At 36.6% G+C, this 54453-nt stretch carries 50 protein-coding genes and 2 pseudogenes; 26 read left to right on the forward strand and 26 right to left on the reverse strand.

Going from position 1 to position 54453, the window contains the following annotated elements:
- Nucleotides 1-849: integrase core domain-containing protein (locus CLV96_RS18860; protein ID WP_134152074.1), on the forward strand; the 849-nt coding region annotated here is incomplete at its 5' end.
- A 284-nt stretch (nucleotides 850-1133) separates the two neighbouring features.
- Here the strand turns inward: CLV96_RS18860 and CLV96_RS18865 are convergent.
- From CLV96_RS18865 to CLV96_RS18875, 3 genes are read right to left on the reverse strand one after another with little or no spacing between them, the layout of a single operon-like run.
- Nucleotides 1134-2063 carry a HipA domain-containing protein gene (locus tag CLV96_RS18865; RefSeq protein ID WP_004788135.1) on the reverse strand — a complete coding sequence of 310 codons (930 nt, stop codon included), beginning with the start codon at nucleotides 2061-2063 and terminating at the stop codon, nucleotides 1134-1136.
- Nucleotides 2060-2383 (reverse strand): HipA N-terminal domain-containing protein, encoded by a 324-nt coding sequence (locus CLV96_RS18870; RefSeq protein ID WP_004787884.1) that lies wholly within the window; start codon nucleotides 2381-2383, stop codon nucleotides 2060-2062. Before CLV96_RS18870 ends, CLV96_RS18865 begins: the two co-directional genes overlap by 4 nt.
- Nucleotides 2373-2597, reverse strand: a complete 225-nt coding sequence (locus CLV96_RS18875) for a helix-turn-helix transcriptional regulator (protein WP_004787996.1) — start codon at nucleotides 2595-2597, stop codon at nucleotides 2373-2375. The genes CLV96_RS18870 and CLV96_RS18875 overlap by 11 nt, the downstream gene beginning before the upstream one ends.
- Nucleotides 2598-2829: 232 nt before the next feature.
- Between CLV96_RS18875 and CLV96_RS18880 the strand changes: the two genes are divergently transcribed.
- Both CLV96_RS18880 and CLV96_RS18885 read left to right on the forward strand, forming a co-directional pair.
- Entirely contained in the window at nucleotides 2830-3216 is a 387-nt protein-coding gene (locus CLV96_RS18880) for a hypothetical protein (protein ID WP_004788076.1), read from the forward strand.
- A 594-nt stretch (nucleotides 3217-3810) separates the two neighbouring features.
- Complete coding sequence (locus tag CLV96_RS18885) at nucleotides 3811-4683, forward strand: hypothetical protein (RefSeq protein WP_243836551.1); 873 nt, start codon at nucleotides 3811-3813, stop codon at nucleotides 4681-4683.
- A 147-nt stretch (nucleotides 4684-4830) separates the two neighbouring features.
- Here CLV96_RS18885 and CLV96_RS18890 read toward each other — a convergent pair whose 3' ends face one another.
- From CLV96_RS18890 to CLV96_RS18970, 17 genes are all read right to left on the reverse strand, one after another.
- Nucleotides 4831-7068 carry an AAA family ATPase gene (locus CLV96_RS18890; RefSeq protein WP_134152077.1) on the reverse strand — a complete coding sequence of 746 codons (2238 nt, stop codon included), beginning with the start codon at nucleotides 7066-7068 and terminating at the stop codon, nucleotides 4831-4833.
- A 119-nt stretch (nucleotides 7069-7187) separates the two neighbouring features.
- Nucleotides 7188-7814 (reverse strand): metallophosphoesterase, encoded by a 627-nt coding sequence (locus CLV96_RS18895; RefSeq protein ID WP_081581572.1) that lies wholly within the window; start codon nucleotides 7812-7814, stop codon nucleotides 7188-7190.
- Nucleotides 7795-8157 carry a hypothetical protein gene (locus CLV96_RS18900; RefSeq protein WP_004788248.1) on the reverse strand — a complete coding sequence of 121 codons (363 nt, stop codon included), beginning with the start codon at nucleotides 8155-8157 and terminating at the stop codon, nucleotides 7795-7797. Before CLV96_RS18900 ends, CLV96_RS18895 begins: the two co-directional genes overlap by 20 nt.
- A gap of 15 nt (nucleotides 8158-8172) precedes the next feature.
- Nucleotides 8173-8790 carry a hypothetical protein gene (locus CLV96_RS18905; RefSeq protein ID WP_004788253.1) on the reverse strand — a complete coding sequence of 206 codons (618 nt, stop codon included), beginning with the start codon at nucleotides 8788-8790 and terminating at the stop codon, nucleotides 8173-8175.
- The gene (locus tag CLV96_RS18910) at nucleotides 8780-9001 is read right to left on the reverse strand and encodes a FliM/FliN family flagellar motor switch protein (RefSeq protein ID WP_004788203.1); all 222 of its coding nucleotides are present in this window, start codon (nucleotides 8999-9001) and stop codon (nucleotides 8780-8782) included. The genes CLV96_RS18905 and CLV96_RS18910 overlap by 11 nt, the downstream gene beginning before the upstream one ends.
- On the reverse strand, nucleotides 8988-9656 hold the full coding sequence (locus CLV96_RS18915; protein WP_004788132.1) for a hypothetical protein: 669 nt from the start codon (nucleotides 9654-9656) through the stop codon (nucleotides 8988-8990). The genes CLV96_RS18910 and CLV96_RS18915 overlap by 14 nt, the downstream gene beginning before the upstream one ends.
- 315 nt (nucleotides 9657-9971) lie before the next feature.
- Nucleotides 9972-10349 carry a hypothetical protein gene (locus CLV96_RS18920; RefSeq protein ID WP_004788015.1) on the reverse strand — a complete coding sequence of 126 codons (378 nt, stop codon included), beginning with the start codon at nucleotides 10347-10349 and terminating at the stop codon, nucleotides 9972-9974.
- Between the two features lie 148 nt (nucleotides 10350-10497).
- Complete coding sequence (locus CLV96_RS18925) at nucleotides 10498-11637, reverse strand: ATP-binding protein (RefSeq protein WP_040917505.1); 1140 nt, start codon at nucleotides 11635-11637, stop codon at nucleotides 10498-10500.
- Nucleotides 11638-11700: 63 nt separating this feature from the next.
- Complete coding sequence (locus CLV96_RS18930; RefSeq protein ID WP_004788036.1) at nucleotides 11701-12960, reverse strand: type II toxin-antitoxin system HipA family toxin; 1260 nt, start codon at nucleotides 12958-12960, stop codon at nucleotides 11701-11703.
- Nucleotides 12950-13282, reverse strand: coding sequence for a helix-turn-helix transcriptional regulator (locus CLV96_RS18935; protein WP_004788098.1), 333 nt, complete (start codon nucleotides 13280-13282; stop codon nucleotides 12950-12952). The genes CLV96_RS18930 and CLV96_RS18935 overlap by 11 nt, the downstream gene beginning before the upstream one ends.
- A gap of 149 nt (nucleotides 13283-13431) precedes the next feature.
- Nucleotides 13432-13962: a helix-turn-helix domain-containing protein gene (locus tag CLV96_RS18940; protein WP_004787904.1), complete on the reverse strand. Its 531-nt coding sequence runs from the start codon at nucleotides 13960-13962 to the stop codon at nucleotides 13432-13434.
- A gap of 441 nt (nucleotides 13963-14403) precedes the next feature.
- Nucleotides 14404-14751 (reverse strand): hypothetical protein, encoded by a 348-nt coding sequence (locus tag CLV96_RS18950; RefSeq protein WP_040917506.1) that lies wholly within the window; start codon nucleotides 14749-14751, stop codon nucleotides 14404-14406.
- A gap of 21 nt (nucleotides 14752-14772) precedes the next feature.
- The gene (locus CLV96_RS19855) at nucleotides 14773-15051 is read right to left on the reverse strand and encodes a hypothetical protein (protein WP_166669668.1); all 279 of its coding nucleotides are present in this window, start codon (nucleotides 15049-15051) and stop codon (nucleotides 14773-14775) included.
- Between the two features lie 329 nt (nucleotides 15052-15380).
- The gene (locus CLV96_RS18955; RefSeq protein WP_004787925.1) at nucleotides 15381-15779 is read right to left on the reverse strand and encodes a hypothetical protein; all 399 of its coding nucleotides are present in this window, start codon (nucleotides 15777-15779) and stop codon (nucleotides 15381-15383) included.
- A 17-nt stretch (nucleotides 15780-15796) separates the two neighbouring features.
- Nucleotides 15797-16462 (reverse strand): hypothetical protein, encoded by a 666-nt coding sequence (locus tag CLV96_RS18960; protein WP_004788171.1) that lies wholly within the window; start codon nucleotides 16460-16462, stop codon nucleotides 15797-15799.
- 13 nt (nucleotides 16463-16475) lie between these two features.
- Nucleotides 16476-16958, reverse strand: coding sequence for a hypothetical protein (locus tag CLV96_RS18965; protein ID WP_004788223.1), 483 nt, complete (start codon nucleotides 16956-16958; stop codon nucleotides 16476-16478).
- Between the two features lie 133 nt (nucleotides 16959-17091).
- The gene (locus tag CLV96_RS18970) at nucleotides 17092-18009 is read right to left on the reverse strand and encodes an arginase family protein (protein WP_004787856.1); all 918 of its coding nucleotides are present in this window, start codon (nucleotides 18007-18009) and stop codon (nucleotides 17092-17094) included.
- A 757-nt stretch (nucleotides 18010-18766) separates the two neighbouring features.
- Between CLV96_RS18970 and CLV96_RS18975 the strand changes: the two genes are divergently transcribed.
- On the forward strand, nucleotides 18767-19864 hold the full coding sequence (locus CLV96_RS18975; RefSeq protein WP_004787967.1) for a WYL domain-containing protein: 1098 nt from the start codon (nucleotides 18767-18769) through the stop codon (nucleotides 19862-19864).
- A gap of 14 nt (nucleotides 19865-19878) precedes the next feature.
- Here the strand turns inward: CLV96_RS18975 and CLV96_RS18980 are convergent, their stop codons facing one another.
- The 3 genes from CLV96_RS18980 to CLV96_RS18990 form a co-directional block, all read right to left on the reverse strand.
- The gene (locus CLV96_RS18980; RefSeq protein WP_004788061.1) at nucleotides 19879-20697 is read right to left on the reverse strand and encodes a hypothetical protein; all 819 of its coding nucleotides are present in this window, start codon (nucleotides 20695-20697) and stop codon (nucleotides 19879-19881) included.
- A 104-nt stretch (nucleotides 20698-20801) separates the two neighbouring features.
- Nucleotides 20802-21746 (reverse strand): ADP-ribosylglycohydrolase family protein, encoded by a 945-nt coding sequence (locus CLV96_RS18985; RefSeq protein ID WP_004788101.1) that lies wholly within the window; start codon nucleotides 21744-21746, stop codon nucleotides 20802-20804.
- 12 nt (nucleotides 21747-21758) lie between these two features.
- Nucleotides 21759-23783, reverse strand: a complete 2025-nt coding sequence (locus tag CLV96_RS18990; RefSeq protein WP_051012808.1) for a DUF2779 domain-containing protein — start codon at nucleotides 23781-23783, stop codon at nucleotides 21759-21761.
- Nucleotides 23784-23872: 89 nt separating this feature from the next.
- Between CLV96_RS18990 and CLV96_RS18995 the strand changes: the two genes are divergently transcribed.
- Together CLV96_RS18995 and CLV96_RS19000 are read left to right on the forward strand one after the other, a co-directional pair.
- Nucleotides 23873-24469: a hypothetical protein gene (locus CLV96_RS18995; protein ID WP_004788238.1), complete on the forward strand. Its 597-nt coding sequence runs from the start codon at nucleotides 23873-23875 to the stop codon at nucleotides 24467-24469.
- A gap of 156 nt (nucleotides 24470-24625) precedes the next feature.
- Entirely contained in the window at nucleotides 24626-24898 is a 273-nt protein-coding gene (locus CLV96_RS19000) for a hypothetical protein (RefSeq protein ID WP_004788092.1), read from the forward strand.
- Nucleotides 24899-25156: 258 nt separating this feature from the next.
- Here CLV96_RS19000 and CLV96_RS19005 read toward each other — a convergent pair whose 3' ends face one another.
- From CLV96_RS19005 to CLV96_RS19015, 3 genes are all read right to left on the reverse strand, one after another.
- Nucleotides 25157-25840, reverse strand: a complete 684-nt coding sequence (locus CLV96_RS19005) for a hypothetical protein (protein WP_040917511.1) — start codon at nucleotides 25838-25840, stop codon at nucleotides 25157-25159.
- Between the two features lie 130 nt (nucleotides 25841-25970).
- Nucleotides 25971-26831 (reverse strand): ParB N-terminal domain-containing protein, encoded by an 861-nt coding sequence (locus CLV96_RS19010; protein ID WP_004788139.1) that lies wholly within the window; start codon nucleotides 26829-26831, stop codon nucleotides 25971-25973.
- The gene (locus CLV96_RS19015; RefSeq protein WP_004788033.1) at nucleotides 26828-27562 is read right to left on the reverse strand and encodes a ParA family protein; all 735 of its coding nucleotides are present in this window, start codon (nucleotides 27560-27562) and stop codon (nucleotides 26828-26830) included. The genes CLV96_RS19010 and CLV96_RS19015 overlap by 4 nt, the downstream gene beginning before the upstream one ends.
- A 183-nt stretch (nucleotides 27563-27745) precedes the next feature.
- Here CLV96_RS19015 and CLV96_RS19890 point away from each other — a divergent pair, with 183 nt between their 5' ends.
- From CLV96_RS19890 to CLV96_RS19105, 20 genes and pseudogenes are all read left to right on the forward strand, one after another.
- Nucleotides 27746-28012, forward strand: a complete 267-nt coding sequence (locus CLV96_RS19890; RefSeq protein ID WP_040917513.1) for a hypothetical protein — start codon at nucleotides 27746-27748, stop codon at nucleotides 28010-28012.
- Nucleotides 28013-28151: 139 nt separating this feature from the next.
- Nucleotides 28152-28727 (forward strand): hypothetical protein, encoded by a 576-nt coding sequence (locus CLV96_RS19020; RefSeq protein ID WP_134152081.1) that lies wholly within the window; start codon nucleotides 28152-28154, stop codon nucleotides 28725-28727.
- Between the two features lie 10 nt (nucleotides 28728-28737).
- Nucleotides 28738-29058 carry a hypothetical protein gene (locus tag CLV96_RS19025; RefSeq protein ID WP_004788229.1) on the forward strand — a complete coding sequence of 107 codons (321 nt, stop codon included), beginning with the start codon at nucleotides 28738-28740 and terminating at the stop codon, nucleotides 29056-29058.
- Between the two features lie 751 nt (nucleotides 29059-29809).
- A complete protein-coding gene (locus CLV96_RS19030; protein WP_004788080.1) occupies nucleotides 29810-30364 on the forward strand; it encodes a helix-turn-helix domain-containing protein in 555 nt (184 codons plus the stop codon).
- An 846-nt stretch (nucleotides 30365-31210) separates the two neighbouring features.
- Nucleotides 31211-31549, forward strand: a complete 339-nt coding sequence (locus CLV96_RS19035; RefSeq protein ID WP_134152084.1) for a hypothetical protein — start codon at nucleotides 31211-31213, stop codon at nucleotides 31547-31549.
- Between the two features lie 66 nt (nucleotides 31550-31615).
- Entirely contained in the window at nucleotides 31616-32944 is a 1329-nt protein-coding gene (locus CLV96_RS19040) for a TolC family protein (RefSeq protein WP_081581573.1), read from the forward strand.
- A gap of 94 nt (nucleotides 32945-33038) precedes the next feature.
- Nucleotides 33039-33095 (forward strand): annotated as a pseudogene (locus CLV96_RS20105) (heavy metal-binding domain-containing protein); the annotation flags it as partial.
- 105 nt (nucleotides 33096-33200) lie between these two features.
- On the forward strand, nucleotides 33201-34001 hold the full coding sequence (locus CLV96_RS19045) for an efflux RND transporter periplasmic adaptor subunit (RefSeq protein WP_004788048.1): 801 nt from the start codon (nucleotides 33201-33203) through the stop codon (nucleotides 33999-34001).
- Nucleotides 33985-37254 carry an efflux RND transporter permease subunit gene (locus CLV96_RS19050; RefSeq protein ID WP_004788124.1) on the forward strand — a complete coding sequence of 1090 codons (3270 nt, stop codon included), beginning with the start codon at nucleotides 33985-33987 and terminating at the stop codon, nucleotides 37252-37254. The genes CLV96_RS19045 and CLV96_RS19050 overlap by 17 nt, the downstream gene beginning before the upstream one ends.
- A gap of 34 nt (nucleotides 37255-37288) precedes the next feature.
- The gene (locus tag CLV96_RS19055; RefSeq protein ID WP_004788182.1) at nucleotides 37289-37939 is read left to right on the forward strand and encodes a class I SAM-dependent methyltransferase; all 651 of its coding nucleotides are present in this window, start codon (nucleotides 37289-37291) and stop codon (nucleotides 37937-37939) included.
- Nucleotides 37940-37976: 37 nt separating this feature from the next.
- Nucleotides 37977-38318 (forward strand): hypothetical protein, encoded by a 342-nt coding sequence (locus CLV96_RS19060; protein ID WP_004787846.1) that lies wholly within the window; start codon nucleotides 37977-37979, stop codon nucleotides 38316-38318.
- Between the two features lie 62 nt (nucleotides 38319-38380).
- Nucleotides 38381-38824, forward strand: a complete 444-nt coding sequence (locus CLV96_RS19065; RefSeq protein WP_040917519.1) for an LIC13259/LIC11441 family protein — start codon at nucleotides 38381-38383, stop codon at nucleotides 38822-38824.
- Between the two features lie 243 nt (nucleotides 38825-39067).
- Complete coding sequence (locus CLV96_RS19070) at nucleotides 39068-40321, forward strand: adenylate/guanylate cyclase domain-containing protein (protein ID WP_040917520.1); 1254 nt, start codon at nucleotides 39068-39070, stop codon at nucleotides 40319-40321.
- A gap of 1323 nt (nucleotides 40322-41644) precedes the next feature.
- Nucleotides 41645-41830 (forward strand): hypothetical protein, encoded by a 186-nt coding sequence (locus CLV96_RS19075; RefSeq protein WP_004787956.1) that lies wholly within the window; start codon nucleotides 41645-41647, stop codon nucleotides 41828-41830.
- A gap of 739 nt (nucleotides 41831-42569) precedes the next feature.
- Nucleotides 42570-43901 (forward strand): heavy metal-binding domain-containing protein, encoded by a 1332-nt coding sequence (locus CLV96_RS19080; protein ID WP_004788249.1) that lies wholly within the window; start codon nucleotides 42570-42572, stop codon nucleotides 43899-43901.
- Between the two features lie 14 nt (nucleotides 43902-43915).
- Nucleotides 43916-47314: an efflux RND transporter permease subunit gene (locus tag CLV96_RS19085; RefSeq protein ID WP_004787947.1), complete on the forward strand. Its 3399-nt coding sequence runs from the start codon at nucleotides 43916-43918 to the stop codon at nucleotides 47312-47314.
- 3 nt (nucleotides 47315-47317) lie between these two features.
- Nucleotides 47318-50008, forward strand: coding sequence for a cation-translocating P-type ATPase (locus CLV96_RS19090; RefSeq protein WP_004788207.1), 2691 nt, complete (start codon nucleotides 47318-47320; stop codon nucleotides 50006-50008).
- Nucleotides 50009-50083: 75 nt separating this feature from the next.
- Complete coding sequence (locus CLV96_RS19095; RefSeq protein ID WP_040917522.1) at nucleotides 50084-52417, forward strand: heavy metal translocating P-type ATPase; 2334 nt, start codon at nucleotides 50084-50086, stop codon at nucleotides 52415-52417.
- Nucleotides 52418-52699: 282 nt separating this feature from the next.
- Nucleotides 52700-53860, forward strand: a pseudogene (locus CLV96_RS19100) (integrase core domain-containing protein).
- Nucleotides 53861-54004: 144 nt separating this feature from the next.
- Nucleotides 54005-54453 (forward strand): helix-turn-helix domain-containing protein (locus CLV96_RS19105; protein ID WP_134152086.1); only part of this gene is annotated, 449 nt, incomplete at its 3' end.

Genomic DNA, 54453 nt, shown 5'->3' on the forward strand with positions numbered 1-54453 from the left:
AAAGGACTTATCAAACCAAAGAAGAAACGACCGAGAGTTCCACAATCTCTCTTTCCATTTTCTGATGTTGTTGCTCCTAATGATGTTTGGTGTGTTGACTTTAAAGGCCATTTTACCGTAGGAAACGGGCATCGTTGTGATCCATTGACGATAACCGATGCTCATAGTCGTTATCTACTTGCCTGCGAAATCTTAAGCAAAACGAATGTCGAGCAAACAAAAGCCGTCTTTGAAAGGGTTTTTATAGAATATGGACTTCCAGTTGCTATTAAGTCGGACAATGGTGCGCCATTTGCAAGTAAGGCGATTGGTGGCCTCACAAGTCTTTCTATTTGGTGGTTGAAACTAGGGATTCGACCGGAACGGATCCAACCTGGGAAACCATCTCAGAATGGACGTCATGAACGGATGCATCGAACTCTTAAAGAAGAAACTGCTTTGCCACCAAGGTCAAGCCTTGAAGCTCAACAAATTTCCTTTGATAACTTTCGATATGAGTTCAATTATGTTCGACCTCATGAAGCATTAGGGTTTCTAACTCCAGCTAAAGAATACAAAAGGTCCATTCGCGAGTTTCCCAAAAAGATCTTAGAGGTTGCATATCCAACTCATATCGTTACTGATAAAGTTCACGAAAGTGGATTTGCGCAGTACGGGCCCCATCGAGTCTTCTTTGGAAATCCCTTCATTGGAGAGGTAGTTGGATTTGAAGAGATCTCAGACAGACATTGTCGCCTTTATTTTGCGAACGCAATTCTTGGAATTTTAGATTTGTATACGAGTAAAGTGTTGAAATACCAGAAGCTTTTGTATAGAATTGATGAATCAGAGTGTAACCCATGTGAGTAATCTAATGTGTTACCGATGTGCCTTTCTATACATCAAATAGCGTTTGTTATGCGACATAATATATATTATAGGAAGTTGCATATCACCTGGCATTTTATTTAATATCCGTTATTCTAATAATGAAAACCACTTCCGAACGAATCAAAACGATTCCAAAGTCTTTGAAACTCATTCGACCAGTTTATGGTTCATATAGACTAAATTTTAGCTGAAACAATTAAGGTTGCTTATGAATTCTTACTTAGTTTACATTAGGGTATTTCGGACATAAGATGTCCCCCTTTCTACCAACCTAGCTTCTTCGCTCGCTTTTGTATCATTTCAACATACTTCTTCGTACCAAATTTCCAAAATGGATACAGTTTTACTTTTTCAACAAGCAAAGGTAACTTTGACTGGATTTGTAAGAGAGTTCTATCAACCACTAGTTCTGAAAGATGGATCGACTTCCCAAAAGTTTTAATATCTGCTAGATTGATTTTATTTTTCTTACCATTCAATGTGAGAGCTAAATCTTCATTGTCTTCGGGAAAAAATAATTTTACTGCCAACAAATCATAGGCTGGTGCTAACTTGATTCTACCTTCAATATCAGTTTGGATGGAAAAGTTCTTCAAATGCATATCCGAATTGCCTGTAAGAAATGAGAATACGATCATTTCGAAGAATCGAACTAAATCAATTCCTGGAGAAGTTGTGTTCTGTTTGATCCACCGGCCAATCGATTCATAAGATCCTTTGTATTTATCTTCAGTTAATCTTTCGGTTAATTGGCAAAAATCTTCTTGAGCAATTTTTATATTCTTCTCACGGTCGAATCGTTTGGTGATATAAGCCAGTTCTCCTGATTTTAATCGAATCAAGGAAGATGTTGCTACGGGAAAAGAGAATTCTTTTGCAAGTAACATGGTAAGATGTTCATTTTCTGGAAGATTCGTAAACTCTTCTGAGGGAGGTTTTAGAATGAAATCTCCTTTCATTCCGAGGATAGTGAGTCTTGTTGATTTAGGATTAGAGGTATCGAGATCAAGAGATATTTTTGATTGAGCTCCAGTAACTGTCATCCTTGATTCAATGTTTTGTTTTGCCAACTCACGAATAGACTTAATATCGATATCAATTTCTGGAATTTTATTTTTCCCAAACAAAAGTTTGCTGCAATGAGAATGATAGTCATCTTCACTCTGTTTCGCACATAGGAGGCAAAATTTCATTTTCTTTCCCCTATTACACTGACTGCACCAATACAATCTTCACATACTGTCAGTAGGATACCAAACCGATCTTTTTTATTAAGTTTCCAAATGTTTTGTGTGAGGTTAAGCAACCAACCTTCAGGGATTAAACCATCAAAAAATGGAAAAAGAGTTTTTGATTGGTATGGTTCTTTTTGTTTTGGCAAAGTAAAACTAATCGCAGGATAGGCTTCATTATTTAGGAAACTTTCGTTGTATTGGAATACATAGCCATTTTCATTCTCGAATATCTCTCCTGCAAAAATATCTCTGTAGAAAACGTTTCCCTTACGATTCATATTCGCTACCTTTTGATTTTGGTTTTGGAACCAGTTTCGCACCGAAGGCTTCTAATACCTGATTCACTTTGTCCATTCTTAGTGATGGCTTTCCTTGTTCTAATTCTCTAATAAATCGTAAGCCAACGCCTGTCATGCGAGCTAGATCTTCCTGAGTTAATGAATTCTTTTTTCGTTCCTTTTTGACAAAATCAGATAAATGATCTAGTTCCATATATGTACCTTATCGGGTATAAAAATTAAGAAGTAAAGCAAAATAGTCCCGATCGGGTATATTCCATATTGCCAACGGATGATTATACCCTAAAGGGTACAATAAGGAGAATTATAAAAAAAACCGAAGCAATTTTACATTTTTTTCATAAAAATTCGAAAAATCGCAAAATGAGTTCTCCGATATTCGAAAACTTTATAAAATCTAGGTAAGAAATTGAAGGAGAATAGATATGATAAATCTATTAGAAACAAAAGAAGAGAGTATTCTGACTCAAGAGCAAATTCAAAGTGCTGTGATGATTATCCAGGCATTGCATAAAAGAAAAGATAGCTTTCAGATCCTTTTCCCTGAACTATCAGCCGAAAAACAGAATGCTCTACACTTTATAAGTGAAGGGAAAAGCTATCGTGAGGCAGCATTGATAATAAAAAGGAATCATACGATCATTACCCAATGGTCCAAGAATGATCCAAAATTCAAAAAGGCACTTGATAAAGTTAAAATGGAGATCCAAAAATCCATTCGCATTCACGAGATGCTACGCCAAGCAGGAAATGAAGAGAAGATCTCCACTTCACAAAATAATGAAGATTCGAGGATCCAAGTCATTCAATAGACTCACTCTTTTCAGATTCCCTGATTCCTTTTCAGGAGATCTATTGTAGTTGCAGCAATTGCAGCACATAATATGCGTTATCGTAAGTGGGGGTTTCTCCGAGTATATACTCGGAAGAACCCCGGAAATAAAAAAATCCATCTGACAGAATCCAATACTAAATGCATCAAATGCAGCAGCATGGAATCAAATTACATAAGTTTATTATAATAATATCAATTACCACATTTTTAAGACCCCATTTTCTGAACTTAAAAATATGAGATTCTTAAAAAATTTTTCGTACAGCAAGAGTAAAAAAAATTCAATAAATATGCGATATCGGTTCTCCGATATTCGATTTCTTTATAGAATTTAGTCAAGGTGATCACTTGGCGACCTAAAAGACCTCCTTTTGAAAACCCCAGAAAGTGCGATGATTTATAATCCTACGGGAGCTTTTGTCGGACTTTCGAAATTTTAAAAGCAGGAGGGCCGTATATGGTCGAGCTATGTCTACAAGAATTAGCGGAAGAAAGGTTTAAGAGGAACAGGATAGGCAATATCTGTGAAGTGAGATGGAATAAACTTCGGAGACAGTACGGAAAAGAATCAATGAACATAAGACATGTAAAACGAATCACGAACAGAGTCACTTGGAATTGTCTTAAGAAATACAATAAGAAAAATCATGAGGTATATAGCAAGATTGGATACATGGGATATGCATTCACAGTAAAGAGAGGTGATAAAGAAGCTGATATGAAGGAATTAAAAGTGGCTCTCGATAGAACCTTATATTATATGAATTCAAAAATCTACAGAAATAGAATGCAAGGATTAGAAATACCAATCATGACCTTTGAAGGCAATGGAATCGATGGGCAATACAATCCTCACCTCCATGGTTATGTTTTAATCCCGAAAGGAGAAGTGAGAAACTTTAAAAGGAAACTAAGAGAAGAATTAGCAAAATCATTGTTCAATCGGCCTAAAGAAAATGGTCCTAGAAGGAAGCCAAATAAGCTTTGGATGCAGAAAATAAAAGGAGATGGTGTTGCATACTTTGGATACTGCGGACGAGAAGAATCACCTGAACATGGCCAAGAACTGGATAAACTTGATTGGGATTTGTCTTCCTTTGGATTTGTATCAGAACCTGACCACAAAAGGAGCAAACGCCTCATGAAGAGGATTTATCGCAGATTCCCTGAAACAGAACTCAACTCTGAATTATTCCATCGCGTCATTTGCATGTTGCACTGGATCCATAAACGAAAGTCTATGCCTTATTATTTAAGAACGTTTATTCCTCCTTTTGAAACATTCAGTTTCCCTAAGGAACAAAAGAAAAAAAAGAAAAGTTCTAACCCTTACCAAACGAAAGAACCGATTCTCAGTAGCATTCCAGTTTCAGACAGGAATTCCCATGATCAAATCGTTTGGAACCAATGCAGCACCACTAGAAATTCAATCCCTGTGAACTGAATCTCTTTGCTGTATTTGGTGTAAAAATTCGACAAATTCGAAAAATTCGACAGTAAAGGAGTCGGTTTTGTCGAAATTTAGAGATGGATTTTACTTCCTAATCGAGATTAGGTGCTGAAAATGCTGACGATTCTAAATCAGAAGTGATTAAAATCCAATCGACTTTATATTCGTGTTTGATTTGAAAGACACTTCTGACTGAAGACTTGTAATCACTTCCTCCGTTGAAATTTCGTTTGGTCCTCGAAATCGAAATCGGTTCCAGACAGCGCGTATATCGCCCACAGTGAGTTCAGGTATGTCTTTAATCGTTTCTTTCTCTAGAAAGGTAAATGTTTCTTTGAGTAGTGGGAAGTATTTCATTACAATCAAAACTTTATCTTCTCTCCTTAATGGTTTGAATTCCCCTTTCCATGCAAATCTTCGCATAGCCGCTGGATCAAAGTCTTTCACAAAGTTAGTTGATGCGATAAAGATTCCTTTGAAGGTTTCCATCCAGGTAAGAAACTCATTGGTTTGTGAAATTTCCCAGGAACGACTTGCGAGGTCTCGACTTCTAAAAAAACTATCTGCTTCATCCAAAAAGAAAATGGATTTTTTCATTTCCGCTTGTTGGAACGCACGTGCGATGAGTTTCTCTGTGACGCCAACATAAGGACTTTGTAAATCGGATCCACGTTTCTGAATTAACTCAAGATCGTGTTTCTTTGCTAAATACCTAACATATTCCGTTTTTCCAGTTCCTGGTTTGCCATAAAACAATAAGCATAAGGAACCCAAGTTTGATTCTTCTGAATCGTCCCATTTGTTTTGAAACTCTTCTATTAACTTCTCTAAATCCATTAGATTTGCATCTACATGTAGGATTGTAGGATCATAAGGAGTAGCAGACAAAAGTGGTTTTTGAATCTTACCTTTTGTTAAATGTGTGTGTTTGTTCATCACATCTTTAATCACAGAAAGGAAATGATCATTTGATGACTGACTGCAAATCTTTTTGGCCGCTTTGACAACGGTGGAAATCCCTCCTACTCCCGCAGGATAGGTATGTGCAAGACTTTCAATTTGTTCTAAAGACAATCTGTTTTTAACCTTTTCGATCTCCAAAATTCGATTCCAATAATACAACCTTTGTTTCGGTTCAGCAGGAAAGAATTCGATGCTATAGTCAAATCGACGAAGAACCGATTCATGGATGGTGTCAGATTCATTGGTGATGATGATGAGTTTCCCATTCATTTGGTCTAAAAATTCATTCATCCAAATTTTTTTCTCAGGAACCTTTTCGTTATGGTAGTTGTTACCTCCTCCTCCTTCATTCAGAATGTCATCGGCTTCATCAAATAATAAAACACTTTTGGATTCTTTAGAGAGTGTGGTTCCAACAATCAGGGCAGTTCTTTTTTCTTCGATATCTTCTGCTTTGTGATTGTTGATTTTATAAAGATTTCGTTTCACTTCAGAAACTAAACTCTTTGCAAATTCCGTTTTTCCAGCTCCGGGGGAACCATAAAATAAGATCTTACAAGGCCCTTCATCTTGTAACAAGGATACCAAACGAGATACATCCTTCTTAGAGAAAATAAAGGAAGAAATTGGATGGGTTTCTTCATTGATTCGATTTAAATAATTCAATCCGTATGTTTCTTGTGAATCATCTGTTAGAAAATGAAAAAAAGAATCCCTAATCTCCACCGGGTCATCTTTTTCATGTGAACGAGATATAACTCCAAACTTGATTAATTTTGTTTCCGCATGGATCATTTGAACGTATTCAGAGCGACCAAGTCCAGTTACCCTTTTTGCAATTAATTGTAAAATATTGGAATTTAAAGAACGGCTAATCCAATCATCAAAACTAGAAAACTCCATTCGAATGAATAAGAATAAAATGAATTCTATATAATTTTCTGAGATCCCAAGTATTTGGAAGGTATTTTGAATCTTTCGATACAATTTGGAATCGTATAAATGGAAATCCGATTTGATTCGTATGCTTTCTAATTTTAATAAACGAAAGATCTGTTTTCTGCCATTCGGAAATCGTTTACAAAAAGTATTGGTATCATTTTCCAATTCTTCGGATAGATATTCTGTGCCTTGAGTGCAATGATAAGTTTCATCCCAATAACGAGATTTTCGACGTCTATAGTGGTCTTCATCCTCGTTATTCATTGCTTTCAATTTTTTTTCATCTGGTTTGAAGACGGTATCAACAAGAGCCTTCTTTGCATGTAAGTCATACATGTCAAAAAGTGGTTCCGTTCTATTTTTACCAAAGGAATCAAAATTACTGATTATTTTTATGATAAAGTGATGAAGTAATTGGATGTGTTCTTTTTCTGAAGAATCAAATAGAGATTCTTTTATCTTTCGTTTGGGCATTTTCCATCTCCTTTCTATAGGGAAAGGATACTGGTTTTGGGATTCGAATTCGGAATAAGTTCTTCCGAGAAGAAAAAGTTTTATTGAATCAAATTTGATTGAATCATTTGATTTGGAATTCAATCTAAGCTAGAGGATAACACTTTCACTTCCGGATAAACGAAAGCAGAAAGTTTTCCCCCGATGCCACAACCAGTATCGACAAAAATGTGATTCCCATACTTTCGAATTGTCTTTCCTGGAATATGTCCTTGTATGATGTATTTCTTTGTTACATGGTCCAGATTTTCTCTAAAACCAGAATACAATAAATCATTTTGAGATTGTTCCTTTAGATTTTTACGATCATCAATGCCTGCATGACTAAAGAATGCAGAGTGATTTTCATAAGAGAAAATGAGCTCATTTTGAATCCAATGGAGATGATCCATTCCGATCTGGAAGTGATTGAGAATTTTCATTTGCTTTCTATCATCTTTTCCATATCGATGATTGAAATTTAAGAATTCAAATTCATGATTCCCCATAAGAAAGGTTGTGATTCGATTGAGGGAAAGAAAGGTATCCAATACTTCTGATAATTCTTGGCCATAGTCAAAATAATCTCCGAGAAAAATCAATCTATGTGTGGGGTATGCCTCCGCTTGCCTAAGTATCTCATGTAAGGATTTTGCAGAAGCGTGTATGTCCCCAATGGCAATCCAGTTTTCATTGATATCGTTTGTTTCATTCGGGAAGAGTGAAATTGGTAACCTCCCTTAACGTTCCATAATTCAGAAATGAAATCTTTCCCTTTCGATAAGCCCATAAAACCTTTCTATCTTGTATCTCATTGGGAATTTTCATCGAACTACGATCCAAAAGTTCGTAGGCATTACTTTTTCCGTTAAAGATTACATCGTTTTCTTGATGAGATTTGTGAAATGATACATTCGTCCACTTAAGTGAATTGCATTGATCGAATGAGCTCGTATCAGTACTCATAGGAAGAATCAGGCGAGAGAATTCCTTTTCTTGGTCCGAAAACCATTTTCCATTCCATTTGACAGCACCCAAAAAACCAGAACTTGTGATTATATTTTTCATCATTAACACCTTCCTATTTTAATTTTCATGCATCATATATAGTTTTCGTTCCAAAACTCGTTCGATTTCGCGAATGATTGATTTTTGGACAACTCTTTGAATCTCGAACAATTTACCTTCAAAGACAGGATTCAATTTTTCATATAGATTCCTTGTCAGTTCGTTTCTTTTTATCGTATCGAGTACTACCGAAACGGTTTGAGGATCTTCTTTCTTCAGAAGATGAATCACACCTTCGATGGGAAAGTAATTTAATTGAAGGAAACTTGGATAGAGTTCCTCTTCCGTTTTGATTCGAATCGGTATTTCATGGAAACGATTGCTAATCGATTCTGATAGTGAAGATCGAATAAAGCGAAAAGCTTTAGCTCGGCCACCAATACACCGAGTTCGATTGCTATCCTCGATGGTTTGGAGATTTTTAAGCTCATTTGAATCTAGTTCGATGAGAATGCCATCATACCATACTTGTAAAAATTCAATGATTGATCGTTCGGGCCGGCCGTTCAAAGCGATGATCTTTTCTTCTTCAGTAAACTCTTCAAATAATAGAAATAGTTTTTGATCAAAGTCTGTAGTGGGATGCAAAACTTTTTCTTTAAAGAGTTCATCGAATAACTTCAATTTAACATTCATTTGTGATTTTCACTCCAAATTTATTTCCAATGGTCACTACCTCTCCCTCAAACTTTGGGATTCCATTCACGAGAATCAAAACAGGTTCAATGTATTCGGTATCTAACTCTAATACCGTGTCAATAGAGGCAGATTCAAGGGTTGATAGAGGAATTTTTCCTCTTCCTAAAACAACTGTTACATCTAATTCTACATCACTAAATTTTGCCATTCCCGCCCCTCCAATGAAATTTTCTTAAAAAAGTTTGAGAAAAAATAAATATACAATGACCTAGAAACAGATCACTAGAACCTACCTTCCATTTGATAACGAGAGGAAAAATCATGCAGATTTCGTTTTCTGGAAACAACTGCAACGATTCACGTGTTTCCGGTTCAATTGTATCGATCCTTGGTTTGAGATTAGGATGATACATTGAAAAACCATTGATGATTGGTTTCATAAAACAATCCATGATCAAATCGAATAGGATTCCAATCTCAATATTTGTGATTTGGTTTTCCTTCCGATTGATTCTATGTTTTGCATTTGCCAAAGAACCTCCAAGTACTCCATATAAAAGAGGAGTGATGGATGTTTCATCCCAGAGCATCGCAAACGTTTCCTCTTTTCTTTCTAACCTTGCGGACCAAAATAGGAATTGTAACTTTGTAGAATCTGGTAGATCGCCAAAGGTAAGAATTTTTGGTGGTTCTGACATTTCGATGGAAACAGGAAAGGATGTGACTCTTTGCATGTTTCTTTCCATTGCGACTAGTATTGCATCAAATGCACTTTTGATGATTTCTATCTCTTCTCGTAACAATCGGAGTGGTTTCTTCCAATTGTAAACAATTGGTCCCAACTGATTTGTGTTTTGGTGCATAGCTTACCTCCTTTCTACTTCATTGTTATATCCTAAAGAACTGATTTTTTAAATCCATCGCCAGTATAACATCAATAGACTTTTGTCAACCATTTTTATATTCCTCTAAAAATATTTTTCGCAAATACTTGATGCGAGATTTAATCTGAATCTTCTGGAACCAACTTGCACCATACAGAAGGTAAATTCTCATAAGCGAAGCTTGAATTGAATGTTGATGATTATATGATTGAATGTATATCCTTGAAATCGAAGAGAACTTGGAAAAATCTAAGCGAATGAAGGCATCTCGGCCTCCATTCGATTGAAGTATGTTTATTCCTTTCTTGTGATTTGTAAATACCCGCTTGCTAAGATGAGTAGAGCAGATACCAAAATCACCAAGGCAACTTTATTGAATCCTGAATCAATGATCGTATAGACCAATGAAATGGTAGAAATCACTCCCACTGCGAGTACGATCAGAGATGCCGATAAGGATTGGCTATTGTTAGGATTGATTACATTCAAAATTGTCAACGGCGGAACAGCAAAGGCACCAAGTAAGGTAAGAGCCGATAAGATTAAACCAGTGCTAATACTTGCCGTTTGGTTGAACATAGATCCCATTGCAAAACCAAATAAGACAATTGCCGATGTTGGTAAAATGATGACGGATCCAAAAATACCGCCATATAGTTTCAATGCTTTCATTCAAATTCCTCTTTAAATTTCTAGATTTGTTTTCATGTTGGAATCTTTTCCAACATTTGAACAGCATTGAATCTAACACGATCAAGATGGTTTGTTCGGAAATTCTTTTTCCGATGATACAGAACGAAGATATTTCTAGACTGACAGTTTAGACTAGCCCAAGTTCCTTACAAAATTTAATAAAGGGAATGACTCTTCCACTTGCACTTGAACCAAAATCATTCTTCCCAAGGTGCACTTGATAAAACTCTGGAATTTTAGTTCTTGCTCTGAAATATTCAATATGCCGACTTAAAATTTTATCACCTGTTTTGCATTCTACTGCAAAGATTGGAACCTTGTTTTTTAGAACGACAAAATCAATTTCCCTTCCATCTGTATCTCGTAAATATCTGACCTCCATAGGGAAGCCTTGAGTGTCCGTAATGAAATGGCAATACTTGAGTAAATGGCTTGCGACGAGATTTTCAAAGCGAAACCCGTTTTCTTCCACTTGGGACCAATCCCACATATATAACTTTTTCAACTTTTTCACTGCCCTAATTTTCGGAGTTCCATACGGAGCTATCGTAAAACAATAATAAAGTGAAGAAAGAGCCTCCACCCATCTTTCTACCGTAGGTTGAGAAACAGACAAATCCTCCGCTAAGCTTTTCAAGGAAAGTGGAGATCCAACTCTTGTTGGTAAAATTTCAGAGAGTAACAAAAGTGAAGAGATATCTTTTATATTTTCTAAATCGCGAATATCTTCAGAAGCGACCTTAACCATACGGTCATTCTGCCAAATCCGATGTTCGTTTTCATTTTGCAAAAATAAGGGCTTTGGAAATCCTCCAAACTTCATAAGCAAATCTAAGTCGGATTGATTTGGATTTTTACTCATCTCCGTGACAGAAAATGGATGTAATCGAAAATAACGATATCTTCCGAGAAGCGAGTCACCGCCTTTTCGAAATGTATCAAGTCTTGCTGAGCCTGTTACTATAAATCGATTTTCCTCAAAATGCTTATCATATAAGCCTTTTATCAGATTTCGCCATTTGCTATATTTGTGGATTTCGTCTAAAACAATTGTTTTGCTCTGACTTAAAGGAAGTTGGTCTTTCAAAATCAAAACCTTATCGCTGTTTCGATCCCAATTCAAATAACCGGGATTTTTAATGGAAGGTGGTTTCAAGAATTGTAGCGCAAGCGTTGTTTTCCCAACTTGCCTAGGACCTCCAATAAACAACATTTTTCGATTTAATATGTCCTGTAAATGGGGGTGCAGGTACCTGAGTTTTTTCATATTAACTTTAAACTACTCATGAGTGTTTTAAAGTCAATATTAAACTACTCATTTTTATCTACCCTACCTCTTCACTCCCTCCAATGAAAACGGATTTAGAAATTGCCGTTTCCAAAGTAGGTTTCGATCGACTTGGCTTAACTCTGCTTCTTCACAAACCGATTTCCATTTTTTTTCAATCGTTTGAATTTGGTGTTTTACTATCTCAGTCGCTTTTTGTTTCGAAAGAAGGAACTGATTTCTCGCTTGTAAACAGACTTGGATTTGGCTCCTTCTATCTTCGCCAGTGATGAGCATGGCCTGCGTTGCTTCGTTACCCGATCTTGCCTGAGGGCAAATATCGTAGGCTGGTGTCAAACTGAGTGAATTGCCATTCCAAAAGGCAGCATGGTTTCTTGCATGGTCATCTGTATTCCCGGAAAGAATATTGAAGACCAATCTTTTGTAAAGTTCTTCCAATGTTTCCTTGGGAGAAACAAATCGGTGCCGGATAATTTCACATAGTGTTTCATAACTGGCATAACGCGCTAACATCTCATCGAGTCCCAAAAGCGTGAGAGCCGATACAATTCGTTTCCTCGTCCATCCATCTTTCTTTCGGATGCGATCAAATCGTTTGATGAGAAGAACATCCTTTTTGGCCGCTTTTGTAAGTTTGACATCGGCGACATCGATTCCAACTAGCTTAGCCAAGCGCATAGAAATGTATTCAGCTTTCACAACATGATAGTAGTCAGCGGTGGATGCAAACTTAGCCACATACTTAGTTTCTTTTTCTTCTACCAATGCTTTGGGTCTCGCACCACCGATGGATGTTCCATGGAGGAGTGCAAAGTCTAACTCCTGATTCAAAGGGATTCCCTTTTCTACTTTTTCTGATGAATCTAACAGTTCTTCTAAGGAAATATTTGTAGATTTTCTTGGCACGTATTGTGTCGGTGATTCTTGAAAGTCAAGTGCCCCTATTCGATCGGATCCTGATTCTAAAAGATATAACAACTCACTTAGGTCACCCGTGTCTTTGTCTTTCGCCTTTGAACCAGAAACTTTGTTTAGGATCACTCGCCTTCCCCATGCATCTGGAGATGCATCTCGAATGGCATTTGGCATCTTAAGATTGTTTAATAAGGGAAGTCTACCTTCTATGAGTGGTAATTCTGCTTCATAGATTGAATAAAGATTTGCATTGTCTTTTGCTTTCTCTAAATAACTTCTACCATAATTGAAATAGTAATAACCATTTTCTTCTTCGATCCTTCCACAAACAATGGGCTCCACTTTCCCATCCAACCAAATCCAAACATAAGCTTCTTTAGAAGTCATCTTTTACCTTCTTCGTTTTGGTTCGAATGCGTTTTGGCATCAATGTCAATTTGTCTGACGCAGTTTGAATGGATTGAGATAATGTTGGACTCTCACTTGCAAAGAGTGGTATTCCAAGGATGACGGCCGCTTCCAAGGCCAATCCAATTGCCACTGTCATATCCCCTGCTTCTATTTTTTGTAACGTAGTCCGAGAGATTCCAATGCGTTCAGCAAGTGTTTGTTCCGACCAGGCCTTTTCTTTCCGTGCCAGTTGGATTTCCTTTCCGAGAAATGCACCGGCTTCTTTTGCCAATCGAGAATAGGTTCTTGTGATCTTCATGATGCATTCAATTCCGTATTATTGACCATTTTAATACTCATTAAAGATGATTACGACCATTTTATTGGTCATTTTTATAACATATTTCAGATTTTTCAATTTCTACAAAGAAACTATCAGCTGAAACTTTCTGAAAATATGAAACTCCCTCACCCATCTCCAACAACCACTGTGGTAATCGAATTCACAATCCTTGCCAAGTGCTTCGAAGTTGGGACCTCTCCTTCAAATAATACTCGTTCCACGGCCTTTCTCGTAGCTTCCGGAAATTTGTTTAACATCCCCGTGTACAAATCCTTTGTACCAATCTTTGAATTCTTCTGTAGAGGAGTTGTTGTTTCATCCAAGGCTGGAAGGGAAAAAACCATTGCGCTGGCTTGTGAATGGACAATCGTCTCTTCTATTAGCTTCGTACTGTCATCCAAAGCAGACCCCAGAGATAAGAAGCGTCTTCGGCCGTCAAACCCTGTTTGAACGACAAAACCTCGTTTTTTCAGTCTGGAGATCATACGCGAAACTGTATCTGGCTTCAAACCCAGAAGGTTCGCAAAATGTTCGTTTGATGCAAAACACTTTCCACTCGAAGTAAAACTTTCAATTTCAGAAAGAATCACCTTCTCAGCAATGGAAAGGTCCCTCCTACTCTCTATTCGAGCAGGGATCCAAATTCCTTGTCTCATATTGTCCCTTCGGTTTGCCTAGACACGCCTTCGGCCAAACCATTTAACTTTCTTTTTGTGGCGGGGGATCAAGTTAGGTGAAGTGATCCGAGGTCTTTGCCTACCTCATCCGACAAATGCCTATTACCGGACAGTAAAACCTAAATCCAAACGCAGGATTTTGTCAACCACAATGAGACATAATTTTAGAGATTTCGGGGGAAGGAGAAAGGTCCCCCAAGAGGGCAAACTCGAGGGGGAATCGCGTCTTTTTGGATCTTCACCTAAGACAATTCAAGGAAACAATGGAATGTGAAAAAGTACAAGAATTTTTTCTTGGTTACGAAATATTTTAGATTATTGATTTAATTGTTATCCACACTATCTTTTATGAATTTATCGAAATCAGGAACAGCATCGTCTAAATTGCTTTTTAAGACTGCCAATGAAGAAACTTCATTTTTATCTTTCATAACCCATTTGGTCTTCTAAGTCGGCCTGTAATTTTCGTTTGTATTTGAGCTCGTATTTTTTCACAAGTTCACGAAAATCAGAAGTGCTAGCACCTTTCCAATTTTGCAAAGATAAGTAGTTTAAGTTTGGAAGATCTAAAATGCAATCAAGTTCCTTTTTTCCATCTTTCGCTTTTAAAACACTTAAAAGACGAATGCTTGAAAAATTGCGTAAAGTATCACAAAAAGTAAACTCACTGTTAAACTGAATTTCATACAAACCTAAGTTAGTAATTCCAGTCTCAAAAGACCTACAAAAAAATAAATCTTGAACTAATTTTCTACTTTGGAATAGCAAACTCTTCTTGATCTGATTAGCTTATTTAAAATATGAACAAATCAATTTTAAGTCAACTTTATTGCTTGATATAGCCACTTCCTCTAAATTCGACCAATCGCACTGGCGTATATTTCTAAAGAATAAATCATCAAATTCTTCGCTATGTATGCCAAGAGATTTAATCTTAAATTTAACGCAAACATCACTTATAGAAAAATTTTTTACGTTACTTGATTTGTGAACTACCAGAGTAACTAAGTCACTATCTGGTTTGTCTGGTGTAAGCCTAATTTTTCTAGTAACTAATTCGTCATTCACATCAGCCTTTGAGGAGTTACTAATCTTGGAAGATTGACATGAGAACCAGAACAAACTAAAAATCAAAATTAATTTCACGGGTAACTTTCTCTTCATTTTATATAATCAAATCGTCTTGGAAGTTGATCTCGATATACATATGTAGTTCTATTACTACCTAGTCCAGTTTTCAATGGATTCTCGAGATCAAATAAAGTTCCATTCATCTTCGAATTGCCAGTATCCACGAATGTATTAGTAACTTTCCCATTAACATCAGGTGCATTGCGATGTAAACTTATGGTGTGTCCATTCAAGTTTATATCTTCTTTCACTCGCAATGTAATCACCTAGGGTTTATCCTTTAATAATTTATCGCCCAGCTCCTGGTATACCCTCTCCCTTTCCATGCGCATGTCTACATTGGTATCATTTTGGGCGAATGTCAATTCAGGCCTTTTAAATTTACCCAATCCGTGAGAATAATAATTAACAACTGCTTCGGTATTCACTGTCATATCACTTTTATTGATAAGATTGTTTTTAGCACAATCCTTTATGAATTGGTCAAAGTCAGGAACCGCATCTCCTAGATTTGCTTTCAATAAGGACCAATTGGAAAATGCCACGCACCAACGATCTCTGATAAATCCAGGATCACTTGGTGAATTGGTATCATTCACAAATCCAAATGGAAGCTCAAAAGCTTTTGTTGAATCTTTGCTTTGGTACGCTTCCGATCCGGCCAAATTTTTTGAATATCCAACTAAGGGTATCCATTACTCCTCAGCTCCAAAAAATCAATCTCTCTAGATACCGGCCCACAAAACAAAAAATTGAATGTAGAAAATACAATATTAGCATCTAACAGATGAGCCATGGATAAAGATCTACCTCTCTCTTTTACTTTTGAAATTGTTATCTCATGTATCCCTTTATTTGAAATTTGAATAGTAGGACACACAAATTTGTTTCGCTCAAGGTATTCACAAGTATCCTTCGAGTATAGATCGGACGGATGGTTTGGATCATAGACTTCTTTGAATCGAAAGCCGTGATAAATTGTTACTTCACTTTTCCGGCAGTCAAAATATGACATTTCACTGTATCTGAGTTTCGAAATGGCAAAATACTCACCAATGTTTAAGGGAACCGCAAAGGAAGGATTGATAGGACGAAGGTTCGCAACTTGCTTGATATGATCCTCTCCCGAACAGTTGTTATCCCCATGGCATTCCGTTATATCTTTGAAAATTTTTGTTTGGATCACCACGACTCCTTCATTGAGGTTATTATTGAAACGAAGATAGCCGTAGTCGGAACTGTTTAAAACTTCAACTTCATTCTCTTTGTTCGGTGGAGAGGAACATAGGAGGAATGATAAAGATAATAGGAGTAAAGGGATTAAATTGCCTTTGTATATGTTTACCATTAAAAACATTCCTTTAGTTTTTGTCGTTCTTCATCTCTTCGCTTGCATGTTTTAAAACTTCGCTAATCGTTTCAATGCTTTCTGAATCAATTTCAATTGGACATTTTTTTAATACACCTAACGAAAATATATATTCCCGATATCCTAATGCTTCCATAAAACCTGTGTTTTTTGGATAGATGAAACAGATTTCTACTTTCTTAAAATCTCGGGAAAGTACCTTGTTGATCTCTGAAAGCCTTTCTTTCAATATAAATAGTTTTAAAAATGCTTCCGAAAGTTTCCTTGCACCTCCGATATGAAATTTATTTCCATTATTTGACTTAAAACCAGAAACAGTAATTTCACCTAAAATTAAAGTCCCTCCTTTTTCACCGATCACATCGGGCTTTGTTCCCAAAAGTTCTCGAGTATTCAGGGATGTAATTCCATATTCTTTCAGAAAACGTTCACGCAATACTTGTTCAATTTTAATAAGTCTGGTCGTGTTGCCCATATATTTCTCGTTTGTTCCAAAATCAATTCTAAGCTAAGAAACGGGGATCATGATCGTCAAAATTTTTAATATTTATTTTCTAATGCAAGCTTCTTTAGAAAATCATTTATAGTATTACGAAACTTCATCCCCCCTAACCCTTCTTCCGATACTCCGACACATAAGGAACATCTATTCCAAATCGAATCTTCAAACACAACAGTAGATCCATTAAGTGAGCATCAAGCACAGATCGGTAGTGATCCTTGCGATAGCCACCAAACAAGCTTATGGTCGTCGGAAATTTCTTCAGGTCCTTATCATAAGGAACCAGTTTTTGATACATCCATTGTTTGAGATGCAACCACTCTTCTATCGACAAACTCCCACCTAAATCATCATCAATGAGTGAATCAGCACCCGAACAAAATACAATATAATGGATTTTATTTTTGTCTATGTCTTCCATTACAGATTCAAATTGTTGTTTTGCATCTCTTAGATAGGAATCATGCCTTCCGCCTGGATTGATATTATAAGGAATTGCCTGGATGACATCGAGAACAAACGATTTTGAATCTTCAATGGAATTTCCGAAATGTCCGTCTAAATCAATGTATACCCCTTTCAAATCTAACTCTCGATACAATTTAACTGAAGCAATCACTTGTCCTGAAAAGGTACAAAATGCACTCCCTGATTTTGGCTTTGCATGATGAAAACCAGATGTAGGACTGAATGTTACCCAATCCATAAGAAAACTATCTCGGATCGCATGGTATAAAGAAGCATTCGTATAACACACGGAACTTGCCAATTCTATACTCCATTCAAATCCATTGGAAGATGCCAATGGCTGTGTACCATGAAAAAATGCATCCACATAGGATTTGTGATGCGCGATGAGAAATTCCTCTATGGAGAACGGGGACCAATCATCTTTGATGGGAAAGTAATTTGCATAGCCTAACTCTTGGATTAGATCCATGAACATCTTTGGTTTTTGGGGACTCATGGAATAACCAATGCATTCGTTAGGTGACATTTCTTTGTGATAATAGGTTTGAATCATGTAGAAACTCTATCAAGAGGAGCTCATGGCTTTCGGAGATTTTGTTTCCGTTCTTGAATCATTTCGAAGCCTTCAGAAAGAAAATCAATAGCTCAGAAAACTAGAGCTTTCGTCCAAATTGTCCTATTTTTTACCACAAGACCCCTGACATTTTTGTCGCCCCACCTACGACATTTTTGTCGGGGGGGATACGACATTTTTGTCACCTGACCTACGACATTTTTGTCGCCCATAATATTAAAAAGGAATATAATAACTTAATATATAGTGCGCTTAAATTTGAAATTTTAGCTTTTGAAGGCCCAATCGGCGACTAGATCACTATTTTAAGATTCGAATAGGCTAGAAATTGATCCTAATGCGAAATTTAAGGGTTCTATGATGAACTTTTAGATCCTTTTCAAGCAGGCATTTCCATATGAAGAAAACTCACTTTGTTCGCCACTTAGCCAACCTTTACAAATTTGTCACCACCCTAGTAAGTAGATTCCAACCTAGCCCCCTCCACTAAAATCACTGAACAACCTCTCCTTTGCTAAAATTTGGAAAAAATCTGGGACGAACTAAAAATTCCATTCCAAGTGTGATATAGCTAAACTCAAATTCGAAATTCAATTTTTTTTACTTTAAGTCGACCTTATTCCGAACATTTGTTAGGTGATTCAAATGGATGACCTAGCAAAAATTCGGTGGTGGGACAAAAGTAAGATGAGAATTCGATTGCAAATGATGTTCCAAATGTTCCACTCGACGAGAAATGGCTAAAAATCTTACGAAAGAAGAACAATTGCAAAAAGGACTCGAAGTCCTACTCTTAGGAAGAGAATGGTATCTAAAGGAAAAATCAAAAAACCAACACAATGAACTCGTGAATGTTGGTGACCTTTACACTCGCTTAGATGAAATTCACCAAATCGATGCATCTCCTGAAGCATGGAAAAACGGAGACCTGGAAATCAAAGAAGAAGATCCTGAGAAAAAAACATCGGAACAAGAAGTGTTTCGCAAACGGTTTTCCAACTACTTAAATGAAGTTGAAAAACAATTCCAAGTTTCGATTTTCTTCCAATCGAAAACCTGTAATCTCGAAGAGACGGACCTTTCTAAAATTTTTGCCATGTCGGCCATGATTCTCAAATCCTATGCCCATTCCACAAGTGATGATGCTCTGCAAATCGTATTAAAGAATTGGAATGATAAAATTGCACTTCCCACTTTCCTCATTGCCGTACGTTATGCGATCAAATTTAATTTTGTTTTGGAATTTCAATATAAGAAGCTAATGAGCTTTCGATCCGAATCTCGAAGGGTATATCCAAGAGAGATCGCATTGATTGATGGAAACTTGGGACTCATTGCCTATGATACCCGAGACAAGTTAACAAAGTCATTTCTCCTAAGCCGGATCCAAAAACCTAAACTCAATTTTTATACCGATTTGATCTCATCCTTTCATAAAGATGACAAATTACCCAATTTTGATTTAATCGATTATTTAACCAATAACCCGTATGCTAAGTTCCAAAAGAAAGAAGTTACCTATACGATTCGAATGGCAAAAAACAATTTGGATCATTTTTTACATTTCACCAATCTCCCTTCGCAAGTGAAAGAGGAAGATCCAAAAACCAACTCAGTCACAGTTGAAATCAAAACCCATAATGAATACCAAATCTTTGATCTTTTGTTCAATTATCACACCTATGCAAAGTTAATTGGCCCTATTGAGGCTGTGACTGCTTTCCAAAATAAGTTAAAGAGTTTAACTGCATTTTATTCGGAAACATCGGATACAAAAGAAAGCAAAACTTCCAAAAAGGACTCCCCCACAAAGGGGAAGCCAAAAAGGAAATAGAAAGCAAACTGACATTACCGTTTTGCTAAGTGTTTTTCGATCCTCATGATGGAGAAGAGAACTCCCAGAAATGGCAGTAGGAGTAAAATCGATCCTAAGACAATTAGCCTAGTGTTTGTGAAAAACTCGTCTTGGGCATTTTTGGAATCAAGTTCCGATTTTCCATTGGAGTAAACTTCAAAGAATCGTTTGTACACTTTACTTTGTCTAAGATCGGTTAGAAAATCGACTTCTTCGTTTTGGTAGTTGTAAAGTGAATATGGAGAATATCCGTTTTTCATCGATTCTTTCAAATAGCTGATTAGTTTTTCCGCTGCATCTTCTTTGAAGGAATCCTCAGAAAATTGATAATCCAAATCATTTGCGATTCGTTCTTTTGATTTTTCAAAGAAGATCTGCCAATACTTTGGAGTTGTATCTTGGATCACTGCCTCAACACTTTCATTTAACTCTGCATAGGGTAAACTTTTCAATTCTTCACTGATTTGAGCACGGACAAGACCTATCCCTTTTTGTCTCACAACATTGGCTAAAGTTGTTTCAAAATCTTTTTTGATTTCATTCAAAACAGAAATTGCCAATTTCTCAGAGAGAGTCACTTCTCGTTTAGAATCCACTTCGCTTGCCTCGGCTGATGAGGGAATGGTTCTTTTGAAGTCTTGGATTTTAAATTCTGTCTTTGGATACTTCTGATTGAAAATCGGCCGAACCAGATGGTAAGTATAAGCGAGTAAATTCCATCCTAATACCAAAACCAAGAGGAGCATAAAAAACATTCCTAAGACACGAGCCACTTTTGATACAAATTCTTCAATTTTTTCCATTTGAATCATATAACACCTTCCTTATAGTTGAATGTGTTTTATGATAACAATTGTTTTGCTTTGTTTCGGAAGAAGTATTTCCGAAACGATTTAAAATACAAATTTGCTCAAAATTATTGAAGAGAATCGCGGAATGTTTGGATGAGTTCCAAAATTTCTTTTTTTCTGGCTAAGGCATCAATCCATTCTTTTGGAATGGCTTCGATTCCATAATGGATCCCGGCAAGCCCACCGGTGATTGCACCAATGGTATCAGTATCATCACCCAAGTTCACAGCCAAAAGCACTGCCTCTCGATAGGATTGAGTTTGTAAAAGGGTCCAAACACAAGCTTCTAACGTATGAACCACATAACCGGAGGAACGTATGTCAACTTGAGGAACTGTGCGAATGATGGATGGATCGCATAATAAGAGATTGTAATGACTCAATTCTCTTTCGTTTCCAAAAACAAGTTTAGTATTTTCCTGAGCGATTCGAATGCTTTCTGGAATGGAATGCCCTTTATAAACTGCAATGCAAAGTTCAATGAAATATGTGGATCCAATCAAACTCCGCACATGTTGGTGTGTTAAAGAGGAAACTTCTGAAACTACCTTAGTTCTTTCTTCTAAAGGTTTATCCGCTAATAGATAACAAAGAGGAAGGATACGCATAGTAGCACCATTCCCATTGTCTTTTTCTGTTGCACCTCCGGCATGCGTAGGATGGATCGAATGATCTCGCAAACGATCAATGGCCTTTCTTGTCCCAACACCCACATCGAACGCTTTTCCATAGGGAGTCCAATACCCGATGTCCAACCAATTCACGAATCGATTGCCAAGCTTTCTGAGATCAAGCCCTTGGACCAATGTTTCCAACAAACAAAACATTAGTGAACTGTCATCTGACCAAGTGCCTGGAGGTTGGTGATGGGTTCCAAATCCAATCATTGATTGCACTGGATGTTTCTTCAAAGTTTCGCGTGATAAAAATTCAACGGGGACACCTAAGGCATCCCCAACGACAAAACCTAAAATTCCAGAAGTGATTTGGTCCAATTGATTTTCTTTCATCACTTATTTTCTTTATCCACGAAGGAAATCGGGTGTATCTTTATGGTGACCCAAATTGATTTCAGAACGGTAGTATTGGTAGATAAACACCATTGCAAGTGTATCTAATTCACAATACTTGAGAAGAGCTTCTTTGATTTTCTCGCGGACACGAGGCGAACAATCGGCAAATTGTAAAAAAGCAAACGCAGTCATGGCGGCCCCACCATCACTCAGACGTTCTAACTTTTTTTGATTGGCCAAACTAAGTTCGGATTCAGAAAGTTCGGCCCCCTCAAACAAATCTGGAAGTTGGTCATAAGGATTTTTTGCTTCACCAGTAGTTGGATCTAACTCCAACCAAACTTTGTTTTGGAAATTTAAACTTTTGATTTCATTTCCGTAAATTGGTTTGCTATACTTATCTTGTAAGTAAGATGACGCATTCAATATGGCTGGTAGAACTGCTTTGATGGAATTGGAACCTTTCGTTCTTGGATCAAAGTGATATTTTTTTACCACCTCACATAGATCGATCATATCACGATCGCCCGCCCAAGGATTTGCCGCTTTTCCAACGGAATGCGTGATGGTTTTGATCCAATCAATCAAAGATTGTTTGTCTGGTTCATCTGACTCTGCAAGTTGTTCGATGATACGATTGAGAATTGTATTCTCATGATTGGAATACCGAAAGATAGAACCCGAATCATTTTCTAATTCTTTTTTCAAATGACGGACAAATTCAAAATTGGGAAACACACCTGGTTCTGCCAACAGATACTGTCCTTTGTGTTCGACGGATCCATCTTGGTTTACTACATGGTGAGAAAATTGGAAGGCAACTTCTTCATAAGGATACATCCCCTGGTAAAAAGGAATGGCAACTGTAGACGTTTCAAAGTCGATAAAATGAAGAGGGAACTTCCAACGTTCCATTTCAAATCGTAAACCAACTGTGTTCAAATAAACAGAAGAGTCGTTATCTAAAACTTTCTTTAATTGTAACAATTGCCTTTCAGAAGTGGATAGAGTATCATCTTCACTCGGATTCACGTTCAAATCCTCTTCCGATAAATCTTTTAAAAAGTATTTTGATTCACTTAAATACCTCCCTGAGTTTTTCGAATTCCATAATTCAAAAACGAGTGGTTTTTTCAATGCCTCTGGTGTGACACCAATAGTTTCCGTCCAACATTCCAGAAATCCATCTTTTTTACCTGCAAGTTTATCCACATCGTTACAATAGAATTCACAAGCCTTACATGCTGTGGAAAGTATTGGTTGGATCTTTGTGCCATTTGCATAACTAGAAGCAAGTGTTTGGATTCGTTTTTCATATTCAGCCATCCCTTCTTCCTCATAGATTTTAGCAATGGCACCATCCACCGAAACCTTTGTGAGATCCGGATCGCCTAATCCATTGGTTTTCAAAAGCGAATCATTCACTTCAATTTGTTTCCGTCCCTTTACTTCAACGACTTTAAAAATTTGGTTCAGGCCATTCACAGAAGCACGGGCAGTTTTATCGGCCATCATAAGATATGATCGAACTTGAAATTGAGGATAGGCCTTTTTCAAAACATAGGTTTGAAAGGCTACATCTTCAAGATACGATTTAAACTCAGAATTGAGTTTGTCTCCTTTTGCATTCAGAAATGCTGTTTCATCTATGCCACGAAAAGACTTTGCTTTTACTTCAATGAGCTCGATTCGATTTCCTTTCTTCTTTAGTATGTCTGCGCGTATGAGAAGATTCTCATACCGAATGGCCGCCTCAAAAAGAGTGACCTCGTCTCTTTTTAAAAACTCTTCTGTTTCCTTAACGGCAGACTCAATCTCCAAACCCTCGATTTCAAAACTATTGGCATCCGATTCGTATAATTTTGCCAATTCACCTACCTGGTAACCACCTTCCGCTAAGTTTTCCAAAAAACTATCATTCAAACTTTGGTTGGCATATTCGGGATTGCTGGTGTAGTATAATTTTGTTGGACATTGGCCGGCTAACTGGAATCTAGATTTGGTAAGATAACGTGTTTTAGTTGGTTTGGACATCTTCATGGATAATAATGTAACCTTTATTTGGTTGTCATTCGGAAATTTTCCTTCCGAAAGTAGGTCTTAACCTAGATAGGATCTTTGGCATGAATGATTTACGCCTGAACTACATCACTTTTTTTCCTTCCCTATTCACCCCGTCCAACGACTTTTTTGTGATGCCGATGGAGACAAAATTACAACAACTCCACTCGATCTTTGATCATAAGATATACCCGTCGATGGAACTTCGAAACTTTCGATTTGACTTTGAAGAAAGGTTCCAAAGAAAGATAAACCATTTGGATTTTATGATTGTGATTGGTTTGTATATGGATTTTTCCATTTTAAGGATCCTATTGCCAAAGTCGGTTAGCGAATTTGAATCTGCTAAAACAAGATTCCTAAAATGGAAAGACAAACGAAAGTCTAGGGCTTTGCATTCCTTTCTATTTGAAAATTTAGGCGGAAATACGAGGGCATTCTTTGACAACGGATCCCATGAATTTTCTAGAACACCTATCTCTCAAAAAAGACAAAACTTGCAATTCTACTTACAAGGATCCGAATATAGACCGTCCGATCTTTTATCCTATCATTTTTATCTGTACAGTTCTATGGAAAACTACCAACATGTAACCGGAGAAGCCCCCTACTCTGCTTGGGATCTCTGCTTCTTACAAAATCAATTCATCGCGGAATAAACTTTTCCGAAATCGAAAGGAAATTGGATGAGAATGTAAGGTTTGAAAGAACCGGTGCAAATGGATTTTTTGCACAAAATTCAGACATCGATTCCCCAATTACAAATGAAAGATCATGAAATTAGGTTTACGTATTCTTAGCCAAAGGAGAACCAAATGAGCCAAACGATCATTACAAAAAATTTAGAGGATTATACAAAATTTCGAGTACAATCAGGATTTGAAAAAGAAAGTTTCCTGTTTGCATTTTTCTGTATTGCTACCATCTACCAAAGGTTTATCTTTGAATACCCAAATCAGATTCAAATCTTAAGAGAGATTTTCAAACAAGAAACTCAATCTTCCCATGCTAAAACCAATGCCTATTCCGATATTAAATTATTAGATTTAATCCTTTGGAAGATTGCGAATTTGGATTCTAATTCGTAGGTTAAAAGTATCTTATGGATTGTTTTCAAGAAGAACTCATTGTTCTTAATCAGATGGCAATCCCCCTCCCCTACTCCATCCATTGTCACCCATGTGGGTGGTTTGGTGTTACCTTTGTGACTTGGTAGATAGTGAATCTTCAGAAACCAATGAGACATAATCCTTGCAAAGAAATAGAATCAATCCATCGATACCGAAAGCAGCTCAAGTTTTCCATTTTTAAATAGATTGCTGCCTCAACCTGATGGGTTTAAAGGTTTATACTTCACTTTTGACTTTTACTTTTAGCTCTATATCGTCACTTTTCTGAATGAGAAAGTTTCCATTATGAATGTAGAATTCAAATGTGCTAACAGATTTTCTTGGGGTCATAATTTTTAGAATATTCTTTCCATCCTTCTGGAATTCTTTCTTAAATTTCAAAAAGGTTCTGGAACAGGTAACAAATTCATCTGCGGTTTTGATCACATTTTTTTGGTTCGGATAATTTTCATTGATCAGTATCGGTCTTTCTAATTGGTATCGATTCCCTTTCATACGAAAAGAATATGGATATATGACTTCCAATGTATCATTCGAAGGATTCCCATTCAGTTCAAATTGGTATAGATCTAAATCCAATGTCTTTTGTTTGAATTTATCTTTATCAAAACAGACTTCGACTAGGATTAGTATATCCTCTTCTGAAATATTCGCTTCAAATTGATCCTTAAACTTTGAATGATGAATATTATTTGGATCATTTAAAACCAGGTTCGTATTTTCTTTTTCGATATAGAAGCCATTTAATTGGTAGATATTCGTTCCATAAAAGGAAGATTCTTCAAATTTCAGCTTGGAACTTTGGTTCAATCGATGTTCCGAAGTGATTCCTGGAGAGACCAAGGTCAATGAACTACAAGAGGTCAACGAAACTACTATACATACAAAAATCTTTTTCATTTTTCTCCCTCGCTCTGACTTTAAAAATTGAGCATGATATCTTAAAACAAACAAACTGAATCAAATCAGGGCCTCATTTAGACTCCCTTGGGCACTACATTTTTAGTTTAAAGAAGACACACTTCCAACACTATACATTGACCATTTTTTCGATGGCTTGAAATAGTTTGGTTTGTTCCGCTTTCGTAAGTTTGGAATGTAAAAATGGAAACTTCTTCACAAACTGAGATTTGATGTCCACTTTTGGTTTTTGTTTGGGAGTGGCCTTTCGTTTGTTTGCCAAGTTTTTTAGGGCTTGTTTGAATTCGGTTGGTCCAGGATTGGATTGCTTTGCACCTTGTGCTAATCGTAAAGCTTCTCTATAAACAGCCTTGTAACGTTTCAGTTGAGGAACAGAGATTCCATGTGTTTTGGAAATCTCGGCAAGAGTTTTGCTGTCCTTGGAAGATAGATCTCCACCACGATTGTCTTTTTGGAATGTGTCGGGAAAAAGATTCACTAAGATGTAGATGACTTGTGCCGGGTCTTTGATTTGCCGTCTGTCAAAGTTGTCCGACAACATCAAAACTTCTAATTCGCGAAGGGTGATTTTTCCTTCGATGTAACGAACTGGTGCTTCTGTGATGCCGAGTTCCTTCAGGGCTTTTTTACGGCGGTGGCCAGTAATAAGAGTGTTTGGTTTTAAAGAAAATCCAACGGCGTTTGCTCTTGGACCAAATACGATGAGAGGATCATGGATTCCCCCTTTTTTGATTCGGTCGACAAAACGTGACCAAGCCAATTCATCTTCTTTTTTGGATTTATCCCAATAGTCAAAGAACTTGATATTATCGGGATGATCGAGAAGTTCCGAAACATTCGCATTTCGAACAGGACTCAGTTCCCAGTTTTTGTTTGTTTGGTTTTGGAGCGAAAAGGATTCTTTGTTGGATACTAAAATGTTTTGTCCAAGGGACTCGAACATGGCAGACTTTTTTGTTTTTGCACTCATAAAGAAATCACCTCACTTGCTAAGGAACTAAATTCTTGTTCGGACTTGGATCCTGATTTGAGAAGATTGCCTTTCATAATTGCTGACTGCACAGCGGCCGATCTTGTGATAAACGATTTTGTGTATTTGAATTTTCCTTCTTTCAGGATGTCGACAACATCATCTTTAGTTTTGTCGGAAACCATAGAAGGAACGGCAATGTGTTTCGGAGTTTTTAACCCAGATCGACCAATGAGTTCCACTTGTTTTTTTGCTTTGAGAAGGCCAGACAAACTCCAACGATCATACGTGAGTGGAGAGAGAACGATGTCGGCGGCATAGAGTCCAATTTTGAATTCATATACTGGAGATGGTGGAGTGTCGATGATGACATAGTCAAAAGGCAAAGCAGAAATTTCCTTTTTGGAACGAAGGAGTAAACCAGGATCATTTTGAGTTTCGGATCCCAAATCTTGTAAATCCGGAGAGCAAGGTATCACCGTGATCCCTTGGGATTGGAACATACATTCTTTTAGTTGTTTACGATCGGAAAAGGCTTGGTAGGCATTTTTTTTATCAATTTCTTCGATGGAAAGATCACGCAGGAAAAAGTCAGTAAGGGAATATGACTGAGGGTCCAAGTCGATCACTAAAACCTTTTTCTTCAATTGGCTGATTGCCAATGCCAAAAAAATAGAAATTGTGCTTTTGGAAACGCCACCTTTCAAACTTGCCGAAGTGATAATTTTCATTGAGAACCAACTTAGAATGAAATCGGAATAAATTCAAATTTTAATTCTTCGGGAGAACAAAAAACCAAAGGATCACGGTGATACCTTGGGTGATACGAGGAAAGCCGCCATTCATCTTTCTATTCAAAGTAAACTTTGTCTTGGGATTGTAAGATTTTTTACCTACGTTTAAGTTGCAAAACCATGAAATTGCGAGTGCTGATTTTCCTGTTTGCAATCCATATCTCAATTCTGTTAAACTGCGGAAATAATAGCGAAGAAAAATGCAAAGACGATGCAAAAACACGATTTCGAGATTTTTGTATTGGTGGTTTGATTACGAATCCAATTGTAAATCCTGATGGAAGTAGCCTAGACCAAATCTACACGGAATGCCTTTACAATGCTTATAAACTCGAACAATGCAATAAAAAATCTGGAAACATAGACATTTACTCAATTGTTCATTGACCAATGCTAATGACAATTCTCTAGATTCAGCGGAAGAATACTGATATGAGATCAATTTTAGGCAGTTACAATACCAAAAGGATGCTAAATTCGATTGGGAGATGCTTTTTACATAGAAATTAAATTTTTGGGGAATCCTATGAAAGTTTATATATTATATCTTGTTCTGGCTTTATCCATGCTACCTCTCATTTCGAAAGAGATTGATAGAGGTAAATGTGAAGACTACAGAAAAGGTAATGAAAAAGAATACCCTTCTTGTTTAAAAAACAAAAAGGATCATCCCTGCGAAATAGTGAAACAGGCAAAATCATGGAAGGAAGTACTGGATCTTTTAAAAGGAAAGGGTGTGATTGAAGACCCCTCTACATTAGTGGAATATACTTTTGATGGAGAAAACATAGAGTATACTATGACTTTTGAAGAAGGGACCATGATGGCCAAAAAATATGGAATCCGAAAGATTCCAGGTTATATTAAAATCATCAGCGAAAATGAAGTTGAGTATAGTTTATTAAAACCTTTAGATGGTCCCTGCAAAGGAGTGACTAATAAAGTTTCCTGTTCTGTCATGCAGGCACCGATCGGTCCAGTGCTTATCATTGGTTTTGAAGGAAAACCTGATAGCTGCGGGATAGTTACTTACTTTAAAGAAGGATTAGATGAGATGGAGAGCGAAAAAACGTTTCCTTCAAACGGCAAAAGAAAGCCGTAACTTTAAACAAATGAAAAAAATCGGAGAACAACTAATGAAACAATACATCCTGCTTCCAATCCTCGTTTTTCTATTCCCACTTGCCGTATTTTCAGACAAACAGAAAGGAAACCGGCCAATAGATTTTTCCAAGGAAGAACCGGTTCATCCGTTTTACGAATCATACGGTGGGAATGGCAACATGAACTGCAAAGAGAAACAAGAGTGTATGTCAAATTGTACAAGTTCGGTGTATGTGTATACGAACCGGGGGAAATCTTTGGAGTCGGCGCGCCAAGGTTGTATTGCGGATTGCAATCGGATTGTTTGTTTGCCAGAGAATAAAAAGTAATCCATTGCGAGATCACGTAATGGATAAAAAATCGTTTCAACTTCCATGCTGAGTGAGAGCTTATGCGCCAGCGATTGCAGCGGAAATCCTTTCCGGTAAAGAATCCGATTATGATTTTAATTTTGATTCGGAAAGATTGGAGCGGAAAGCGCGGTCACGTCGACAATCCATTTCAAAAATACTAACAAATGTGAGGCGCCATTTTTAAGAAGAAAATATCCTTTCACCTAGCGAACTAGGCTTACCGACGTTTTTAACAAAAAAAATGCTTGTACTGTTTTGGTACTTCGGTTAGGGTTGTTTGTAAGTAATCCTTAATCGGGTTAAGTCAAACGCCCTGGAAGGTGTGGTAGCCAACCAGGGCAAATTTCTCCTCCAAAACCAAATCACCTTTCCACCACCTCCAAACTTTCGTTTGGGTCACAGTGAAAATTCCAGATTTATGTCTCTTTTACTTATTGACAGTTTATCGACATCGGTACATTTAGGGATCGTTCGGTGGACACTGCCGGACACGGCTCTACCACATAGCCGTTATGACTTAACTCGGAATTCCTAAAAAAAGTTCCGACGGAACGTTCGAAAGAACTTTCCCATCTCTCGATTTTACTTGGACCGAAGGTTTGTCTCATTTTGAAAAACCAATGGCAAGTAGAGTAGGGGAGGTATGCGTTCGATGAATGCATTGGCATAGAAACGACCAGATGCTCGTAGCCGGAGTCAGTGTTCATTTGGAAGAAGGAACCTAAAAATGAAAACCAACCGGACAGGAATTTGGATTCCCAGGGAGATTGAATGCCTTGTGGATTTGAGTGTTTCAGAAAAGTATCTGCTTTCAGAAATTCGATCGTTAACATTGGCGAAAGGATGTTTTGCATCGAACACTTACTTTGCGAAACTACTTGGGAAAAAACCCGATACCATCTCTCGGATGATCTCTAAACTTCGAAAACGAAACTATATCGCACAACTTTCCTTCGATGGAAGGAGACGCGAATTGTCATACTGCTTAGGAATTGTGTCCGAACCGGCAGTGGAAACAAAACCAAGTGCTCCCTTACAAAAATCCAAGGCAGATTCGGAAGTTTCAGCAGTTCCTTTTGTACCTAGTACAACAAAAGTACATAACATAAGTACAAAGAATCCTTTGGATGTTTGGAAAGAGTTTTTGCATTGGACTAACCAATTGGCACCATCGACTCGCATTCGGATCCAGTCGGCCCTTGGACCAGAGAATTTGACCAAACAAGATCGGATCTTTTGGGAAAACTTTGCGATGAGACCTCAGCCTATGTTTGGGAGTTAGGTGGAACAACAGATAACCTTCAATATTAAGAATACGGAAATCAAAAGTATTATTAGGTAGTTTCAAAGTTTTGCTTCCTTTGAGAAGGATTTATTGATCGGACGAATGTACAGATCAATTAGTGAAAGGAAGACTAATGAGAGCCAATGTCTATACTATTGGTTTTGTCTTGAAGGATGTAAATCGAAAGTTAGGTAGGAAAGGATTCTCAAAAAAACATTTGGAAAATACAGACTAATTTTTATAAACAAAATATTCCGGGTTTTGTATGAGCGAACGTGTAAGTTAACTGAAATAGATGGAACTAATTGATGCACAATCGTACCTTCATCAGAAAGAAAATTAAACTAAAGTTAACTTGAAAAATAATAATCCTGGGTATGCAGAAATTGCAAGTTAACTTTAGTTTAATCTCAATTCGTTTGTAAGGTACTTTCATACTTTAATGATCCTGTTGGGGCTAATACAAATGGAAAACATGCAATTAGGAAATAAAACTCTCCAAATATTTCCTAACAGAGTTTGTAGATAATAACGCAACTAAAATGAAAAGTGATCTACGAGTATATAAATCGGCCAGAGCATAAAAGATAAACAAACTTGGATCAAAATGTAGCATATAGGAAAATCTCTTCTATCTTTAGATGTCAATTCTTTAAACTAACAATTTCACGATGGCATCCTGATGTAATAAACGGTTCCAAACTAAATACTCTCCAAAATACCTAATTGTTCAAAGTTACTTTATAGTCTTAAAAATTTCTAAGATGTTTCTGAAAATTTGTTGCCAAATTCCAGAAACATCCACATACTAATACCATGCGTAGGTTTCTGGTTCTATTTCTAATGATTGCTATTCCTTTTGGCTCGGATTGTAGCGATCAAATGAAGCTTACTGGAATTTGTCATCTCACCAAAGCCAATGTTAAAAAAAGTATTCTTAAGTGCCATCAAGAAAATCAAACAGCCAAAGATAGTTGTGAGTGTGCCAAGTCGAAACCTGTTATTATTTCTAAATCTGCTTCTGATTTCGTAAGTATATTTTTTGCTCAGCTTACTTTTATCACTTCAACTTATGTAAGTTTTGACTTAGAAAAACCCCTTCTTGAATTTGTCTTTGTACCAAAAATACGATTAAGAAATTCAGACGATTCATATTTAGAAACGATTCATCTACTTCTCTGAATATATTCTCACACACTGACTTTTAGTCTGTTAAGTTGATTATGTATGTTTCACTGGAGGATTTTGATGAAGCGTCTGGTTATTATTTCGATTTTACAATTTGCGACGTCTATTAAGGGGCAAGAAATTGAGCCTTTCTTGGATTCTTTAATTTCTTCTCATCCTGAAATTCGCGCGCTGGATGCAGAGCTAAAATCCAAACATGCGAATGCAGGCCATGAGACCACATACCCTGATCCGAAAATAGGGATTTCGTTTCGCAACTATCCAACGAGATCTTACTCCCTTAACAACAGGGCATATGATACACCAAGTATGACAGGCATTGAGTATAGCATTTCTCAGGAGATCCCTTTTCCGGGAAGGTTGACTTTGCAGGGGAAAGTGAGGAAACTTGAGGAAATTGAGTTTTTACATTTTTCCAAATCTCGAAAAAATCAATTTTTGTTAGAGTATCTCTCCCAATTAATTCGATTTAGAAGTGCGAACTTAAAAATTAATTTAAACAGCCAGATTCAAAAGACTTTAGAAAGCCAAAAAGTTATTTCTGCTTCCAATTTTGCCACTGGGAGTTCTGCTCTAGATAAAACACTTAAACTGCAAATCGAAGGAACAATCTCACTAGACCGACAAATTGAACTAACTCGAGATAAAGACAATGCAAAGGCGTTTTTATCTTATTATGTAAGCGATTCTGTTAGTCTAACAAAAATTTTAGAAACAGACTTAACCAAATATCTCAGTGAAAAACATTTATTTATTAAAACAAATAAAGCAAATCTAAGGCTTAACCTAACTGAAAACCCCAATTACAAACTATCTTCGGTTGCCGTTGAACGTGCTAAGAACGAAAGTAAACTTTCTAGCCTTCTTCATGCTCCTGATACAGAACTTTTCTTTGCATACATGCGCCGCCGAAATCAAATTATTGCAGTAGACGATGGGCCACTGAATTATCAAGTAATGGATCAAACAGAATATAGAGGAGATTTATTTTCAGTCGGAATAAATGTTCGTGTTCCCGTTTGGTCTTTTTTTTCAGCACATGATTTAGCGGAACGTTCGAATGAAAATACGAAATCCAAAAGTTTCGAGCTGGAGAAAAATAAACTCTTTTTAGAATCAAACTTTGATAAATTACTTTTAACATTTGAGTCGTTGGAATCTCAAATTGAATTATATGAAAATAAATTAATACCCGAATTGAACAAGAGTTTATCAGCTTCATCGGCTGGTTATGCAAGTGGTAGCAGTAATCTAATTGAAGCATTGGCGTCTAAAATTGATTTATTGAAGGCATACGTCATGCTCGAGGAAGTGAAAGAAAAGAAAGATCTAACTGTAATTCTGATTTTGGAACTCACCGACTCTCTACTTAAGGCAAAAAACAATTAATATGAAAAAGAAATCAATTTCTATCATCGTAATATTTCTGATATTCTCTTTCTTGCAATTATGTAAGAAAGAAAAAGAAACCTGGTATTGTCCCATGCACACGACCTATACTTCCGATAGACCCGGTCAATGTCCTATATGTAATATGTCCTTGGTAAAGAAGGAAAAAACAGTTTCGTCCTCTAAATCAAACCATCTTGCATCACATGAACATAACGATGAAACTTCCGTTTTGAGAGATCCTAAGGAAGAGAATATGATCTCACTGTCGGAAGAGAAACAAATCTTAATCGGAATCAAAACTACAAAGGCGGAAATCAGAAATCTTTCCAAGTCAATCATGGCCTATTCTAGAGTGGCTTATGATCCAGAGCTGTATACAGCAATCTTAGAATTTCGAGAAGCTCGAAAGGCTACGAAGTTGCTCGCAGAGAATCCAACAACATTATCGAATTCGCTTGTCAGTTCAAGCATAGTTCGGCTCAAACAACTAGGCCTCTCCGATTCTCAAATAGCCGAATGGGGAAATGCTACCCGAAATCCAGATGAATTGATTTTGGGGAGTAAGAATGGCAAAGCTTATATATACTCCTCAATTTATGAATCTGATATTAACTTTGTAAAGAAAGGTCAGATAGTAAATTTGAAAGTCGATTCCTTCCCTGACAAAGTATTTAAAGGTAAAATTCAGAGTATAGATTCCATATTAAATGAAAAAAACAGGACCCTTCGATTTCGCTCTTACGTCGTTGATAAGGAGAACTTACTTAAACCGGAAATGTTTGGAAATATCGAAATTTCCATTTCTTTGAAAAAAACTCTTTCGATTCCTAAATCGGCGGTTCTGAATACAGGTAAACATAAATTAGTCTACAAGAAAATTTCCACAACGGAGTTTACTCCAGTTATGGTCAAGACTGGAATGGAAACCGATGACTTCTATGAAATTTTGGAAGGATTAGTTGAAGGTGATGAATTAGTATTTGAATCGAATTTCCTGTTAGACTCCGAAAGTAAAATTAAATTAGGAGGTTCGTCAAATGAACACTCCCATTGATTCAAATTCGCTAACTTCTAAAATCATTCGTTTCTCCGCTCATAATAAATTTTTAGTATTAGTTGTAATCGGGGTAATGCTCATCGGCTCCTATTATTCGATGACTAATATTCCGCTTGATGCAATTCCTGATCTGTCGGATACGCAAGTCATAGTCTATTCTCGTTGGGATAGAAGTCCTGATATTATTGAAGATCAGGTTACTTACCCAATTATCACAGGCTTACTCGGTGCTCCGAAAGTGAAAGTTATTCGCGGGTTTTCCGACTTCGGCTATTCGTTTGTCTACGTTATCTTCCAAGATGGGACTGATATTTATTGGGCTAGATCTCGTGTATTAGAATACCTATCTCGAATTCAATCCAGGCTTCCAGAAGGTGTGCAAACTGAATTGGGCCCCGATGCTACTGGTGTTGGATGGGTTTTTCAATATGCCTTGGTAGACAAGATTGGAATAAACTCATTAGCCGATATTCGATCCTTTCAAGACTTTAAACTGCGTTACTTGTTAAACGCGATCCCGGGAGTTTCAGAGGTAGCAGGCATTGGCGGTTTCAAAAAACAATATCAAATCACTGTTAACCCAATTGCCTTGCAAGCGTATAACATTTCCATGGAATCGATTGTGCAAAAAGTTCGAGAATCTAATCAAGAGACTGGCGCACGTCTAATGGAATTGAGTGGTGCTGAGTATATGATCCGAGGCAAAGGATATATTCGTAACCTAAGCGACATAGAGGAGATTAGCTTAGGCACGGATACTACCGGAACACCAATTCTCGTAAAGAATGTTGCACAGGTAGATCTAGGCCCTGATTTGAGACGTGGTATTTCTGATTTAGACGGAAATGGAGACACCGTTGGTGGAATCATTGTTATGCGTCATGGTGAGAACGCTCTTTCGGTAATTGAAAAGATTAAAGAAAAGATTAAAGAAATAACTCCATCTCTCCCTGAAGGATTGGAAATAGTCACTACGTATGATCGTTCATCGCTCATTATGAATGCGATTACGAATCTAAAAGAAAAATTGCTCGAGGAAATGGTTGTAGTTTCTTTAGTTATCTTGGTTTTTCTATGGCATTTTCCTTCTGCAATTGTGCCTATTCTAACAATTCCAATTTCTGTTCTCATTTCGTTTATACCAATGTACACTTTCGGAATTCACTCGAATATAATGTCTCTTTCTGGCATTGCCATTTCCATTGGAGTTTTGGTAGATGGAGCAATTGTAGAAGTAGAAAATGCATACAAAAAATTAGAGGAGTGGGAGTCTGGTGGTCGAGTTGGCGATTACCATGCAGTCAGGCTTGAGGCGCTGTTAGAAGTAGGACCATCCGTATTTTTTTCACTGTTAGTTATCGCTGTCGCTTTTCTACCCGTTTTCACCTTAGTCGATCAAGAAGGAAGGCTTTTTCGCCCACTCGCATATTCGAAAAATTTGGCGATGGCAATCGCTGCTATTCTTGCTTTAACTCTCGATCCAGCCTTTCGAATGCTTTTTACAAGAATGGATCCATTTACTTATAAAAATAAATTATTAAATAAGGTCGCTACTACCTTATTCGTTGGAAAATACTACAAAGAAGACAATCATCCAATAAGTAAAATTCTATTTAAATACTACGAGCCGGCCTGCATTTGGGTTTTAGCGCACCCGAAAAAAGTAATCGCTACCTCAGTAACTTTAGTATTACTAACAATACCTTTGTATTTTCATCTTGGTTCTGAATTTATGCCACCACTATATGAAGAGTCATTACTTTATATGCCAACAACGCTTCCTGGAATCTCAGTTGCTGAAGCAGAGCGGCTTATGATAAATATGGACAGAAAGTTAAAAAATATTCCCGAAGTAGTGCGCGTGTTTGGTAAAGCCGGACGATCTGATACCTCAACAGATAGTGCACCATTCTCCATGATGGAGACGGTTGTTTCCGTAAAGCCTCAAAATGAATGGAGGAAAAAAGAAAGATTTTATTCGATATTGCCAGACTTCACTCATTTTTTATTTAGAAGCTTCGCACCAGATCGAATTTCCAGAGAAGAATTAATAGAAATCATGGACAAAGAAATTTCTTTTCCTGGTGTGTCTAACGCCTGGACCATGCCAATTAAAACTAGGATTGATATGTTGTCTACTGGACTGCGAACCCCAATAGGAATAAAGATACAAGGATCGTCGCTTGAAGAAATTGAACGATTAGGTATAGAGATCGAAGGAGTTTTAAAGTCTCTTCCTGGAGTTAGGTCTGTATTTGCTGAACGAACAGCCGGCGGTTATTTTTTAGATATCAATTTAAAACGAGAGAAATTAGCCCGCTATGGAATCACGATTGCGAGTGCACAAAATATCATTTTGACCGCTATCGGGGGAGAACCAATTACTCAAACAATAGAAGGGAGAGAACGGTATACTGTAAATATCCGTTATCCAAGGGCGCTAAGGGAGAATATAAACCAGCTAAAACGAATATTAGTTCCAACGCTCACAGATTCTCATATTCCTATCGGCGAAATAGCTGACCTTGAATTTAAAACAGGTCCTGCTATGATCCGAGATGAAAATGGATTTCTCACCGGCTATGTATACTTAGACACAGGCGAATCTGATATAGGTGGTTTTGTAGAAAAAGCCAAACTTATAGTATCCGAATCAGTGAAACTTCCGACTGGTTATACTCTACTCTGGACTGGTCAGTATGAAAACATCATTCGAGTAAGAGAGAGAATGATGTATGTAATACCTATTACCCTCTTTATTATTTTCTTTCTAATCTATATGAATACAAGTTCTTACATGAAGACAATGATTGTCATGTGTGCGGTTCCTTTTTCCCTTATTGGGGCTGTAGGACTTTTATTTATTTTGGATTATCAAATCTCGATCGCCGTCTGGGTGGGAATGATTGCGCTTATGGGACTAGACGCTGAAACGGGCGTATTCATGCTGTTATATCTTGATTTGGCACATGAAGACGCAAGAAAGAAAGGACTTTTGAAAAATGACAATGAACTAAAAGAATCCATCTTACACGGTGCAGTAAAAAGAGTTCGTCCCAAAATCATGACTGTACTCTGTGCGATGATGGGGTTACTCCCAATTATGTGGTCAACAGCGACAGGCTCAGATGTAATGAAACGAATTGCTGCCCCGATGGTCGGAGGTCTTGTTTCAAGCTTTGCATTAGAGCTTTTGGTTTATCCTGCCATTTATTATTTATGGAAACGAAGGGAATTGAGCGAGCTTTGAGTCTTATGACTAATTTCTTTAAAGGGGAAATCCAATGAACGACAAAAAAGAATTTATACCAGCCTTAGGCTACGAATGGTTAACCGGTTTCTATGACCTAACAATTAAGTTAACTATGCCTGAGAAAAAATTTAGAACAAAACTCATAGATGAGTTAAAACCAAAGAACGACGAAGCTATTTTAGAATTTGGTTTTGGAACAGGGCAAAATATTATTCTTGCCCACGAGCGTAATGCGAAAGCTAAACTAAGTGGTCTTGATATTGATCCAAAAGTAAGAGAAATTGCTCAATATAAAATCAAGAAACTAGGTTTTGACATACCTCTAGATCTTTACGATGGAACAGTTTTTCCGTATGCTGAAAACTCCTTTGATAAAGTATTCAGTTCGTTAGTATTCCATCAGCTTGATGTAGAAACTAAATTAGCTTGCTTGAAAGAAATTTACCGAGTCCTGAAACCAAATGGACAGCTGCTTATCGGTGACTGGGGAAAAGCAAAATCCAGAATGATGCGGCTTGCATTTTATATTGTCCAACTTCTGGACGGCTTTAAAACAACAAACGACAATGTAAATGGACTTTTACCAAAGTTTATAGAGCAAGCAGGATTTAGAAATGTAGCAGAGACTGATTTTATCAATACCAAAATTGGAACTTACTCTTATTATAAAGCAGAAAAATAGATGCGAAAATTTTTGAATTCATTAAAAGGAGAAAACAATGAATAAAATTAAATTAATGGGAATAGGATTTCTAATCCTATTTGAAACGACAGTTTGGGCACAGGATGTTTCCAAAGTAAAAGCAGAGCATCTTTCACAGGCTTCTAAATATGAAGAGTTAGCCAAGGCACAACAAAACATTATAGAAGATCATTCGAAAATGAAAAACGATTTTCAAAAAAAATATTGGATTAATGAAAAATTAAGCCCAAAGTTAAAAATAAAAGAAATGGAAACTCATTGCGATAAAATCATTGCAGATGCTAAATCTCAAAAAGCTAATTTTGAGATGATGGCTGTGATGCATAATTCTTTAGCAAAAGAGTTAGATAAAAAATAAATTTATAAGAATTCAGAATTAAATATAAGAATTTAATTCTGAATTCTTTTTAGGAGAGAACAATGAATACAATATTTAAAACAATGTTAATATGGATTATATGCCTTTTTACAACACAGGCATGGGCACATGACGGTAAGACAACAAAAGTCATGGAAGAGATGATAAAATTTCATGAAGCACTAGTAAAAGAAACTTCCGGTAAAATTGACACAAAAAATTTGACCGAACTTCTTACAAAAGGGTCGGATGATAAAAAAGACAATGAAGTTTTTAAAAAAGCAATTCCTCTTGCGGAAAAATTAGGTAAAGCAGAAAGCTTGCAAGATAAAAAGAATGCATACTCTTTATTAGTCGATGGATTAGCATCTGTTGTCGGACATCACGATAAATCAAAAGCAAATCTATTCTATTGCCCAATGGAAAAAAAGAAATGGATTGCTAAAGGGGATAACATAGTGAATCCGTATTTGAAGGATATGAGGGATTGCGGAGAAAAGTTGTAAATACAGCAACAAATACTTTTGCAGATAATAGCAAAAGTATTTGTTCCTAGGAAAAAGTTGAATGCGTTGTGTCAAATGGTCATAACGAATTGAAAAGGAATTTTAAAAAAGTTTTGCGTACTAAAGATGATAGTAACAACCTTTATCTTATTATTAAGTTTTCTGGAAACGGGTTTTAAAATTATCTGGTATTTTAAAACCCGTCGGATATTTGAATATTCATGGAGTGCATTCGGCTAAAAAATGAAAGAATTAATTGAATTTCATTTTACCGAATTAAAGCAAAATCTAAGTTTCTCAAAATTCTCAATCATTGCTTCTTTAATAATCTCAATTTTCATTTTACATACATTATCAATCAAAGGCAATAATGAAATCTGGACAGCGATTTCCATGAGATTGTATTATTTTCCTATACTATATGCTGTAATCTTTTTTGGATTTATCGCTAGCGCTGGTGTCAGTTTTCTTGTGGCTTCTGCACATCTATTCACAATGATTTCCGCAAAAAATCATTTTCACACAGTGATGTTGGAGCATTTTGTTGAAACTCCATTTCTTGTCATATTAGGATTATCTGCTGGATATTTCAGAGATGTTTTGATATTCGAAAAAAATAAAAAGAATGTAATCTTAGATCTATTTGGAAAGTATGTATCACCTCAAATAGTAGATGATATAATTAACAAAAATATCAATACCGAAGGAGAAGAGAAAGAGGTAGTTATTTTATTTTGTGATATTAAGGATTTCACAAAATTAGCAGAAAGATTAAAGCCTACAGATTTAATCTTTCTGCTAAATCGGTTTTTCGTCGAAATGATTGATATCATTTTACGCAATAATGGCTATCTAGACAAATTTATCGGAGATGCTCTTATGGTCGTTTTTGGAATACCAGAAGCTAAATCTGAAGATAATGAAACTGCTGTTAAAATTGCAGTTGAAATGATAAAGAGATTGAAGCAGCTTAACGGCGAAAATTACTTTGGGAATGAAAAACTAGAAATAACTATCGGAATTCATTTTGGAAAGGTGGTTGCAGGTAATGTTGGTTCATCGGAAAGAAAAGAGTATACGATTATCGGAGATAATGTAAATCTTTCGGCCCGAATACAGGGTTTGAATAAGTTTTATAATTCTTCATTATTGATTACTGATACCGTCTATCAACGTATAAAAAACAAATGTTCTAATATAAGAGAAATAGATTCAGTACGAGTGAAGGGAAAAACGAATTCATGCAAAATATATGAAGTTTATTCGCATTTGGGCATTGAAGAAATTATCAGTAAAGAAAATAATCGAACTTGCTTTTTGGACGGGCTTGCACACTTCAGAAGTGGCAATTTTCCTCAAGCTAAGATGTTTTTCGAAGATGCTTACTTTCAAAATCCAAACGACTATGTATGTAAGTTATATCTAGATAGGATAGAAATTTTGAAAAATGGCAATGTTGATGATTGGGATGGAATTTATGATTTTAAAGTTAAATAAAGTAGGCCATGCTGAAAACCTCAATTATGGATTATGTTTTTTTGAATAGGAAATTTTATCAAATGACATATTTTTTATATTTATTCGTGCAGCGGAGTGTTGGCGATTAATTTATGAAATAGAAATTTATTGGGAAAGGATTCGGAGAAAACTTCAAAAATATTTCGAAAAATTTATATAATTTTTTTATCACTTTGTGAATAGTTCTTCATACTTAAGCTAATAAAATTATCCTAATGCATTCACAAGACAATGTAAGATATAAAAAACATTTCACCCGGCGTTTTTTATATCGGTTGAAAATTCACAGCCATATTTGCGCCTAGGCGTTTATAATTTCAAGTAACCTTCTTTAAAGCCTTTATCTTCTTGATTTCGTTTAGCTCGATACCTCCAAATTTATTAAACCAAACGTAAAGGTCTGTTTTGTGATTTCTATTTTTATTGAACGTCCTTTATTGGAATACTGGATTCTGATTCTTGTATCATTCGGAATATATTAATTTCCTTAATCTTCTTTCTTGTCGGAGAAAACTAACTTAAAAATCGGTTTAGTTTTTTGAATACAATGTAATGTTTATTAAAATAAATAAAAATGAAAAATTCATTGCGTGTTGGAATGAAAGAAAATTCGGCGGAAGGGTTAATTTCGGATATTGCCTGAAGTGAGTTTTGGAGAAAAGTGAACAAGGATGCATAATTCGTTAGATAAGCAGTACTAGATCAATTTTTTAGAAATTACTCGAATTTAAGTATTCCTAATAACAGAGAAACGCTAACCTTTCTTGCAAAAAAAGAGGCGTTAAGAGTTAAGGCACAGTATACTCATCCGAGTAAAAACAAACAAATCAAAGAAACATTCGCATAAGGATATAGAAATTCTATTCTAAAAGCTTAAGAGCCTGCTCCAGCGAGAATAACAGCTTGAATTGGGTTTCGTTTGCCAAATTAGATGTATCTAGATCAGAATCATTTGGCTATGTTAAACAGTTACACCATCCCTTTGTAGACATTAATAAAGGTCTAACAGATTTTTTATAAGAGAATTGGGCGTGGTCTCCTAATATGAAAAGCTAATGTTTGATTGAAATTCTATATGAAGTTTAAAGGAAATATGTTTGTCTATGGAGCAAGAAAATTAGAAAAGCCAAAATTTGCAGTAGATATCAGACAAACAGGATAATAATTACGACAAACTCGAATCAGTTAAAACAGATCGCTCCTGATTTATTTCCTTGTAGGTCTAATTTCGAAATTAAAGTAAAGAACGGCCTGCCTTATGTATCATAAATCAATTTCTTATTTTTATGGATTTAGCTATGTATGATTTTTGACTTGCTTTATACATTAGTTGTTAGATGGAAAATGAGTTTGGGTGGTGTTTTGGAACTGATTGCCGGTGCCGTTATACTTGCGATTAAATCTAAGAATTCAAATAAAGACATTATCTTTCGTGTTGACGAGAATAGAACTGTTGCAATGAAGACATTCGGAAAATTTTGGCAATGACCTTATCTAGCGACCTAATAAAGGAAGGTTCCGAGAAAATAATATAAATGGAAAATGGTTCCATTCATTCAGTGTATGGCAACGTCATATGGGAAAAAACGGACTAATTGGTTCGGTCATACTCTCAATGTTTTGCTGAGGAATACCCGATGTCTTATATGGAAATCAAATTGATTGCAGTTGTAAAGGTAGGATCTTGTTTTTCAAATTCTTTAAATCGTTTTTAATATCCAAAGATTATGATTTGGAATCAAGTGTATATTCAGCTACAAAAAGCGAATTTCCCAAGTCGGTAATTTATTGTTATCTCCAAACTATATTTAGAACGAATCTAATTTTATTTTTTGAGGTTGCGCATAACAAAAAATAATTCAATTCAGATTTTGTTCTTCTTGAACATGGTTCTTAAAGATTAAAATCTAGAACGATCATCGGTTTTGCAAAAAAAGATGCCATGGTAGTGAAAGGTAAGTGGTATAAACAATTTTGAAATTTCTTCAAAGATCTGGAAGTTGGCAGATTGATTGGGTCTGAAACAAATGTAAAAATATTTCACTTGATTTAAACGGTCAATTGCAGGCTTTTAAGAGTTAACATATGATTAGTCAACTCATGGAGTAGACTAATCAAGTGCAGTCAAGAAGGATAGGCCTGGTATATTGGCTGGATTTTAGCTTGGGAAATTCTGGAACAAAAGTAAAATATTTATAGTGATCTTTAGGATAGGATAGGATAGGCAATGAAATTATTTTTTTGTGATATATTAAAGACAATTTTTGTAGCGATTTTATTTTCGATTTTTGTCCTATGCAACAAAACAGAACAAAAACCAGTGATCAATGAACATGCTAGCCATGAAACTAAAACGAGACAATTACCAACCGAAGCCGTTAGGGATACAGACTTAGAAATATCAAACCAACTTACATTAAGCGAAAGAGAAATTAGAATGGCAGAAGTGGAAGCAGTTCCTGCAAAGAGAATACAGCTCACTTCTCAGCTGAAATCATTTGGGAAAATTCAAATCAATGAAGAAACTTATACAACTATCACGAGCAGAATTGATGGGTATATCAACAAAATCTTTGCAAATTTTACAGGCGTAGAAGTAAAAAAGGGAGATCATATTCTCGAAATATACAGCCCGGATTTGATTCTTGCGCAAAATGAATTATTATTATCTCAGGACATGGAGTCCATGCCTGATCTTGCCTCTTCTGCGAAGCAGAGACTTCTCAGATTAGGAATCACTGATTTACAAATTGAAAATTTAATTAAAACAAAGAAGATTCAGGAAGGTGTAAAAATCTATTCTCCCGTTTCTGGAACCGTTATCGAAAAAATGGCTTTGGAAAAGGCAGCTGTAAAACCCGGCGATACACTTTTTAAGTTATCAAACTTAGAGTCTGTTTGGGCAGAAATTGATATCTATGAATCAGAATATCCATTTATACGTTATGGGCAATCTGTCTCAATTACCGCCGAGAGTTTTCCAGGAGAAAAATTCAAAGGAAGAATTTGGCTCATTAAACCTGCGGTTTCAGAAGAATCCAGAACGATTAAAGTGATCGTGAATATTTCCAATAAAAATAGAAGATTGAAACCCGGTATGTATGTAAGTGCAAACATTAGCGTACCTGTTTTATCAAATGGAAAAGCGGCTCCTTCTGGTGTGGAAGGTAAATATACATGCCCCCAACATCCCGAAATCATTCGTGATACCCGAGGTCAATGTCCTATTTGCGGAATGACTCTAGTGCAAATTCCTAAGATTGATTTGGATGATAGGAATGCTAGTAAATATGTACTAGTAATTCCTGCGTCGGCTGTACTTGATACGGGAATTCGTAAAATCATTTACGTTGAAAAATCTGCAGGAGTATATGAATCGCGAGAAATAATTCTAGGAGCAAAAGCTGGAGATTATTATCCCATCTTAGGTGGTCTGGAAGAAAATGAAAAGGTAGTAGTAAGGGGTACTTTTCTTTTGGATAGTCAGTTCCAAATCAAAGGTCTTCCAAGTGTTATGAATGAAACCGGCAAAAAACAAGATATAAAACATTCGCATTAAGGTATTTAAAGAAAATGAATCTATTAAATAAACTCATCGAATGGTGTCTTAAAAACGGATTTTTAGTTTCTCTTTTTGGTATTGCGATCGTAGGTGCAGGTTATTATGCAATGATCAATACTCCTGTGGATGCAATACCAGATATTGGTGAGAAACAGGTGATTGTATTTGCAGATTGGCCGGGTCGTTCGCCACAAGATATTGATAATCAAGTGACATATCCGCTTTCTATTAGCCTTAGTGGAACTCCTGGAGTAAAAACAATTCGTTCCATGTCGGGACTTGGATTCTCCATGCTTTTTGTCATTTTTAAGGATGAAGTGGATTACTATTGGGCTAGGTCTCGTGTATTAGAAAGACTCAATGTAGCTCAACAAAGATTACCTGTCGGAGTGATTCCAGTTCTTGGTCCAGATGCAACTGCTCTGGGACAGGTATATTGGTACACAGTAGAAGCAGAAGGTTTTGATCTGGCGGAGTTACGTTCAGTTCAAGACTGGTTCATCCGTTATCAATTAAATTCTGTTGAAGGTGTCTCTGAAGTCGCAACAGTTGGAGGGTTTGTAAAACAATACCAGATCAATGTTAATCCAGATAAGCTCCGAGCTTACAAAGTTTCTCATATAGATTTATATGAATCTGTAATGCGTTCTAATCTCGATGTGAGTGCGAAGGTGATTGAAAAAGCTGGAATGGAATATTTCATTCGTGGTGTTGGGTTTATTAAGTCAATTGAAGATATTGAAAATATAGTAGTAAAGGAAGAAGAAGGCACTCCTGTCTTTGTTCGAAATGTTGCAACAGTAACAATAGGTCCTGATTTTAGAAGGGGTTCACTTGATAAAGGGGGAGTTGAAGCAGTTGGTGGCATTGTTCTTATGCGATATGGAGCCAATCCACAAGAAGTAGTTGATGAAGTCAAAAAGAGAATCAATTTGATTTCAGTAAGCCTTCCTAAAAAAACTCTAGCGAATGGGAAAGTGTCCCAGGTAAAGATCGTTCCATTCTATGACAGGACAATTATTGTAAAGGAAACTTTAGATACTTTAAAAGATGCACTTTTGGAAGAATCAATTCTTTGTAGTATTGTAATTTTAGTTTTTCTAATGCATGTAAGAAGTACAATATCTGTTCTCGTTACATTTCCTTTAGCCTTTGCATTGTGCTTTATACTCATGTATTTTTTTAAAATTGATTCCAATATCATGTCGCTTGCAGGTCTAGCCATCGCAATAGGTGACGTGGGTGATATGGGCATTATAATGACAGAAAATATATACCGACATATAGCAAATGGAGATAATCAAAAATCTCATTTTCAAAAAGTATATGAAGGTACAACTGAAGTTGCAGGAGCAATTATAACAGCAGTCTCAAATACAATATTTTCCTTTATCCCTGTTTTTTTTCTAACAGATCAAGAAGGTAAATTATTTCGTCCACTTGCATTTACAAAAACCTTTGCCATAAGTGCATCGGTAATATTAGCAATTACGGTTGTCCCCACGATTTGTTTGCATCTATTTAAACCTTCAAAATTCTCAAAGGAAATTTCTAGATTGATAGCTGCTGGAATTGGCTTTCTTTCAATTTTTATTTCAAAATTAGCTTTAACGCAATTAGATATCGGCAAATATTCAGGATGGCCAATCGCTATTACTATCGGTTGCATTATCGGATTACTCGTTAGCAGAATGTTGCAGGAAAAGTTTCTTCCTATGGAAGAAAATGGAGTCGCAAAATTTATTGGAAAATACTATTCCATTTCACTTCGCTGGGTTCTTGGGCATAAAATTGTTTTTATGATTTTACCGATTTTGATTTTGGTAACAGGAATCTCTATTTGGTCCAGGACAGGCAATGAATTTATGCCTCCCCTTGATGAAGGCTCTATTCTGTATATGCCCACCTTACTGCCGCAAGCTGGACTCTCTGAAGCAGTATCAATAAATAGTAAACAAGATTTAGCGATTGGAGCTGTTCCTGAAGTTCACTCTGTTGTAGGGAAGATTGGTCGATCTGGATCAGCTCTCGACCCCGCTCCAATTAGCATGGTTGAAACTATAATCAATTTGAAACCTGAATCAGAGTGGAGGAAAATTCCAGTGCAGAGGTGGTTTTCGGGATTACCAAAATTTTTGAAAGCACCGCTTGTTTTTCTTTTTCCGGAGGAAAGACAAATTACTAAAAATGAAATCCTAAAAGATATCCAAGAACGTTCTTCCATCCCAGGTGTAATTCCTACATTTCTACAACCAATTCAAGCTCGGATTGTCATGCTACAGACGGGATTTCGAGCAATGATGGGTGTGAAAATTTACGGTAAGGATTTGAAAGAAATCGAAAAGATCGGATTGCAGATGGAAGACATTCTGAAGTCAGTGCCTGGGACTGTAGATGTGATTGCTGATAGAATCGTAGGGAAACCTTATTTGGAATTTAATATTGATAGAGTAAAGATTGCTAGGTATGGTATTAATATTAAAGATGTTCAGGATGCTATCGAAATTGCAATCGGTGGTATGAACGTCACTGAAACAGTAGAAGAAAGAGAAAGATATCCTGTCCAAATTCGCTACTTGAGAGAGTTCAGAAATGATATTCCGGAACTTGAAAAAATATTCGTTCCTACTATTAATAAATCTACGCAAATACCTTTATCTCAATTGGTAACCATAAAAAGTGTTTTAGGTCCGCAAGAAATCAAAGGTGAGAAGGGATTGCTTACCGGTTATGTGACTTTGAATACTCGAGACAGAGATGAAATTGGTGTTGTAGAAGATGCCGAAAAGGCTCTTCAAGGTGCGTTGCGTGCTGGTCACTTAATCATACCTGCCGGTTATTATTGGGAATGGTCTGGTCAGTTTGAGAATCAAAGACGAGCAACAGCTCGAATGAAAATCGTAATTCCTGTTTGTTTATTTCTTATGTTTTTGATGTTATATATGGGTTTTGAAAGAAAGTGGATCGCCTTCATTATTTATTTTGGAGTCCTTGTATCCGCATCTGGTGGATTCATAATGCTTTCCTTATGGCATGTAAATTTATCTGTTGCAGTTTGGGTCGGATTTCTAGTTCTCTTTGGTGTAGTGGATGATGATGGAGTTGTCATCTCTACTTACCTCGAAAGCATATTTAAAAATGCAAAATTCAATAATATAGATGAAATTCGAGAAGCAGTTTTGCAGGGAGGGTTGAAAAGAATTCGTCCCTGTCTAATGACCGCAGCTACTACAATTTTTGGACTTGCCCCTATTTTTTGGTCAAATGGAAGGGGATCTGATATCATGCAACCAATGGCAATACCATCGGTCGGTGGAATGTTGATCAGCATAGTAACACTATTCATTGTTCCATGTTTATTTTGCGCGGTCGAAGAATGGAAATGGAAAAGAAGCGGAGTGACAAATTAAAGTATGGAATGGTACGCAAATACAGTTGAATCTATTTTAGTTGAATTGCGTTGCACTTTGCAAGGGCTGACTAGAGATGAAGTCATTGAAAGACAAAAAGAGTTTGGCAAAAATACGCTTAAAGAAGGAAAGAAGGTTTCTGGATTTCAAATATTTATTTCACAATTCACAAGTTTAATTATTTGGATTTTAATTGGATCTGCTTTTCTCTCTGGATTTCTCGGCGAATATATTGATAGTATTGTTATTATCTCAATTGTAGTTTTAAATGGAATTCTTGGTTTCTATCAAGAATACAATGCTGAAAAATCTATGGAAGCATTGAAAAAAATGACTACACCTCATGCTAAAGTTTTAAGAGATGGAGATATTAAATCTATTCCTAATCTAGAAGTTGTCCCCGGTGATATTATAGAGCTTGAGTCAGGTGACATCATACCTGCTGATGCAAGGATAATCTCAAGTTCAGAATTGAAAACCAACGAAGCTCCATTGACTGGAGAATCTGTTGCTGTTTCTAAAAACAATCATTCGTTATCTGGCACTGGTTTATCGATAGGTGAAAGAAAAAATATGCTTCATCTAGGAACAACTATTGTTACAGGAACAGCTAGGGCAATCGTCGTTGCAACGGGAATGAAGTCTGAAATCGGAAACATTGCACAGATGTTAGATGAAAATATTGAAGAGGAAACTCCATTACAATTGAAAATTAAGGAGTTCGGTAAATTCCTTTTACTGTTTTGTCTCGGTGTTGTTTTCTTATTATTTATTATTGGAGTTCTTAGGCAGATTCCGTTAATTACTCTTATTCTTACTTCAGTTAGTTTAGCCGTTGCTGCTATCCCAGAAGGTTTGCCTGCAATCATTACAGTGGCTTTATCTCTAGGTGTCGTGAGAATGTCAAAAAAAAATGCTCTAGTAAGGAAATTGTCCTCAGTTGAAACTTTAGGCTCGGCAAGCGTAATATGTACTGATAAAACTGGGACTCTTACTGTTGGACAAATGACTGTTAAATCTATATTTACGAACAGTGAAGTTTTTCAGATCACTGGAAGCGGATATAATCCGGAAGGAGAAATTACCGATTTAGAAGGTCAGATTAAATCGAAAGATCGAATTCCTGAAATTCTTGGTTCTTGCATGATACTTTGCAATAATTCGCATCTTTCTAATGAAAACGGAGAATGGATCAGTATTGGTGATCCAACGGAAACAGCTCTTCTGACATTGGCAACAAAACTTGGATTCAATTTTGAAGCTTGTAACAAAGAATGGGAAAGAGTTTCTGAAATCCCATTTGATTCAGATAGAAAAATGCAGTCCGTAATCTGTATAAATTCGAATCAAGTAAATCACTCATTTGTAAAAGGGGCACCTGATATAATACTTAAGAGGTGTAAAGATATCCAAACAGACCAGGGAATTTTTCCACTTACTTCGGAAATCAGGTCCAAAATCGAATCGCAATCCAAAGAATTTGCAAATCAATCTTTGCGTCTATTAGGGTTTGCTTATAAAGCAATAGATTCAGTAACTAATGGTAATCAAGATACTCTACCGGAAGATGATTTGGTCTTTCTTGGATTGACCGGAATGATTGATCCACCGAGAGCAGAGGTAAAGGAAGCAATCCGTAAATGCAATCGAGCTGGAATAAAAGTAGTCATGATTACCGGCGATCATCCTGATACTGCATTTGCAATCGCGAAAGATTTAAATATTGCATCTGATAAAAAACAGGTTCTGACTCCTTCTGAATTAGACACAATGGATGAAAAGGCTTTAGAAAAATCAGTTCGAGAAATATGTGTCTATGCCCGAGTATCCGCAAAACATAAGAGCCGAATTGTAAAGGCTTGGAAGTCTCAAAACGTCATCGTAGCAATGACTGGTGATGGTGTTAATGATGCACCAGCGATTAAGGCAGCCAATATAGGGATTGCGATGGGAAAGAATGGTACAGAAGTAACAAAACAAGCTTCTGATTTAATTTTAAATGACGATAATTTTGCTACGATAGTAAATGCAATTGAGGAAGGGAGGGGAATCTATAATAATATTAGAAAGACATTGCAATATTTATTATCTGGAAATATAGCTGAATTATTAGTAATGCTATTCTGCATATTAATCGGTCTTCCAATTCCCCTTTTACCAGTGCATTTACTTTGGATCAACCTCGTAACTGATGGACTTCCAGCATTATTTCTTGCATCAGATCCGATAGATACGGACGTGATGGAAGCACAACCCAAATCAAGCACAGAGAATCTCATCAATAAAGATTTTATAACTAATATGTGCCTAACAGGAGTATTAACTTCTTTAACTACTTTGGGAGTATACTTGTATGGATTGGAATATGAATCGGAAGAAATTGCAAGAACTCATGCTTTTGCAGTACTCGTTTTTATAGAATTATTTCGTTCTCTTTCCATTAGAAGTGAGAAACCAATTTGGAGAACTAATTTATTTGGCAATATGAAATTACTAATATTGATTCTAATAACAGCAAGTGTACAGATTTTTGGTCATCATAGTGAATTTTTCCGGAGTATTCTCAAAACCTCTATTCTGGATTGGGTAGATTGCTTTATGCTTTTAGGTGTCTCTATTGTTCCAATCTTCATACTGGAAATGTATAAGGTTGCCATTTCGAAAATCAAAAGCGATAATAAAGTATTTTCTTGAAGTCAGAAGGGGAACTCTCGGTTGATCATTCACATGAAATCAACCAATTTCGACAATCATCTAAGAAGGTAGAATATGAAAGTTAAAGACATCGTTTGTGGCATGGACATAGAATCAGAAACTTCAAATTTCAAACAGGTTTTTGAAAAAAAGAAATATTTCTTTTGCAGTGAAAAATGTATGACCAAATTTTTAGAAAGTCCTACAAGTTATATATTTAAGGAATTAGCTGTAAAAGATATCCCTCCATTTCATGACCAAACCTTGCATAGTATTTCTACACAAGAGAAAAAAAATCATCCAGTCCAATATACCTGCCCGATGCATCCTGAAATAATTCAAAGTGTTCCAGGAAGCTGCCCGAAATGTGGCATGACCTTAGAGCCAGTTATTACTAGCGGTGAAAAGGCTGATGATTCAGAATACAAATCTATGAAGTTAAGATTCATAGTAAGTTCAATTTTTACGGTTCCTATTTTTTTAAGCGCAATGAGCGATCTCATTTCATTCTTAAATCTTTCCAATTTTCTTGGAGCCAACAATGTGAATTGGATGCAAATGCTTTTTAGTATTCCCGTCGTTTTTTGGGGAGGTTGGCCGTTTCTTGTTCGCGCTTATCTTTCGATTATAAATCAAAGTGCCAATATGTTTACATTAATCGCCATCGGAACTTTGTCTGCTTTCTTCTATAGTTTGATTGCTCTCTTATTTCCGGGATTACTGCCAGTTGCATTCCAAGGACATGGGGGTATGACATTCTTATATTTTGAAGCTGCTGCTGTAATCACTACATTAGTGTTACTCGGTCAAGTTTTGGAATTAAAGGCACGCACGCAAACAGGTGCTGCAATTCGTTCGTTACTTGCCCTTACACCGCCAACTGCTACGAAAATAACGGAATCAGGCGACGAAGTTGTGGCATTGAAATCTTTACTTACTGGTGATCAAATTCGAGTAAAACCTGGGGAAAAAATCCCGGTAGATGGTTTAATTTTAGAAGGATCAAGTGATGTTGATGAATCAATGATAAGCGGAGAACCTCTAGCAATTTCCAAAGTAGCAGGGGATAAAGTGATTGGAGGAACAGTCAACGGGGAAGGCAGTTTCATTTTACAGGCAGAAAAAGTAGGTGAAGATACCGTTTTGTCGAGAATTATTAAAATGGTGAATGATGCACAAAGGTCTCGTGCTCCAATTCAAAAACTTGCTGATATAACATCTGCATGGTTTGTTCCTTTAGTTTTATTGATTTCAATTTCTACATTTATCGGTTGGTATCTTTTAGGGCCCGAACCAAAACTTTCCTACGGATTCGTGAATGCTGTCGCTGTTTTAATTATCGCATGCCCTTGTGCATTAGGTCTTGCAACACCAATTTCTATTATGGTTTCGGCTGGCCGTGGAGCATCCGAAGGTGTCTTATTTAAGGATGCTGCACAACTTGAAATATTGCATAAAATAAATACTTTATTTGTGGATAAAACTGGAACCTTAACTGAAGGGAAACCCGTTTTAACAGAGATAATCCCATTAAATGGAAGAAAAGAGAATGAGTTACTCGCTATTGCCGCAAGTATAGAGTCGAACAGCGAACATCCTTTAGCTCTTGCGATAGTCCAGAAAGCAAAATTAGATAAATTAGAATTAACCAAGGTCACAGATTTTTCTGCAATGGCAGGTAAGGCTGCAAAAGGAAAGATAGGTGACAGTATGTATTTTGTCGGATCAGAAGATATTTTTACAGAAAATCTCTCTAAAGAATTTGCAGATAAAGTGAATGAGATTCGCGAAGACGGTTCAACTGTTGTTTTCCTTTCAAAAGAACAAGTGCCCATTGGAATATTTGTAATTCGTGATAAAATAAAACCTAATACTCCAGCAGCAATCACGGAACTGCAATCTCTCGGAATAGAGATAGTAATGCTGACGGGAGATAATCTAAAGACTGCCCAGCACGTTTCCAAAACTCTTGGGATAACAAGAATTCATGCAGGGGTGCTACCTGAAGATAAAAAAAAATTTATCGACGAAGAAAAGAAAAAAGGGAGGAAAATTGCGATGGCTGGTGATGGTATTAATGATGCTCCTGCTCTAGCATTAGCTGACGTCGGAATTGCAATGGGAAATGGAACCGATATCGCAATGGAAAGTGCTGGAATTACCTTGATAAAAGGAGACCTTTCTGGTATAGCTCGTGCAATTAAATTGAGTCGAGCAACGTTTCTGAATATAAAGCAGAACATTTTTTTTGCATTTGCTTATAATGTTATCGGAATACCTATAGCAGCAGGATTATTATATCCGTTCTTTGAAATGTTGTTAAATCCAATGATTGCCGCACTTGCCATGAGTTTAAGTTCGATATCTGTAATAGGTAACGCATTAAGATTAAAAGTTATGAATGTGTAGGTTCTTAAACTATCTTTCAAATGGATTTTTTATCAATAGGATGCTGATCAAGGGCAACCTGCATACGTTTTCGGAACATTTACATAATGCTTTAATTCAGATTCTCCTTGACTCACATAACTTAGAAAAAATTGGGATCTCATCAATTACTTGCTTCTTCCCTTACAAATTGATCTCAATACATCCTTTACACACTAGATTTTAATTCTTCGATCCAGAACACGATGTACACACCAGGGGTGTGTCATGGCTTGGAAGGTGACAAACGTGTTTTAAGAGAGAATGAAATTTGTTGTCGCGTGGAAACGTGGAGGCTGGTCTCTCACAGACCTTTGCCATGAATTCAATATTAGTCGGGTCACTGGCTATAAATACTTAGAACAGTATGAGCTATATGGTCTTGATGGTTTAAAAGACAAAAGTAGAAAACCCAAACGGCACCCACACCAAACCCGAAAGAAGATCATAGAACTAATCTTACAGGAAAGGAAAGAACATCCGAGATGGGGAGCAAGGAAACTTTTGGCTTCTTTATCCGCTAGACTTCATATGATAAAGAAGTGGCCTCATCCAAGCACTGTCGGTCGCATTCTTAAAAATCACAACCTAATCAAAGCCCCAAAACGAAGGATCCGAAGGGAAAGTATCGAACAACCGTTTTCTCATGCACTTGGTCCCAATGATATTTGGTGCGCGGATTTTAAGGGTCATTTCACTGTTGGGAATGGAGAAAGATGGACTCCGTTAACCGTAACTGATGCATATAGTCGTTTTTTACTTTGTTGTGAGATTGTTGTTAAGGCGGATACAGCCAATGTAATCAATGAATTTACGAAGTTATTTACTCAATATGGAATGCCTCTTGCCATCCGAACGGACAATGGAACTCCGTTTGCATCCAATGCACTTGCTGGACTCAGTAAACTTTCTGTTTGGTAGATCAAACTTGGAATTAAATTGGAGCGAATCGAGCCCGGGAAACCACAGCAGAATGGTAGGCATGAACGAATGCATAAAACGTTAAAAGAAGAAACTGCGTTGCCACCAAGATCGAGTTTAGATGCCCAACAGAAAGCATTTCGGGAGTTTCAAAAGGAGTTCAACTATCTGAGACCCCATGAAGGAATCCAGAATTCATTTCCAGCGAAGCATTATCAGAAGTCCAAACGAAAGTTTCCCAAAAGGATCGTTAAAGGTTCTTATCCAACAAACATCATGATTGGTGAAGTGAATGATATTGGAAATCTACATTTTGAAGGACATCGGATCTTTTTATCTTCCGCTCTTGCATTAGAGGAAGTTGGTCTGGAAGAGATCTCTTATAGACATGTGAAGATTCATTTTTATGGAGTCAGTCTTGGAGTAATCGACTTATACACCGGAAAATTGTTTCAATTTAAAAACCCAATGCCATCCTCATTAACGTCTGAATCAGGATTTTGATGCACCTTTTTGTAAAGTATGTATTAAGACAAAACTGTAAAGGATGTACGAGTACAGTCACAACAGGTATGGATAGGTCAGATAGGTAACAAAAGAGACAACTCACATAGGTAACACCTAAAATGAGTATCGGAGGACAATCCGATGCCTTGGAAGGAAACCAAAGTGATAGAAGAAAGAATCAAGTTTATAGCAGCTGTTAAAAGTGGCAAATGGTGTTTTGCTGATCTTTGTAGAGACTTCAACATCTCAAGAAAAACTGGATATAAGTATTTAAAGAACTACGAGTCGGAAGGAATCGATGGACTCAAAGATAAATCCAGAAAACGAATCAGTCAATCCAATGAAACTCCTGAAAAAATTGTTCGACTGATTGTAGATTTACGAGAAGAACATCCATCTTGGGGACCTAAGAAACTTCGGCCCATATTAAAAGCACGATTCCACAGACTAAAACACATTCCCAGTGAAACAACAATTGGTAATATCCTAAGGAAAAAAGGACTTATCAAACCAAAGAAGAAACGACCGAGAGTTCCACAATCTCTCTTTCCATTTTCTGATGTTGTTGCTCCTAATGATGTTTGGTGTGT

Origin of the sequence: Leptospira meyeri, from assembly GCF_004368965.1 — a bacterium.
GTDB classification, from domain to species: Bacteria; Spirochaetota; Leptospiria; order Leptospirales; family Leptospiraceae; genus Leptospira_A; species Leptospira_A meyeri.

What these genes read in the sequence shown, in the direction of transcription:
- CLV96_RS18865 (WP_004788135.1), bottom strand. Translation starts at nt 2,063, where the DNA reads ATGAAATTTTGCCTCCTATGTGCGAAACAGAGTGAAGATGACTATCAT.
- CLV96_RS18870 (WP_004787884.1), bottom strand. Translation starts at nt 2,383, where the DNA reads ATGAATCGTAAGGGAAACGTTTTCTACAGAGATATTTTTGCAGGAGAG.
- CLV96_RS18875 (WP_004787996.1), bottom strand. Translation starts at nt 2,597, where the DNA reads ATGGAACTAGATCATTTATCTGATTTTGTCAAAAAGGAACGAAAAAAG.
- CLV96_RS18880 (WP_004788076.1), top strand. Translation starts at nt 2,830, where the DNA reads ATGATAAATCTATTAGAAACAAAAGAAGAGAGTATTCTGACTCAAGAG.
- CLV96_RS18885 (WP_243836551.1), top strand. Translation starts at nt 3,811, where the DNA reads ATGAACATAAGACATGTAAAACGAATCACGAACAGAGTCACTTGGAAT.
- CLV96_RS18890 (WP_134152077.1), bottom strand. Translation starts at nt 7,068, where the DNA reads ATGCCCAAACGAAAGATAAAAGAATCTCTATTTGATTCTTCAGAAAAA.
- CLV96_RS18900 (WP_004788248.1), bottom strand. Translation starts at nt 8,157, where the DNA reads ATGATGAAAAATATAATCACAAGTTCTGGTTTTTTGGGTGCTGTCAAA.
- CLV96_RS18905 (WP_004788253.1), bottom strand. Translation starts at nt 8,790, where the DNA reads ATGAATGTTAAATTGAAGTTATTCGATGAACTCTTTAAAGAAAAAGTT.
- CLV96_RS18910 (WP_004788203.1), bottom strand. Translation starts at nt 9,001, where the DNA reads ATGGCAAAATTTAGTGATGTAGAATTAGATGTAACAGTTGTTTTAGGA.
- CLV96_RS18915 (WP_004788132.1), bottom strand. Translation starts at nt 9,656, where the DNA reads ATGCACCAAAACACAAATCAGTTGGGACCAATTGTTTACAATTGGAAG.
- CLV96_RS18920 (WP_004788015.1), bottom strand. Translation starts at nt 10,349, where the DNA reads ATGAAAGCATTGAAACTATATGGCGGTATTTTTGGATCCGTCATCATT.
- CLV96_RS18925 (WP_040917505.1), bottom strand. Translation starts at nt 11,637, where the DNA reads ATGAAAAAACTCAGGTACCTGCACCCCCATTTACAGGACATATTAAAT.
- CLV96_RS18930 (WP_004788036.1), bottom strand. Translation starts at nt 12,960, where the DNA reads ATGACTTCTAAAGAAGCTTATGTTTGGATTTGGTTGGATGGGAAAGTG.
- CLV96_RS18935 (WP_004788098.1), bottom strand. Translation starts at nt 13,282, where the DNA reads ATGAAGATCACAAGAACCTATTCTCGATTGGCAAAAGAAGCCGGTGCA.
- CLV96_RS18940 (WP_004787904.1), bottom strand. Translation starts at nt 13,962, where the DNA reads ATGAGACAAGGAATTTGGATCCCTGCTCGAATAGAGAGTAGGAGGGAC.
- CLV96_RS18960 (WP_004788171.1), bottom strand. Translation starts at nt 16,462, where the DNA reads ATGGTAAACATATACAAAGGCAATTTAATCCCTTTACTCCTATTATCT.
- CLV96_RS18965 (WP_004788223.1), bottom strand. Translation starts at nt 16,958, where the DNA reads ATGGGCAACACGACCAGACTTATTAAAATTGAACAAGTATTGCGTGAA.
- CLV96_RS18970 (WP_004787856.1), bottom strand. Translation starts at nt 18,009, where the DNA reads ATGATTCAAACCTATTATCACAAAGAAATGTCACCTAACGAATGCATT.
- CLV96_RS18975 (WP_004787967.1), top strand. Translation starts at nt 18,767, where the DNA reads ATGGCTAAAAATCTTACGAAAGAAGAACAATTGCAAAAAGGACTCGAA.
- CLV96_RS18980 (WP_004788061.1), bottom strand. Translation starts at nt 20,697, where the DNA reads ATGATTCAAATGGAAAAAATTGAAGAATTTGTATCAAAAGTGGCTCGT.
- CLV96_RS18985 (WP_004788101.1), bottom strand. Translation starts at nt 21,746, where the DNA reads ATGAAAGAAAATCAATTGGACCAAATCACTTCTGGAATTTTAGGTTTT.
- CLV96_RS18990 (WP_051012808.1), bottom strand. Translation starts at nt 23,783, where the DNA reads ATGTCCAAACCAACTAAAACACGTTATCTTACCAAATCTAGATTCCAG.
- CLV96_RS18995 (WP_004788238.1), top strand. Translation starts at nt 23,873, where the DNA reads ATGAATGATTTACGCCTGAACTACATCACTTTTTTTCCTTCCCTATTC.
- CLV96_RS19000 (WP_004788092.1), top strand. Translation starts at nt 24,626, where the DNA reads ATGAGCCAAACGATCATTACAAAAAATTTAGAGGATTATACAAAATTT.
- CLV96_RS19005 (WP_040917511.1), bottom strand. Translation starts at nt 25,840, where the DNA reads ATGAAAAAGATTTTTGTATGTATAGTAGTTTCGTTGACCTCTTGTAGT.
- CLV96_RS19010 (WP_004788139.1), bottom strand. Translation starts at nt 26,831, where the DNA reads ATGAGTGCAAAAACAAAAAAGTCTGCCATGTTCGAGTCCCTTGGACAA.
- CLV96_RS19015 (WP_004788033.1), bottom strand. Translation starts at nt 27,562, where the DNA reads ATGAAAATTATCACTTCGGCAAGTTTGAAAGGTGGCGTTTCCAAAAGC.
- CLV96_RS19890 (WP_040917513.1), top strand. Translation starts at nt 27,746, where the DNA reads ATGAAATTGCGAGTGCTGATTTTCCTGTTTGCAATCCATATCTCAATT.
- CLV96_RS19020 (WP_134152081.1), top strand. Translation starts at nt 28,152, where the DNA reads ATGAAAGTTTATATATTATATCTTGTTCTGGCTTTATCCATGCTACCT.
- CLV96_RS19025 (WP_004788229.1), top strand. Translation starts at nt 28,738, where the DNA reads ATGAAAAAAATCGGAGAACAACTAATGAAACAATACATCCTGCTTCCA.
- CLV96_RS19030 (WP_004788080.1), top strand. Translation starts at nt 29,810, where the DNA reads ATGAAAACCAACCGGACAGGAATTTGGATTCCCAGGGAGATTGAATGC.
- CLV96_RS19035 (WP_134152084.1), top strand. Translation starts at nt 31,211, where the DNA reads ATGATTGCTATTCCTTTTGGCTCGGATTGTAGCGATCAAATGAAGCTT.
- CLV96_RS19040 (WP_081581573.1), top strand. Translation starts at nt 31,616, where the DNA reads ATGAAGCGTCTGGTTATTATTTCGATTTTACAATTTGCGACGTCTATT.
- CLV96_RS19045 (WP_004788048.1), top strand. Translation starts at nt 33,201, where the DNA reads ATGATCTCACTGTCGGAAGAGAAACAAATCTTAATCGGAATCAAAACT.
- CLV96_RS19050 (WP_004788124.1), top strand. Translation starts at nt 33,985, where the DNA reads ATGAACACTCCCATTGATTCAAATTCGCTAACTTCTAAAATCATTCGT.
- CLV96_RS19055 (WP_004788182.1), top strand. Translation starts at nt 37,289, where the DNA reads ATGAACGACAAAAAAGAATTTATACCAGCCTTAGGCTACGAATGGTTA.
- CLV96_RS19060 (WP_004787846.1), top strand. Translation starts at nt 37,977, where the DNA reads ATGAATAAAATTAAATTAATGGGAATAGGATTTCTAATCCTATTTGAA.
- CLV96_RS19065 (WP_040917519.1), top strand. Translation starts at nt 38,381, where the DNA reads ATGAATACAATATTTAAAACAATGTTAATATGGATTATATGCCTTTTT.
- CLV96_RS19070 (WP_040917520.1), top strand. Translation starts at nt 39,068, where the DNA reads ATGAAAGAATTAATTGAATTTCATTTTACCGAATTAAAGCAAAATCTA.
- CLV96_RS19075 (WP_004787956.1), top strand. Translation starts at nt 41,645, where the DNA reads ATGATTTTTGACTTGCTTTATACATTAGTTGTTAGATGGAAAATGAGT.
- CLV96_RS19080 (WP_004788249.1), top strand. Translation starts at nt 42,570, where the DNA reads ATGAAATTATTTTTTTGTGATATATTAAAGACAATTTTTGTAGCGATT.
- CLV96_RS19085 (WP_004787947.1), top strand. Translation starts at nt 43,916, where the DNA reads ATGAATCTATTAAATAAACTCATCGAATGGTGTCTTAAAAACGGATTT.
- CLV96_RS19090 (WP_004788207.1), top strand. Translation starts at nt 47,318, where the DNA reads ATGGAATGGTACGCAAATACAGTTGAATCTATTTTAGTTGAATTGCGT.
- CLV96_RS19095 (WP_040917522.1), top strand. Translation starts at nt 50,084, where the DNA reads ATGAAAGTTAAAGACATCGTTTGTGGCATGGACATAGAATCAGAAACT.